Here is a 42,143-nt window from a genome sequence, read left to right as displayed (position 1 = left end):
GACCACGACCACGACCACGACCACGACCACGACCATCATGGTCATAGTCACTAAACGTCACTGCACACGTTTAAAACCGCCGAACAGGCGGTTTTTTTTGCATTGCATTTTAGCCCTGGGATAAGGAGACTTGTCAGTAATCCCTCGTCTTCACCCCAGCAAAGAGCCCTTACCATGCGCCTGAACGCCGATTTTAGCCACTTTGCCTGTGTTACGCCGGAAGAATATCGTTGGGTAGCGTCTCCCAGCGCGGGCGTGGAACGGATGATGTTAGACCGCGTTGGCGATGAAGTAGCCAGGGCCACCAGCCTGGTGCGCTACGCGCCCAACAGCCAGTTTAGCCATCACACCCATGGCGGCGGTGAGGAAATCTTGGTGCTTGAGGGGGTATTTGCCGATGAGCATGGCCGCTACCCCGCTGGCAGCTATTTACGCAACCCGATTGGTACTGGGCATACACCCCAGATTGGCAACGAAGGCGCGTTAATTCTGGTTAAGCTGCATCAATTTGATAAAGATGACCTTCTGCAACTTGCCGTCCCCGCCCACCGCCTGCCCTGGCAGCCTGACCGCCGCGCTGGCCTTACTTATAAAATGCTGCATACCTACCACTCAGAACAGTATGGCCCAGAGCGGGTAAGCCTGGAGCGCTGGGAAGCCGACGTAACAGTCTCCTACCCTACTCTTAGCGGCGGGTTAGAGCTCTTTGTACTGGAAGGGTCGCTGTGGGAAGGCAGCACCGAGTACCCTGCCGGCAGCTGGTGCCGCTACCCCGCTGGCGCCGCACTTCAACTTCAAGCAGGCGGCAGTGGTGCACAGCTTTATTTAAAACGCGGCCATTTGGCCGCCGTTAATCTATCAAACCTATAAATGGCAGTAGCGTGATCAGGATAATCATCACAACGGCTACCATAACCAGCAACACTTGAAACGGATGCGCGGCCAAGCGCCGCCATAGCGTTGGCGCTTCTCCCCTGGCAGCGGCATCATCATACGCTTGCCGAGCCTTCACTTGGCGTTCAGCCTGGTACTCTGCCAACGCTGCCTCTGCTGCTTCACGTTGGTGGGGGTTGCGAAGCCAGATAGCATCTACCCCCAGGCGAAAAAAACCCGCCTGGGTTTCGTAGATGTCAAAGCCGCGTTCACCCAGTAGTTGGCGAACTTCCAGCGCCTCTTCATCCGTCACGTGTCGTAGCCGAAATAACAAATGGGCCATATTAGTCGCCCATCGCCGCCATGCGGTCTGCCTGAATCACTTCAATCCAGTAGCCATCTGCGTCTTTGACGAAAATAACGTCCTTCATTTTGCCCTGGTCGGCACGCTTAACAAAGGTAACGTTATGCTCGTCAAACCATGCTTGGGCGGCTTCCAAATTCGGTACGTTAAAACAGATATGCCCAAAACCTTGCGGCTCTGCATTGCCATCGTGATAAGCAAAATCTTGCTGGTTTTCGGTGCCCCAGTTATGCGTTAGCTCTAGCAGGCCTTTTTGGCTGAATGTCCAGGCGGTACGCGCCTGGGTCTCTTCGGGTACGTTATCCCCCGCGGCCACATTACCTAGAAAATAGAGCGAAAACTGCATCTCCTCAAAGTCCAGGCGCCTTAATACCTGCATACCAAATACCTTCGAGTAGAACGCCAGAGCACGCTCGGGGTCCTTCACCCGCAGCATGGTGTGATTTAAGCAAAACCCTTGGGTTTGCGGTGCGACGGGGGCAACCCCTGGGTGCTGTTCACCTTTAAACGACATGGGTCTCTCCTGCTGCTGAATTAACCAATACAAAATACCCTAGAGGGGCGTAAATACTTTGACGAAGCGGTTACTTTGCACAAGGCTTTAGAGTGCTGAACATCATCACCTCATAAAGCGCTTTTCTACCTCAACGATACTTTATGAAGGCAGCATTTAGCGAATTCTAGCCTTTACCAAAGGAGACCGCATGTCCCGTGACCGTAATGTACTGGGTGAGCCGCTAACTCCCTGCTGCCACTCTCCTAAAACTGGGTTCTACCGCGATGGTTTTTGCCGCGTGGGGGCCGATGATGCAGGCGTTCACTCAGTGTGCGCCATGGTGACAGAAGAGTTTTTAGCTTTCTCACATGCCCAAGGTAACGACTTAATCACCCCTCGCCCTGAGCATAAATTTCCCGGTTTAACACCTGGCGACCGCTGGTGCCTCTGCGCCCACCGCTGGGCCGAAGCCGCTCAGGTGGGTCTTGCGCCACCGGTGATTCTTTCCAGCACCCATGAGCGGACGCTAGAAATTATTCCGCTGATTAAGCTTCAGCAGCATGCTCTGGACGCAGTGCGTTAACCACAAAGCCGTACAATCGATATATAGTGACTGGAAATTTTATGCAAATCTTCTACACTTGCGTATCAAATGCTTTACAAAACGATTCTAAACCGGTCTCCTTAGAGACAACTAACTTTCTCTTTAACAACCGTTAGATGACCCGCGAGCGGGGTCAATCTGGAGCTTGTCATGACTGCAATCGATATGACCCTGGGCGACCGACTAACGCTGAAGCAGCTGTCTCATGTGCTGCAAAACGGCTTTTCACCGATAGTGGAAGTCGAGTCGATGGATGGTATCTACAAAGTACGCTTTCACCACGCTAATGGCGTCTCTGATTTATGCAACAGTGAAGGTCACGTCAGCACTTTTATGGGCACCGGTGAAATCCGCGATGCCCTTGGTCAACTAGGGCTAACACACGGTGTGCTTACCTTTGCCGACCAGTGCGGCGATGAGATGATCGGTGTGGAAGGCAAAGCGATAACGCCGGACGAGATGCTTACCTATGGAACGCGTATCTCCTTTCGGTAGTCACGTACTTAGCTAGTCTCGTAGCTGCCCGTTTTTGGAAAGCACTTCCGGCAACCCAAAGCTTTACAGATCCGTTTAAGCCAAGGATAGTAGGCCCGACGACAGGGGCGCCGTTATGACGGCTGAGAAGCACCCTTTGAACCTGAACCGGATAACACCGGCGTAGGGAGTCGTGGTGCCCCTACACCACCTCCCTGCCGGGAGGATGCTATGACCTCACGCTCCTTGAGCGATTACCCCCTAGGCGGTTATCTTGAAGCACTGCGTTCCTCTACGCCGCTAGTGCACTGCATAACCAACTATGTGGCGATGAACAGCACCGCCAACATACTGCTCGCCGCCGGCGCATCCCCTGCCATGCTTCACGCCATTGAAGAAGTCGCCGACTTTACGGCGATTGCTGGCGCGTTATCAATCAATATAGGCACTATCTCCTCTACCTGGGCGGACACCATGCTAGTGGCTGCGAAAACGGCCCATCTCCAAGACATCCCATGGGTATTAGATCCAGTTGCCGTGGGTGCCACACGCTTTCGCCAAACGCTATGTGCTGAGTTACTCACCTACCAGCCGACGGTGATTCGTGGCAATGCGTCAGAGATCCTAGCGCTTGGAGGGTTAGCTGGCCAAGGGCGCGGGGTAGATGCCACCGCCTCTACCCAAGATGCTTTTACCGGGGCTATTGCGCTTGCCCAACGCCATGGCTGTGTAGTGGCGATGACCGGCCTAGAGGACTTTGTGACCAACGGCCACCACCACTATCGCCTCACAGGTGGCCATGCGCTGATGCCTAAAGTAACCACCCTAGGGTGTGGCCTAAGCGCCTTGGTAGCAGGCTTTGTAGCGTCAAATCGTGAGCGCCCTTTTGAAGCAAGCATCGCCGCGCTAGCCTGCTTTGCCCTGGCAGGTAACCGAGCGGGAGAACATGCCACCGGCCCTGGCAGTTTTCAAGTCGCGCTATTAGATGCGCTGTATCAACTCACCCCCAATGACCTTTCTACCTTTGCCCAACTGGAGGCAGTGCATGCCGTTTGATCTCTCGCTTTACTTAGTAACCGACGCGAACCTTTGCGCCTCTTTTGGCCTAGAGCAGACGGTAGCGGCCGCGGTGCAGGGCGGTGTCACTATCGTGCAGCTACGCGACAAGCACGCCAGCGACGCGCAGATGATTGCCCAGGCTAAACGCTTGAAAGCGCTGCTTGCGGGAAGCGGCGTGCCGCTGATTATTAACGACCGCCTAAACGTAGCCCTAGAAAGTGAAGCCGATGGCCTGCACCTGGGCCAAAGCGATACAGCAGTGCAGGAAGCACGCCAAGCGCTAGGCCCTAACGCCATTATCGGCCTCTCCATTAATACGCTCCCCCAACTACAGGCCGCGCCGGTTGAGCTACTGGACTACGTGGGCTTAGGACCCGTATTCGCCACGGGCAGTAAGCAAGACCACGCCCAACCGATTGGCTTTGATGGACTGGCACAGTTGGCTGAAGTTTGCCCGCTGCCCAGCGTGGCGATTGGTGGTCTAAAGGCTGAGCACGCAGCGCACGTTAAAACCGCAGGCGCCAATGGCCTTGCGGTGATTTCAGCCATCTGTGGTCAGCCAGACCCGCGCCAGGCGGCGCAGGCGTTTTCAGCGGTGGAGCAGACTCAGGAAGCAGGAATTCCTAGCTGAACAGCGGGAATAGACGCCGCTGGCTTGAGATCGCGCATTAGCAAGGCAAACTCAAGCTGCTCAGGCTGAATGTCAGCCCCAGGTACCGGGATACGAACCCGGTGCCCAGAGCCGGGGGCGGCACGCAAGCCTTCGCCGCGCTGGTTCTCTATGTACTCAAGCGCAAAACGGCGATTGCCGCCGGGCAGCATTAGCTCCATGCTGTCGCCTGCTTCAAAGCGGTTCTTAACCTCTATATCAAGCATTTCCCGTGATGCATCGTAGCCGAGGACGTCGCCTACAAACTGCTGGTGCACACCGATGGAACTGCCTTGCTCATAGCTCTGGAACTCATCGTGTACATGGCGGCGATAGAACCCCTCGGTGTAGCCCCGATTGGCTAGGTTCTCAAGTTCATCCATTAGCCCCATATTAAAGGGCCGCCCGGCGACGGCGTCATCAATGGCCTGGCGGTAGACCTGGGCCGTCCGCGCGACGTAATAGTAGGATTTAGTGCGCCCTTCAATCTTGAGCGATGAGACACCCATCTCTGCTAGCCGCGCTACGTGCTGAACGGCGCGCAGGTCTTTCGAGTTCATAATGTACGTGCCGTGCTCATCTTCATAAACGGGCATCAGCTTGCCTGGGCGTGTCACATCTTCAATCAACGCCGACAACTCATCTTGATCATTAGCCGTTGCCGTTACCCCCTGATTGGCAGGCACCAAATCGCCCGTCTCGTCGTGAGTGGCGGCGACGGTGTTGTATTTCCAACGACACGCATTGGTGCAGGTGCCTTGGTTAGGGTCACGGTGATTAAAATAACCTGAGAGCAGGCAACGGCCTGAATAAGCAATACAGAGCGCTCCATGGACAAAGGTTTCGATCTCTAGGTCCGGGCACTCAGCACGTATTTCACCAATCTCTTCAAGGGAGAGCTCGCGGGATAAAATAATCCGGCTAATGCCCTGACGCTGCCAAAACTTAGCGGCCGCCCAATTTACAACGTTGGATTGTACTGAGAGATGGATCTCTTGTTCCGGCCAGCGATCACGCACCATCATGATCAAACCTGGGTCCGACATAATCAGCGCATCCGGCCGCGCTTCAATCACCGGCTCCATATCCCGCAGGTAGGTTTTTAACTTGCTGTTATGGGGCGCAATGTTAGAAGCCACATAAAACTGCTTTCCGCGCGCGTGGGCATATTCGATGCCACGGTGCAGATTATCGACCTTAAAATCATTGTTTCGCACACGCAGCGAATAACGCGGTTGGCCAGCGTATACCGCATCCGCCCCGTAGGCGAAAGCGTAACGCATATTATTAAAGGTACCAGCAGGGGAAAGCAGTTCTGGGGCTTGCATAAACAGTCACCGTTATCAGGACGATGGCCCGTGGCGCGTCAGCAATCACCAAAGCGCACAGGTTGAAAGGGCCGGATTATAAACAGCCCAAACGTACTGTCTTGTTCAGCTCTCTGCTTTGATGACCTGGATCAAAAAGTAGCGGCAACCAGCGCTATTTAAGCGCTTGGACGGCGCTTTAGCGTTGTGCGCCGGTCATGGTAAGCAATCGCCAAACCACTGCCCATAATCAGCGCACTGCCTACCCACACCCACAGGTCCGGTAGCTCGCCCCAGAACCACCAACCCAGCAGAACCGCCCAAAGCATCGCGGTGTAATCAAACGGTGCAGCGATGGCCGCGGGTGCGAAGCGGAACGCCAACGTAATAAACGCAGTGGCGCCAATACCCAGTACCCCGGCCGCTAAAAACCCAAGCCAGTGCCACGGCTGCGGCGTTTGCCACACCCAGGGTAAACTGACCGCCGTAATAACAAAGGGCACTAATGTCATATAGAACACCATTGCCCAAAGGTGCTCTCTGGCACCATAACGGCGCGCCGTAATCATCATAAGGGCATAAAAGAAAGCGGCCCCCAATAGCGTTAGCGTGCCTAGTTGGAACGCATCGCCCCCCGGGCGCACCACAATCAGCACGCCCACAAAACCTACCAGCGAGGCGATCAGCACAGGTGTGTCAATACGTTCACCCAGCAGTGGCACCGACAGCAGCGTGACAAAAAGCGGTGCAACAAAGGCGATGGCCGTCGCTTCCGCCAGAGGTAGCAAGATAAGCCCCCAGACGAAAAAGATCATCGTCGCGGTGTAGATAAGCCCTCGCACCAAGTGCACGCCTGGTCGCTTCGTGCTTAACTTTCGTAGCCCACCAGCGAAGTAGGCCATCAACGCAATCAGCGGTAACGATACCAGCGTACGAAAGAAAATGATCTGCAGCGGCGAGTGCACTTCGCCAAGCCATTTTGAGACAGCATCGCCCAGTGCTAAAAACAGTACTCCCAGGCACATGCAGAGTATGCCTTTTAACGATGTTGTCATTTGCGCCTCCTCATTTCATCGGGCTCTGGGTAGCCACTAACCAAAAAAAACCCGCCAACACAGGGTTGGCGGGGCAGTATGTCATCAGTGCGATTACAAACTAGCGTTCACCACCATGCAGTCCATGCCCTGAGCTTGAAGCGATTGACAAGCTTGCCTTGCCCCTCCTTCATCTAACGCCACTACACGGGCACGAAATACCGGTGTCTGACCCTCTAAGGTGTCAATTAGCACACGGCCACCGACGCTGTTAGGTAAGCGTTGCGCCGCTTGGTGAGCAAGCTGTTCAGCGTGAGATGCTTGGCTAAAGGCACCTACTTGAATACCCCAAACACCACCTGAAGCTTGCTCTGCCGCCGGTGCAACCGTAGCCATCACACGCTCTCGCTCAATAAACGCTTGCAATGGATCTGGCTGTGCCGAGGCGGGGGTATCAGTGCTCTGCTCTGACGAACGGGAAAGCTGCTCTTCTACTGCCACTGCTGCCGTTCGCGCAGGAGACAGCGTCGTCGCGACGTTAGCAAGCATAGGCTGGCTAGGAGCTGCAGGCTGATTGATGGGCTGAGCTAACCCTGGAAACGTCATAAACTCACGGGAGATATCGGTATTGGCTAACCATGTACCATGGTCACGCAGTGCTGCACGGCTAAAGCTGCGATCTAACAGGTTCGCCATATGAGTATCACGGGACGCCCCTGTAAAACCGCCCATCACAATGCCTACCAAGCGCCGGTTGTTATTTACGGCAGTCGTGGCCACGTTGAAACCTGAGGCGCGAATAAAACCCGTTTTAAGACCATCGGCTCCAGGATAGTTACGCACTAACCGATTATGGCTGGTATGCCGCGTTCCACGGTAAGTAAACTCTTGAAGGCCAAAATAGTGGTAATACTGAGGGAAATCCTGCATCACTCGCACAGATAGCGTCACCATATCCCGCGCGGTGGTAATTTGTTGGTCATCCGGCAAACCGGAAGCATTGCGAAAGGTGGTCGAATTCATACCCAGCTCACGGGCTTTTGCAGTCATTAAATGACCGAAGCGCTGCTCGCTACCACCAAGCGCCTCAGCAACTACCACCGCAACATCGTTAGCTGAACGCACAGCTAATGCACGGATCGCGCTATCCACAGAAATCGAGCTACCTGCCGCCAGCCAGAGCTTAGTGGCCGGCATCGCAGCAGCCTGCGCCGAAACAGGCAACGCTTGGTCTAGAGTAAGCTCACCCTTTTCCAGTGCTTCAAACAACAGGTAAAGCGTCATCATCTTGGTCAGTGATGCCGGGTAGCGTCTTTCGTCAGCATTTTCTGCATACAGCACTTCACCATTTTCCAGATCCACCACAATACCGGCGTAGCGCGGATTGGCGTGAGCCTGGGTAAACGCCCCCAGCATCAGCAAAGAGAGCGTGAGCGGCACCCACCAAAGCGCCACACCCCTTGCGTATATTCCTATTGTGGCCATACATGCCCCTTGCTTATTAGACGTATGTGAACACTCAATAGCAGCCCGCTTGCCCCTCAAAAGGCTAGCACGCTTACTTGGTAAAATGATGCTTCTAAAAAGAGTATATAGGTTAACTATAAAAACAGCAGACATAAAAAAACCGACCCGCTAGGGTCGGTTTTCATTTTTGCTCGAAAAAGGGTACAGAAACTTACTCTGCAACCGCTTCTTCTTCAGCAACCGGACGATCAACTAGCTCAACATATGCCATGGGCGCGTTGTCGCCGGTGCGGAAACCGCACTTGAGAATGCGGATGTAACCACCCGGACGCTCGGCGTAACGCGGACCTAGCTCGTTGAACAGTTTGCCGACGGCTTCTTTAGAGCGCGTGCGGGAAAACGCCAAACGACGGTTTGCAACGCTATCCTGCTTGGCTAGGGTGATCAGCGGCTCGATAACGCGACGCAGTTCCTTAGCCTTAGGCAGGGTTGTCTTAATGACTTCATGCTCGACCAGCGAGACAGACATGTTCTTGAACATGGCCTGACGATGCGAGCTGGTACGATTCAGATGACGACCACTCTTACGATGACGCATGGTTGTAATTCCTTACCAAACTGGGACTCAAGTCGACGCTTACGCGGAGGCTTTGTCGTCCTTCAGGCTAGCGGGTGGCCAATTTTCCAGCCGCATACCCAGGGACAGGCCGCGCGCCGCCAATACATCTTTGATTTCATTCAAAGACTTTTTACCGAGGTTCGGGGTCTTCAGCAGCTCAACTTCAGTGCGCTGGATCAGATCTCCGATGTAATAAATATTCTCGGCTTTTAGGCAGTTAGCGCTGCGAACGGTCAACTCAAGATCGTCTACGGGGCGCAATAGGATAGGATCAACATGATCCTCTTCCTCTTCGACTTCCTGTTCTTTATCAGCTTCCAGGTCGACGAAGGCGGCCAGCTGCTCTTGCAGAATGGTCGCACTGCGACGGATAGCCTCTTCCGGATCCAAGGTACCGTCGGTCTCCAGATCGATAATAAGCTTATCGAGATCGGTGCGCTGCTCTACACGAGCGGCCTCAACCGAGTAGGAAACACGGCGGACAGGGCTGAAGGTGGCATCCAGCTGCAGGCGGCCAATAGCACGTGTCTCTTCATCAGAGCCACGAGCGTCAGCCGGCTCATAACCACGACCCAGCGCGACCTTAAGCTGAATTTTCAGCTCGGCACCTTCATTAACATGCGCAATGATGTGGTCCGGGTTGACGATTTCGACGCTATGATCAAGCGCAATGTCGCCAGCGGTAACGACGGCTGGGCCCTGCTTGTTCAGCGAGAGCACCGCCTCATCGCGGCTGTGCATCTTAATCGCAACATCTTTCAAGTTCAGGAGGATTTCGATGACATCTTCCTGCACCCCTTCGAGCGCACTATATTCGTGCTCGACACCGGCGATTTCAGCCTCTACCACGGCAGCGCCAGGCATGGACGAAAGCAGAATGCGACGAAGTGCATTCCCCAGGGTGTGGCCAAAGCCGCGCTCGAATGGTTCGAGAACGATCTTGGCATGATGTGCGCTGATTTCTTCGACCTTGATGTCGCGGGGACGAAGAAACTCTGTCACTGAACGCTGCATATGAACACCTTTCTTCAGGCTGCCAAACGGATACTGAGTACTCTAAAGCACGATACTCAAGAGCATCTGGGCGGTTAGCTTTGCTATCCCGCCCAGGCCTCAAGAAGCAGAAATAAAAATCAGACTGCTTACTTGGAGTACAGCTCGACGATCAGGTTTTCGTTGATGTCGGCAGTCAGGTCACCGCGTTCAGGCAGAGCCTTGAAAGTGCCTTCCATCTTCTTGGTGTCGATTTCGATCCAAGCGATGTCGCCACGGTTGGCCGCAATGGTCAACGAGAGTTGAATACGCGCTTGATTCTTCGCCTTTTCGCGAACAGAAACAACGTCACCTGGCTTCACTTGGTAAGAAGCTACGTTAACGGTGCGGCCGTTCACGGAAATCGCCTTGTGGCTGACCAGCTGACGCGCTTCAGAGCGAGTCGAACCGAAGCCCATGCGGTAGACGACGTTATCCAGTCGGGATTCAAGCAACTGCAACAATACTTCACCCGTCGCACCTTTCAGGCGAGCGGCTTCTTTGTAGTAGTTGCGGAACTGCTTTTCGAGTACGCCATACATACGGCGTACTTTTTGCTTCTCGCGAAGCTGCAAGCCGTAGTCGGAAAGACGCTGACGACGCTGGCCGTGTACACCCGGGATTTGCTCGGATTTACACTTTTTCTCGAAGGGAGTCACACCACTCTTTAAAAAGAGGTCTGTACCTTCACGACGAGAAAGTTTGCACTTCGGTCCAATATAACGAGCCATGAATCTGTCTCCTTAAACGCGGCGTTTCTTAGGCGGACGGCAGCCATTATGGGGAATGGGCGTCGCGTCTACGATGCTTTGCACGCGGAAGCCGGCGGCATTCAGTGCGCGCACGGCGGATTCACGACCGGGACCTGGGCCTTTAACCAGTACGTCTACGTTTTTCACACCATACTCGGCTGCAGCAGTTGCTGCACGTTCGCTTGCCACTTGAGCAGCGAACGGGGTGCTCTTGCGAGAACCACGAAAACCCGAACCACCGGCTGTCGCCCACGAAAGAGCGTTGCCCTGGCGGTCTGTGATCGTCACGATCGTGTTGTTAAAAGAGGCATGGATGTGCGCTACGGCGTCCACTACCTGCTTTTTAACCTTTTTACGGTTACTACGCGGGTTAGCCATGTTGATGTCTATTCCTGTCTTAACGTCAGCTCTCTACTAAAGAGCCTGCGTGTTATTTGCGGATCGGCTTACGCGGGCCCTTACGGGTACGCGCGTTAGTCTTAGTCCGCTGACCACGCAGCGGAAGACTACGACGATGACGCAGACCACGGTAGCAGCCTAAGTCCATGAGACGCTTAATGTTAAGCGTAACATCACGACGAAGGTCGCCTTCTACGGTGTACTTACCAACTTCAGAACGCAGGGTATCCAGCTCTTCGCTAGACAGCTCCTGGATCTTGGTAGTCGGCGCAATACCGGCAGCAGCACAAAGGTGCTGTGCACGAGTACGGCCAATCCCGAAGATATAGGTCAGCGAGATCGCCGCATGCTTGTTGTCCGGGATATTGACGCCTGCAATACGGGCCATCAGCTTACTCCGAAATTTGAGCGGCTTGCTCGTTTATTCATCTACAAAAGGCGCAACAGCATACCCCTTTAAGAGCCCTAAGGCAAGGGGTATGCCGGCACCCGCTTAAAACAACTCAGGATTAGCCCTGACGCTGTTTGTGCCGCGGTTCGATGCAAATAACGCGGACAGCGCCATTGCGACGAATGATCTTACAGTTACGGCACATCTTCTTTACGGAAGCTCGAACTTTCATCGTTCTTTCTCCAAAAACGGCTCGCGACACGCCAATAAGTAAGGCGGCGCCTCAGCGCATGATGCCGCCGCTACCGTAGCCTTTCAGGTTGGACTTCTTCATCACTGAGTCATATTGATGCGACATGAGATGCGACTGCACCTGGGCCATGAAGTCCATGATGACCACAACTACGATCAGTAGCGACGTCCCGCCGAAGAAGAACGGTACGTTCCACGCTACGATCAAGAACTGGGGCATCAAGGAAACCGCAGTGATATACAAGGCACCGAACAAAGTAAGACGTGTCATCACTTTGTCGATATAGCGAGCGGTCTGCTCGCCGGGGCGAATGCCCGGCAGGAAAGCGCCTGACTTTTTAAGATTGTCAGCCACATCCTTGGGGTTGAAGACCAGCGCTGTGTAAAAGAAGCAGAAGAATACCACCGCCGCGCCAAAAAGCAAGATGTAAAGCGGTTGGCCAGGGCCCAACGCTTGTGATGCACGCTGCAACCACTCCATCCCTTCACCAGCGCCTACCCACTGACCAATTGAGGCCGGGAAAAGTAGAATACTGGAAGCAAAAATTGCTGGTATAACGCCAGCCATATTCACTTTCAAGGGCAGGTAGCTGCTTTGGCCTGCATACATCTTATTGCCCACCTGACGTCGCGGGTAATTCACCTTGAGTCGGCGTTGACCGCGCTCAATGAACACCACGAAGGCAACAGTGGCAATACCTAGCACTGACAGCGCTAACAGCGGAAGAACATTCCAGGCCCCTTCGTTACGAGCAAGCTCAAACGCTTGCCCCACGGCACTGGGCAGCCCGGCGACAATACCCGCGAAGATCAGCAACGAAATACCGTTGCCAATGCCCTTCTCGGTGATCTGCTCACCTAGCCACATCATAAACACCGCACCCGACACAAACGTGATGATGGCAGTGAAATAGAAGCTGAAGTCAGCGCTGTACGCGATGCCTTGGCTAGCCAGACCGACGGACATACCGGTGGCCTGGACAAATGCCAGCAACACCGTGCCGTAGCGGGTGTACTGGCTAATCTTGCGGCGGCCGGCCTCACCCTCTTTCTTGAGCTGTTCAAGATGAGGGGAGACCGCAGTCATGAGCTGCATGATAATCGACGCCGAGATGTAAGGCATAATGCCCAAGGCGAGGACACTCATACGCTCCAGGGCGCCACCCGAGAACATGTTAAACATGCCCAGGATGGTGCCCTGTTGCTCCCTAAACAAGGCAGCAAGCTGGTCAGGATTGATACCGGGAACGGGAATGTGGGCACCGATACGGTACACCACGATGGCGAGGAGCACGAAGCGCAAACGCGCCCACAGTTCACTCAGACCGCTGCCCATCGCCGGCATATTTCCTGACTTGGCCATTTAGTCCTCTACCTTGCCGCCAGCGGCTTCGATCGCTTCACGGGCACCTTTGGTGACCTTGATTCCACGAACGGTAACCGCTGTTTTCAGTTCGCCAGAAAGGATGATCTTCGCGTGTAGCGTAGCATCCTTCAGCACGTTGGCTTCTTTCAAAGATGCCATGGTGACTTCGCCACCGGCAACTTTAGCAAGCTCAGCCAGGCGCACTTCTTCAGATACCAGTGACTTAGCGGACGTAAAGCCAAACTTCGGCAAACGGCGCTGCAACGGCATCTGACCGCCTTCGAAACCAGGCTTGACGCTACCGCCACTGCGTGATTTCTGACCTTTGTGACCACGGCCACCGGTCTTACCAAGACCGGAGCCGATACCACGGCCAACGCGCTTTTCAGCGTGTTTGGAGCCCGGTGCCGGACTCAGGGTATTGAGTTTCATGGATTACTCTCCCTCAACGCKCACAAGGTAATTAACCTTGTGAATCATGCCGCGTACGGCAGGGGTGTCTTCCAGTTCAACCGAGTGACCGATGCGACGTAGACCCAGGCCCTTCATAGTAGCCTTGTGCTTGGGCAAAACGCCGATGGTGCTGCGGATCTGGGTAACCTTGATCGTTGCTGCCATGGTGTCTTACCCCGTGATCGCGTCGACAGACAGACCGCGTTTAGCGGCGATGTCTTCCGGTGCTTGCATGGCGGAGAGACCTTTAACAGTCGCTCGAACCACGTTAACCGGGTTGGTGGAACCGTAGCACTTGGCCAGTACATCGTGGACACCAGCAAGCTCTAGTACAGAGCGCATAGCACCACCAGCGATGATTCCGGTACCTTCAGAAGCCGGCTGCATGTAGACCTTAGAAGCACCGTGACGGGCTTTCACCGGATACTGCAGCGTATGGCCAGCAAGGTTAACCTTGACCATGTTGCGACGAGCTTGGTCCATCGCTTTCTGGATCGCGACCGGCACTTCACGCGCCTTGCCACGACCAAAACCGACACGACCTTTACCATCACCAACGACGGTCAGCGCGGTGAAGCCGAAAATACGACCACCTTTGACCACCTTGGCGACGCGGTTGACCTGCACTAACTTCTCTTGCAGATCACCGCTTTGCTGTTCGTTCTTCGCCATCGTAAAACCCTTTAGAATTCCAGGCCGCCTTCACGAGCGGCGTCGGCCAGAGCCTTAACGCGACCGTGATACTTAAAGCCAGCACGGTCGAAGGCCACCTGGGTGATGCCTGCTTCTTTAGCGCGTTCAGCAATCAGGGCGCCGACCTTAGAGGCCGCGTCTGAATTACCGGTCGCACCCTCGCGCAGTGCCTTGTCCAGCGTAGATGCACTGGCCAACACTTTGCCACCATCCGGCGAGATAATCTGCGCGTAGATGTGTCGCGGGGTACGGTTGACGCACAGGCGATACACGCCCAGCTCGCGGATCTTGGCGCGAGCGCGGCGGGCACGACGGAGACGAGATTCTTTCTTCGCGTTCATAACCCTGCCTTACTTCTTCTTGGCTTCTTTGCGACGCACCTGCTCGTCGGCGTACCGTACACCTTTGCCTTTATACGGCTCTGGCGGACGGAAGGCGCGGATTTCCGCGGCGCACTGGCCGAGCATCTGCTTGTCCGCGCTTTTCAGCACGATCACGGTGTTTTTCGGCGTTTCCGCTGATACACCCTTAGGCAGTTCATAGTCGACCGGGTGCGAGAAGCCCAGTGAAAGATTGAGCGTCTGGCCCTTTGCTTGGGCACGATAACCGACGCCAACAATTTCGAGAGTTCTTGTAAAACCCTCGGATACGCCCGTGACCAGGTTCTGAACCAAGGCGCGGGTTGTACCGGCCATTGCCCAGCTCTTGGCAGACTCACTCGGGGCGAAGGTCAGCTGGCCATCTTCTTGGCCAATCACCACGTCTTGGTGAATGGCGAGAGACAGCGTGCCTTGGCCGCCTTTGGCGGTCAGCTGACCAGCGTCGATTTTGATCTCGACACCGGCAGGCACTTTAACCGGATATTTCGCTATGCGGGACATTCCAGCCTCCTAGAATACGGTGCAGATGACTTCGCCACCGACGCCTGCTTGGCGCGCGGCACGATCGGTCATGACACCATTAGAGGTGGTGACAATCGCGATACCCAGACCATCGGCGACCTTAGGCAGGTTGTCCTTGCCCATGTAGCGGCGCAGAGACGGCTTGGAAACCCGCTGAATGTGCTCAATGACCGGCTTACCCTCAAAGTACTTGAGAGTGATGGTTAGCTCGGGCTTAACGCCTTCAGCCACCGTAAAGTCGGCAATGTAGCCTTCTTGCTTTAGCACTCGGGCCACTTCAACTTTCAGCTTGGAGGACGGCATGGTAGCCGTCTCCTTGGTGGCCATCTGCGCATTGCGGATACGGGTAAACATATCCGCCAGAGTGTCTTGCATGCTCATTTAATGTGCGCTCCTGATGATTCTACGTGGCGTTACCAGCTGGACTTTTTCAGGCCAGGAACGTCGCCACGCATGGCGGCTTCACGCAGCTTGTTACGGCCGAGGCCGAACTTGTTGTAAAAACCGTGCGGACGGCCAGTGACGCGGCAGCGGTTACGCTGACGCACCGGGCTTGAGTCGCGCGGCAGTTGCTGCAGCTTCAGCGTCGCCTCGAAACGATCTTCTTCAGAAGCGTTCACGTCCGAGATGATTTTCTTGAGCTCTGCGCGCTTAGCCGCATACTTCTCGACTAGCTGAGTACGCTTGAGCTCACGCTCTATCATACTTTTCTTAGCCATGATCCAACCCTTATTTCTTGAACGGGAAGTTCAGCGCTGCAAGCAGTGCACGACCTTCCTCGTCGGTGTTGGCGGTAGTAGTGATAGTGACGTCCAGCCCCCGAACGCGATCGATCTTATCATACTCGATCTCCGGGAAGATGATCTGCTCACGCACACCCATAGAATAATTGCCGCGACCGTCAAAGGACTTCGGGTTGAGACCACGGAAGTCACGCACGCGGGGAATTGCGATGTAAACCAAGCGGTCTAGGAAGTCCCACATACGCTCTGCGCGCAGTGTTACTTTAATACCGATCGGCCAACCTTCGCGCACCTTGAAGCCCGCGATGGACTTACGTGCCTTGGTCACCAACGGCTTTTGACCGGAGAGCTTCTCCATGTCGCCGATGGCATTGTCGATCAGTTTTTTATCGCTGACCGCTTCGCCGATACCCATGTTCAGCGTCACTTTCGTGATCCGGGGTACCTGCATTACGTTGGCGTAGCTAAACTGCTCTTTGAGCTGAGCCACGACCTCGTTTTGATAACGTTCTTTCAAGTTCGCCATTGTGCTACCCGACTCGCGTTAGGCGTCGATCTGCGTCTGCGTCGACTTGTAGATACGTACCTTGGTACCGTCTTCCTTAACTTGGAAGCCGACGCGATCCGCCTTACCGGTCTCCGAATTGAAGATCGCTACGTTGGACGCGTGAATCGGAGCCTCACGCTCGACGATACCGCCCTGATTACCCGCCATGGGATTTGGCTTGGTGTGACGTTTAATCATATTCACACCGGACACCAAGAAACGGTTTTCTAATACCCGCTTAACGGTGCCGCGCTTGCCTTTATCCTTCCCGGCGATGACGATGACTTCATCGTCACGTTTGATCTTTTGCATATCCGCCTCGCTCCTTACAGCACTTCAGGCGCTAGGGAAATGATCTTCATAAACTTCTCGTTACGAAGTTCACGAGTGACCGGCCCGAAGATACGCGTGCCGATCGGCTGTTCGTTGGTGTTATTCAACAAAACCGCCGCATTTCCATCGAAACGGATCAGCGAACCGTCACCACGACGGACGCCACTACGGGTCCGAACGACTACCGCTTTCAGCACTTGGCCTTTTTTGACCTTGCCGCGCGGAATCGCCTCTTTCACCGTTACCTTAATGACATCACCAATACGAGCGTAGCGACGGTGTGAACCACCTAACACCTTGATGCATTGCACCCGGCGCGCTCCGCTGTTGTCGGCGACATCCAGCATTGTCTGAGTCTGAATCATCGGTTTTCTCCAAACCTAATCTGACTGCACTGGTTGGACAGACCTGGGAATTAACCCTTGGCCTGCTCGACCACCTCGACCAGCGTCCAGGCTTTCTTCTTGGAAAGCGGACGGCACTCCTGAATGGAAACCGTGTCGCCTGCCTTAGCCTGGTTCGCCTCATCATGGGCGTGCAGCTTGGTGGAGCGCTTAACGTATTTTCCGTAGATCGGGTGACGCTCACGGCGCTCGATCATAACGACGATGGATTTATCCATCTTGTCGCTCACCACCTTGCCGGTGAGCGTACGTGCTTTCTTTTCTTCGGCCATCTCAATCACCTGCCTTCTCGTTGAGCATAGTCTTCACGCGGGCGATATCCCGACGGACCTGCTTGAGCAGATGAGTCTGGCTCAGTTGGCCAGTGGCCTTCTGCATGCGCAGGTTGAACTGCTCGCGGAGGAGCTCGAGGAGTTGCTCTTGGAGCTCTCCTACGGACTTTTCACGAATTTCCTGGGCTTTCATCACATCACCGTCCGTTTTGCAAAGGTGGTGGACAGGGGCATCTTCTGTGCGGCCAGCTCAAATGCTTCACGGGCCAGCTCTTCGGATACACCTTCAATTTCATACAGGACCCGACCCGGTTGGATCTGGGCTACCCAGTACTCAACAGAACCTTTACCTTTACCCATACGAACTTCGAGCGGTTTTTTGGAAATCGGCTTATCAGGGAAGACGCGGATCCAAATCTTACCGCCACGTTTTACGTGACGTGTGATCGCACGACGGCCAGCTTCGATCTGACGCGCAGTGATGCGGCCACGACCGGTTGCTTTGAGACCGTACTCCCCGAAGCTGATCTTGCTTCCGCGATGCGCAAGGCCACGGTTGCGGCCTTTCATCATCTTGCGGAATTTCATACGCTTGGGCTGTAACATCGACTCGCTCTCCCCTTACCTGGAACCTTTCTTCTTGGGCGCGTTGCCGGCAGGCTGCTGTTGCTTAGCCTTGGCACGTACTTCCTCGATACCACCGAGGATTTCGCCCTTGAAGATCCACACTTTGACGCCGATAACGCCGTAGGTGGTGTGAGCTTCGTAAGTGGCGTAGTCGATATCCGCACGCAGCGTGTGCAACGGAACGCGACCTTCGCGGTACCATTCGGTACGTGCGATTTCAGCGCCACCAAGACGACCTGACAGCTGAATCTTGATGCCGCCAGCGCCAAGACGCATTGCGTTCTGTACCGCGCGCTTCATAGCACGACGGAACATGACGCGACGCTCAAGCTGACCCGCTACGTTAGCAGCGACTAGCTTGGCATCCAGCTCCGGCTTGCGAACTTCTTCGATGTTCACATGAACCGGAACACCCATCATCTCGGTGAGATCGCGACGTAAACGGTCGACATCTTCACCTTTTTTGCCAATCACGATACCCGGACGGGCAGTGTGAATGGTGATGCGGGCATTGTTAGCCGGACGCTCGATGTGAATGCGGCTTAAGGAAGCGTTTTTTAAACGCTCTTCCAGGAAGCTGCGCACTTCGAGATCATTATTGAGCTTATCGGCATATGCGCCGCGCTCGGCATACCAGACAGAAGCATGGTCTTTGACGATGCCCAGTCGAATGCCTGTTGGATTGACTTTCTGACCCATCTGGTCGACTCCTACTTCTCGGCTACCTTGACGGTGATGTGGCAGGTGCGCTTCAAGATACGATCCGCACGCCCTTTGGCACGCGGCTTGATACGCTTAAGCGTCATGCCCTCATCGACGCAGATGGTCGAGACACGCAGCTCGTCGATATCCATGCCGTTATTTTCTTCCGCGTTTGCAATGGCGGACTGCAGCACTTTCTTGACCAATTGAGCAGCCTTCTTCGGTGAGAAGGTCAGCAGGTCGAGCGCCTCGGCTACCGGTTTACCGCGCACCTGGTCAGCCACCAAACGGGCCTTCTGGGCGGATAAACGAGCGCCACGCAGCTTAGCTGTGACTTCCATCTCTCAATCCTCTCTGGCTTACCGTTTGGCTTTTTTGTCCGCCGCATGCCCGCGATAAGTGCGAGTAGCAGCGAATTCGCCCAGCTTGTGACCAACCATTTCCTCGGAGACATGCACCGGGACGTGTTGGCGACCGTTATGGACAGCGATTGTGAGGCCTACCATGTTTGGCAGGATCATCGAACGACGCGACCAAGTCTTGATCGGTTTGCGATCGTTCTTCTCCACTGCAGCCTCTACCTTCTTCAAAAGATGAAGGTCAATGAAGGGACCTTTCTTTAGTGAACGTGGCACAGCCGTTACCTCTTAATGTCTTGGCAATTTAGATCAACGCGTCTTATTACGACGACGGATGATCAGCTTGTCGGTGCGCTTGTTCTTACGCGTCTTGTGACCCTTAGTCGGCACGCCCCATGGGGATACCGGGTGACGACCACCACTGGTGCGGCCTTCGCCACCACCGTGCGGGTGATCGACTGGGTTCATCGCGACACCGCGAACAGTCGGACGCACGCCTCTCCAGCGCTTCGCACCGGCCTTGCCAAGTTGACGCAGGCTGTGCTCAGAGTTGCTCACCTCACCCAGAGTCGCGCGGCATTCCGCTAACACTTTACGCATTTCGCCAGAGCGAAGACGCAAGGTAGCGTAATTACCTTCACGAGCGACCAACTGGGCGCTAGTACCGGCACTGCGAGCAATCTGCGCGCCTTTACCCGGCTTCAGTTCGATGCCGTGAACGGTAGAACCAAGCGGGATGTTGCGCAGTGGCAAAGCATTGCCTTTCTTGATGGGCGCATTAACACCAGATTCCAGCACGTCACCCGCGCTGACACCTTTCGGTGCAATGATGTAACGACGCTCGCCATCAGCGTACTTAAGCAGTGCAATGTGCGCACTGCGGTTCGGGTCGTGCTCCAGACGCTCAACAGTGGCCGGAATGCCATCTTTGGTGCGTTTGAAGTCGATCAACCGATAGTGATGACGGTGACCACCGCCCACGTGGCGGGTAGTGATGCGACCGTTATTATTACGGCCACCGGACTTGGACTGTTTTTCCAAAAGCGGTGCATACGCACGGCCTTTGAACAGTTCCTCACCAACGATCTTAACGACGTGGCGACGACCGGCGGATGTGGGTTTGGTCTTGACGATTGCCATTATCCGTACTCCTGCCCTTATTCGGCGCCAGAGAAGTCTTCGAGCGTTTCACCCGCAGCCAGGGTCACATACGCTTTGCGGTAACCCTTACGCAGGCCAACGCCGTGAGCAGTACGCTTAGTTTTACCCTTGACGTTCAATACTTGAACGCCACCGACCTTCTTGCCGAAAAGTGCTTCAACGGCCTTCTTGATCTCGGGCTTGGTAGCATCGCTTGCCACCTTGAAAACGTACTGGTTGCGCTCTGCTGCCATCGCGGCCTTTTCGGTCACGTGCGGTCCGAGCAGAACCTTGAATACGCGTTCCTGGTTCATGCCAGCTTCTCCTCGAATTTACGCAGGGCGGAGACGGTAACCAGGACCTTATCAAAGGCAACCAGGCTCACCGGATCAGCTGCAGCGACATCCACCACGTCAACATGGGGAAGGTTGCGTGCGGCCAGATAGAGCTTTTCGTCCATGTCTTCAGTGACGATCAACACTTTCTCAAGGTTGAGCTCTTTCAGCTTGGCAGCTACCTGCTTGGTCTTCGGCGCTTCTACGCTGAACTCTTCAATCGCGATAAGACGCTCTTGACGTACCAGTTCAGACAGGATCGAACGCATCGCCGCGCGGTACATTTTGCGGTTAACCTTCTGCGAGTGATCCTGAGGACGCGCCGCGAAAGTTACGCCGCCGCTGCGCCATAGCGGAGAGCGGATGGTACCGGCACGTGCACGGCCGGTGCCCTTCTGACGCCATGGCTTCTTACCACCACCACGCACGTCGGAACGGTTCTTTTGAGCGCGAGTACCTTGACGGCCACCAGCCAAATAGGCGGTTACCACCTGGTGAACCAGCGCTTCGTTGAATTCTTTGCCAAAAGTGGCGTCGGCTACTTCAACGGTACCCGTGCCTGCAGCAAGATTCAGATTCATTGGTAATTATCCCCTTCAGCCAGCTTTCACGGCGCTGCGAACGATAACATCGCTACCGGTCGCGCCCGGAACAGCACCTTTGATCAGCAGCAGGTTACGCTCGGCGTCGACACGGACGATCTCAAGGCTCTGCACGGTGCAACGGGCATTACCCATTTGACCGGCCATTTTTTTGCCTTTAAAAACACGACCCGGGGTCTGACACATGCCGATAGAACCCGGCGCGCGGTGCGACAGGGAGTTACCATGCGTGTTGTCTTGGGTACGGAAGTTCCAGCGCTTAACAGCACCCTGGAAGCCTTTACCCTTAGAGGTGCCAGTCACGTCGATCATTTGACCAGCTTCGAAGAGGGATACGGTGAGAGAGCCACCCACCTCTGGAGCTTCTTCGCCTTCTGCAAGACGAAATTCCATCAGTGAACGACCAGCCTCAACACCCGCCTTGGCAAACTGTCCAGCTTGCGCTTTGGTGAGGTGCTTGGCTTTACGAGAACCTGTAGTCACCTGAACCGCTGCATAACCGTCAGACTCAAGGGTCTTAACGCGCGTTACACGGTTAGGGTCAACTTCAATAACGGTCACGGGCACGGAAGCGCCATCTTCGGTAAAGACACGGGTCATCCCGGCCTTTTTACCGACTAAACCGATAGTCATACTCAGTCTCCTATAGTGTACGGGGCTATCACCCGCTATGGCTGCCCTTTCCAGAGCATTCCACTAGCACATTGTGTGGCGCCTCACGGCGCGGCGGCTGCTGCTTACCCTAAAAATTAGTAAGCGCTGGGCCGCAAGTGACTAGTGTAATTAGTCGAGCTTGATTTGCACGTCTACGCCAGCGGCGAGATCGAGCTTCATCAGCGCATCAACAGTTTTCTCAGTCGGCTCAACAATGTCGAGCACACGCTTGTGAGTACGAATCTCATACTGATCACGCGCATCTTTGTTAACGTGCGGTGAAATCAGGATGGTATAGCGCTCGCGGTTGGTCGGCAGCGGGATCGGCCCACGAACCTGAGCACCAGTACGCTTAGCGGTTTCAACGATCTCCGCTGTGGACTGATCGATCAGGCGATGGTCGAACGCTTTCAACCGAATGCGAATCTTTTGGTTCTGCATTTGCCCTAAACTCCAATGGATGTCGACGGCGCGAGCCGTCTACCCACGCATTCAAAGGATGCGCATTATAGGCACGCCAACAGCCCATGTCAAACATTTGCTATTGGTGCGCAGAAAAGGGGGCTCACAAGAGCCCCCTTGATCAGTCAAGTAAGCAGCTTACTTAACGATCTTAGCCACAACGCCAGCACCAACGGTACGACCACCTTCGCGAATTGCGAAGCGCAGACCGTCGTCCATAGCGATCGGAGCAATCAGGGTAACAACCATCTTAACGTTGTCGCCCGGCATAACCATTTCAACGCCTTCCGGCAGTTCACAGGTACCGGTTACGTCTGTGGTACGGAAGTAGAACTGGGGACGGTAGCCCTTGAAGAAAGGCGTGTGACGACCACCTTCTTCTTTGGACAGTACGTAAACTTCTGCTTCGAACGTGGTGTGCGGGTTGATGGTGCCCGGCTTAGCCAGTACCTGACCACGCTCGACGTCATCACGCTTAGTACCACGCAGCAGGGCGCCAACGTTCTCACCTGCACGACCTTCGTCGAGCAGCTTACGGAACATTTCAACACCGGTAACGATGGTCTTAGTGGTGTCGCGGATACCCACGATTTCCACTTCTTCGCCCGCTTTTACGATACCGCGCTCTACACGACCGGTAACAACAGTACCGCGGCCAGAGATAGAGAACACGTCTTCGATCGGCATCAGGAACGGCTGGTCGATAGCACGCTCCGGCTCAGGAATGTACTCATCCAGAGCTTTGATCAGATTCGCAACAGCAGTAGTACCCATGCCGTTCTCATCTTCACCGTTCAGAGCCATCAGCGCAGAACCAGTGATGATCGGCGTGTCATCGCCCGGGAAGTCGTACTCGTCGAGGAGTTCGCGAACTTCCATCTCAACCAGCTCAAGCAGCTCTTCGTCATCGACCATGTCCGCTTTATTCAGGAACACAACGATATACGGAACGCCAACCTGACGAGACAGCAGGATGTGCTCACGCGTCTGCGGCATCGGGCCGTCAGCAGCAGAACATACCAGGATTGCGCCATCCATCTGCGCAGCACCGGTGATCATGTTCTTGACGTAGTCAGCGTGTCCTGGGCAGTCAACGTGCGCGTAGTGGCGCTCTTCAGACTGATACTCAACGTGAGACGTAGCGATGGTGATACCGCGCTCGCGCTCTTCAGGAGCGTTATCGATGGTATCAAACTCACGCCAGTCGCCGCCGAAAACCTCAGCAGACACACGAGTCAGAGCCGCTGTCAGAGTCGTTTTACCGTGGTCGACGTGACCGATGGTGCCGACGTTGACGTGCGGTTTGGAACGTTCAAATTTTTCCTTAGCCACTGCTATAACCTCTTTACGTTAGCTAACGGTTAACCGTTTTGGTTGATGACGGCTTCTACGACGCTGGAGGGCGCCTCGTCGTACTTCGCGAACTCCATAGAGTAGCTCGCACGGCCCTGGGTCTGAGAGCGCAGATCGGTTGCGTAACCGAACATCTCACCCAGCGGCACCGTTGCGCGGATGACTTTTCCGGAGCTGGAGTCATCCATGCCCTGCACCAGACCGCGACGACGGTTCAGGTCACCCATGACGTCACCCATGAAATCTTCGGGGGTCACGACCTCGACCTTCATCACCGGTTCCAGCAGCACGGCCTTGGCCTTCCTGGCACCTTCTTTAACCGCCATGGAAGAAGCAATCTTAAACGCAGTCTCGTTAGAGTCCACGTCATGGTAAGAGCCATCGTACAGCGTGACTTTAACGTCGATCATCGGGTAACCGGCGATGACACCGTTCTTCAGCTGTTCGTAGGCACCTTTTTCTACTGCTGGGATGTATTCCTTGGGAACCACACCACCAACAATTTCGTTGACGAACTTGAAGAAGATTTCTTCATCGCCTTCGCCCTTCTCTTCAGCAGCAAGCGGCTCAATGCGCAGATGCACGTGACCGTACTGCCCACGACCACCTGACTGGCGCACAAACTTGCCTTCTTGCTCAATACTGCCACGGATGGTTTCGCGGTAAGCAACCTGCGGCTTACCGATATTGGCCTCAACCTTAAACTCGCGACGCATACGGTCGACAAGAATATCCAGGTGCAGCTCACCCATACCAGAAATAATCGTCTGGCCGGTCTCTTCGTCAGTCTTCACCTGGAAGGAAGGATCTTCCTGGGCGAGCTTGCCCAGTGCAACACCCATCTTTTCCTGATCCGCCTTGGACTTCGGCTCAACGGCAACCGAGATTACCGGATCCGGGAACTCCATACGCTCAAGGACGATTTTGTCGTCAATATCGCACAGAGTGTCACCGGTGGTGACGTCCTTCAGACCGATACAGGCCGCAATGTCGCCCGCCAGTACTTCTTTGATCTCTTCACGAGAGTTGGCGTGCATCTGAACGATACGGCCAACGCGCTCTTTCTTCTGCTTAACGGAGTTATATACACCGTCACCAGATTTCAGAACACCCGAGTAAACGCGGATGAACGTCAGGGTACCAACAAAGGGATCGGTGGCGATTTTAAACGCCAGCGCCGCAAACGGAGCACTGTCGTCTGCCTCACGCGTTGCAACCGTACCGTCTTTGTCGTCCAGCTCACCCTCAATCGCTTTAACTTCCGTCGGCGAAGGCAGGTATTCAACCACTGCATCCAGAACCGCCTGAACACCCTTGTTCTTAAAGGCAGAACCACAGGTCACCAGCACGATCTCGCTAGCTAATGTGCGCGCACGAAGTCCCGCCTTAATTTCCTCAATGGTCAGTTCCCCACCTTCGAGGTACTTATCCATCAATTCATCAGAGCCTTCAGCTGCGGCTTCGACCATTTGCTCGCGATATTTTTCAGCAGTTTCTTGTAGCTCAGCAGGAATATCGACAAGCTCATACGAGGTGCCTAAGTCTTCCTCACTCCAGAGGATAGCCTTCATCTCGATCAGATCGATAACACCTTTAAAGTCTTCCTCTGTACCCCAGTTAATCTGGATTGGCACAGCGTTAGCACCTAAGCGCTCCTTCAACTGGTCAACAACCATGAAGAAGTCTGCACCGGTACGGTCCATCTTATTGACGAAAACCATACGCGGGACTTCATACTTATTGGCCTGGCGCCATACTGTTTCGGTCTGCGGCTGAACGCCGGAAGAGCCGCACAGTACAACAACAGCACCATCAAGAACACGCAAAGAACGCTCAACTTCGATAGTGAAGTCAACGTGCCCCGGAGTGTCGATGATATTAATGCGGTGCTCATCAAACTGGTGATTCATACCTTTCCAGAAGGTAGTAACAGCAGCCGAGGTGATAGTAATACCACGCTCCTGCTCTTGCTCCATCCAGTCAGTAGTCGAAGCACCTTCATGGGTTTCGCCCAGCTTGTGGTTTACGCCAGTGTAAAACAAAACACGTTCTGTCGTGGTTGTCTTACCTGCATCAACGTGGGCAACAATACCCAAGTTGCGATAGCGATTAAGCGGTGTTTTGCGTGCCACGGTGAAGCTCCCGTTAGTTGGCAATGCTCGTTAATTCAGCAGTGTTCATTTTGCGTATCCCACCGCCGCCACCTATAAAGATAGCGGCAGTGTGTTGCAGCATGGCGAAAAAACTCTTTAGCGCAGCACAACCAGCAAAATCAAACACAAACTCAGAAACGCCGAGTTTAGAAACGATAGTGAGAGAAGGCCTTGTTGGCTTCTGCCATACGGTGCACATCTTCACGCTTCTTAACAGCCGAGCCTTTGCCTTCAGCGGCATCCAGCATTTCACCTGCCAGGCGCTGAACCATCGTTTTCTCACCGCGGCGACGCGCAGCGTCCACCAACCAGCGCATTGCTAGGGCTTGGCGACGCGAAGGACGAACTTCGACCGGCACCTGATAGGTCGCACCACCAACACGGCGCGACTTTACTTCGACCATCGGCTGGATAGTTTCCAGCGCCTTGTCGAAGATTTCCAGCGGCTCTTCATTACTACGCTCGGCAACCTTGTCCAACGCACCATAAACGATGCGCTCAGCTATGGACTTCTTGCCGCTGACCATCAGGTGGTTCATGAACTTCGCCAGACGCTCACTTCCGAACTTGGGATCCGGCAGGATTTCGCGTTTAGCTACAACTCTTCTTCTAGGCATGATAAGCCCTCAATTAAGGATCCTTCAGGTAAACCCGGAACTCAAACGTTTAAAAGCGCTGCCCGACCTTACTCTTATCAGACCGTCATATTCGTATAAAAGGTAACAACACAAACGCACAGGTGCGCTACGAACTAAGACGCCTTAGGACTTCGGACGCTTGGTACCGTACTTAGAACGACCCTGCTTACGGTTCTGAACACCGGAGGTGTCAAGGGCGCCACGAACGGTGTGATAACGCACACCTGGCAAATCCTTTACACGGCCGCCGCGAATCAGAACAACAGAGTGCTCCTGAAGGTTGTGACCTTCACCACCAATATAAGACGAAACTTCAAAACCGTTGGTAAGGCGCACACGGCAAACCTTACGCAGGGCCGAGTTCGGCTTCTTCGGGGTGGTGGTGTAAACGCGCGTACAAACGCCGCGCTTTTGCGGGCACGCTTGAAGCGCAGGCACGTCACTCTTAGTGACGGGGCGCTTGCGCGGCTTGCGCACTAGCTGATTAATCGTTGCCATGGTGTTTAGCTGACTCCAATGGTTGCCCTGCTTTTCAACAAGTAGCCTTTTAACAAGTACTGGCAGCGGATGCGGGCGCACCCACCCCACTGTTAAAGGCTGCGCATTCTAATAGCTGACCCTAGGTGACGTCAAGTCTTGCCGGCGGTTTAACCGACAAGATGGCGTCATTAAGGGCCAGAGTCTCGTTTTTGCTCGTTGTTACTACCGCTACTTACAGCTCGTCGTCTGAATCAAGAGCGGTCAACTGAGCACCAAGCTCTTGCTCTACCTCGGTCGCCGAGGGGTTGAACAAACGCTCAACGTCTTCGCGCTTGCGACGACGCTCGGCGTGGTGAGTCAGACCGGTACCTGCCGGAATCAGACGTCCAACTACCACGTTTTCTTTCAGGCCACGCAAGTAATCGCGCTTGCCGGTTACCGCTGCCTCGGTCAGTACGCGGGTCGTTTCCTGGAACGATGCCGCGGAAATGAACGATTCAGTGGCCAAGCTGGCCTTGGTAATACCCAGCAGCATACGTTGATACTTGGCTGGGAATTTCTTCTCTTTTTCAAGACGTTCGTTCTGCTCCAGCACACGAACCAGCTCTGCCTGATCGCCCGTGATGAAGTCAGAGTCGCCGGAGTCGGTGATCTCTACCTTACGCAGCATCTGACGCACAATCACTTCGATGTGCTTATCGTTGATGCCTACACCTTGCAGACGGTAGACGTCCTGTACTTCGGCCGTAATGTACTTCGCAAGCTCCGCGACGCCGAGTAGACGCAGAATGTCGTGAGGGTTACTTGGACCATCAGAGATGACCTCACCCTTCTCAACAGCCTCGCCCTCGAAGACGGCAATTTGGCGCCACTTCGGAATTAGCGCTTCAAACGGGTCGCCAGACTCCGGGGTAATCGTCAAACGACGCTTGCCCTTGGTCTCTTTACCAAAGCTTACTACACCGCTGATTTCGGCCAGGATCGAGGACTCTTTCGGCTTACGCGCCTCAAACAAGTCAGCAACCCGTGGCAGACCACCGGTAATATCTTTGTTCGCCGACGCCTCTACCGGAATACGCGCGACCACTTCACCAACGCCGATGGTCGCACCATCGTCGACAGAGATAATCGAGTTACCCGGCAACAGGTACTGTACTGGCGTATTGGACCCGGACACGGCTACATACTCGCCCGACGCGTCCTGCAGCATTACCATTGGGCGCTTATCGCGACCCGCCATCGGACGTGCTGCCGACTCGATAACTTCGATAGACGAAAGACCGGTCATCTCATCGACGGTACGGTGCATGGTGACACCTTCGTCAAGATCAATGAACTGCGCTTTACCCTCTACTTCGGCGATAACCGGGTGAGTATGCGGGTCCCATTTTGCGACGACAGCGCCGGCATCAACGACTTCACCATCACGTACGGAAAGCTCAGCGCCGTAGGGCAGTTTGTAATACTCACGCTCACGACCGTGGTCGTCGGCAACGGCCAGGGCGCTGGAGCGAGAAACCACCACCAGCTTACCGTCGGCACGCTCAACGTGCTTGATGTTGTGCAGACGCACCTTACCGCCGTGCTTAACTTGAACGCTGTCAACAGCTGAAGAGCGCGACGCCGCACCACCAATGTGGAACGTACGCATGGTCAGCTGGGTACCTGGCTCACCGATGGACTGGGCAGCGATAACACCGACCGACTCACCGATATTCACCTGATGACCACGGGCCAGATCACGTCCATAACAGGAGGAGCACACGCCATGGGCGGTTTCACAGGTGATGGTCGAGCGAACGATAATCTCGTCGACACCCATGGTGTCAAGTTCAGCGCACCACTTCTCATCCAGCAGTGTGCCGCGCGGAATCAAAATATCATCATTGCGGGGGTCCACAACGTCGATAGCTACCACACGGCCCAGTACGCGCTGAGACAGCGGCACGATGATATCGCCACCCTCGATAATCGGGTGCAGCGTCAAGCCTCTTTCGGTACCACAGTCGGTCTCGGTGATGACCAGATCCTGGGCTACGTCCACCAGACGACGGGTCAAGTAACCGGAGTTGGCCGTTTTCAGGGCCGTATCCGCAAGACCCTTACGTGCACCGTGAGTTGAGATAAAGTACTGAAGTACGTTCAGACCTTCACGGAAGTTAGCGACGATCGGCGTTTCGATGATCGAACCATCCGGCTTAGCCATCAGACCACGCATACCTGCCAACTGGCGGATCTGGGCAGCAGAGCCACGAGCACCTGAGTCAGCCATGATAAAGACGCTGTTGAACGAGTCTTGCTCAACTTCGTTGCCTTCACGATCGATGACGGTCTCTTTAGAGATACCCACCATCATCGCTTTGGCGACTTTATCGTTAGCCTTGGACCAGATATCGATAACCTTGTTGTACTTCTCACCCGCCGTTACTAGGCCAGAAGAGAACTGGTCTTCGATCTCTTTAACTTCCGCTTCTGCAGCATCAACAATCTCAGTTTTCGCCTCGGGAATAACGAAATCGTTAACACCGATAGAGGCACCCGACCACGTTGCTAAACGGAAGCCGGTATACATCAACTGATCAGCGAAGATAACGGTCGGCTTCAGGCCGGCGCGACGATAAACCTCGTTGATCAGGCTGGAGATCGCCTTCTTCTTCATCGGCTGATCGATCAGCGCAAACGGCACACCTTCCGGCAAAATGCGGAACAGCAGCGCACGACCTACCGTGGTGTCGTAAATACGGCGATGGAAGCTGCGCGCACCGGTTTCTTCTTCGATATCAATTTCGTCCAGACGCACTTTGACGCGAGCGTGCAGCGATACAGATTGCGTACCAAACGCGCGCTCTACCTCATTGAGGTCAGAGAACACCATGCCTTCGCCTTTGGCGTTGATCTTTTCGCGGGTCATGTAGTAAAGACCCAGAACAACGTCTTGAGACGGCACAATGATCGGCTCGCCGTTAGCAGGCGACAGCACGTTGTTGGTGGCCATCATCAGCGCACGCGCTTCAAGCTGGGCTTCCAGGGTCAGCGGTACGTGTACCGCCATCTGGTCACCGTCGAAGTCGGCGTTGTAAGCGGCACATACCAGCGGGTGCAGCTGGATCGCCTTACCTTCGATCAACAGCGGCTCAAACGCCTGGATGCCCAAACGGTGCAGCGTCGGCGCACGGTTAAGCAGTACCGGGTGTTCGCGGATAACGTCAGCGAGGATGTCCCACACCTCCGGCAGTTCGCGCTCGACCATCTTCTTCGCGGCTTTAATCGTGGACGCATGGCCCAGCGACTGCAGCTTGGAGTAGATAAACGGCTTGAACAGCTCCAGAGCCATTTTCTTCGGCAGACCACACTGGTGCAGACGCAGCGTCGGGCCTACGGTAATAACCGAACGGCCTGAGTAGTCTACGCGCTTACCCAACAAGTTCTGACGGAAACGACCCTGCTTACCTTTGATCATGTCGGCGAGCGATTTCAGCGGGCGCTTGTTAGAGCCCGTGATCGCACGGCCGCGACGACCGTTGTCCAGCAGCGCATCCACCGCTTCTTGAAGCATGCGCTTCTCGTTGCGCACGATAATATCCGGCGCATTCAGATCAAGCAGACGCTTCAGACGGTTGTTACGGTTGATCACACGACGGTAAAGGTCGTTCAGATCAGAGGTCGCGAAGCGGCCGCCGTCCAGCGGTACCAGCGGACGAAGATCCGGCGGCAGCACAGGCAGCACTTCCATGACCATCCACGCTGGCGCATTGCCGGAGTGGTAGAACGCTTCAAGCAGCTTCAAACGCTTAGAGAGCTTCTTGATTTTGGTTTCGGAGTTAGTCTGCGGAATCTCTTCACGCAGATGATTAATCTCTTCTTCCAGATCAATGTCTTTGAGCAGTTCTTGAACGGCTTCAGCACCCATGCGGGCGTCGAAGTCATCGCCGAACTCTTCCAGCGCCTCGAAGTACTGCTCATCGTTCAGCAGCTGACCACGCTCCAGCGTGGTCATGCCTGGATCAATAACCACAAAGCTTTCGAAGTAGAGCACGCGCTCGATATCACGCAGGGTCATATCGAGGAACATGCCGATACGCGACGGCAGTGACTTCAGAAACCAGATGTGAGCGACCGGCGATGCCAGCTCAATGTGCCCCATGCGCTCACGGCGCACGGCGGCTTTAGTGACTTCAACGCCACACTTCTCACAGATAATACCGCGGTGCTTCATGCGCTTATATTTGCCGCACAAACACTCATAGTCTTTCACTGGGCCAAAGATCTTGGCGCAGAAAAGGCCATCCCGTTCCGGTTTAAAGGTACGGTAGTTGATGGTCTCGGGCTTCTTCACCTCGCCGAAAGACCAGGAGCGAATCATGTCCGGCGACGCCAGGGTAATCTTGATCGCGTCAAACTCTTCGGACTGAGATTGCGATTTGAGTACTTTCACCAAATCTTTCATGGAACGGCTCCTAGCTCTCTAACTCGATATCGATGCCCAGCGAGCGGATTTCCTTCACGAGTACGTTGAAGGATTCCGGCATGCCTGCCTGCATGGTGTGGTCGCCATCCACGATGTTTTTATACATCTTGGTGCGACCTTCGACGTCATCCGACTTGACGGTGAGCATCTCTTGCAGCGTATACGCGGCACCGTAAGCTTCCAGCGCCCACACTTCCATCTCACCAAAGCGCTGACCACCGAACTGCGCCTTACCACCCAAGGGTTGCTGGGTAACCAGCGAGTAAGAGCCGGTAGAACGGGCGTGCATTTTGTCGTCTACCAAGTGGTTAAGCTTCAGCATGTACATGTAGCCAACGGTGACTGGGCGATCAAACGCATCGCCGGTACGCCCATCATACAGCGCCATTTGGCCTGACTCAGGAATGTCCGCAAGCTTCAGCAGGTGTTTGATTTCATGTTCTTTAGCACCATCAAACACCGGCGTTGCCATCGGCACACCGCCCTTAAGGTTCTTCGCCAGCGCGATCACTTCTTCATCGCTCAGCGAATCAAGATCTTCGGAGCGGCTACCAGGCGTATTGTAGATCTGGCCCAGGAAGTCGCGAATTTCAGCTACTTGCTGGCCACGGGCATCGCGCAGCATCGCTTCAATTTTCATGCCCAGACCGCGGGCTGCCATACCTAGGTGGGTTTCCAGGATCTGACCCACGTTCATCCGCGATGGTACACCCAGCGGGTTTAGTACCACATCGACCGGCTCGCCCTTCTCGTCGAACGGCATATCTTCAATGGGCATAATCGCCGAGATAACACCTTTGTTACCGTGACGACCTGCCATTTTATCGCCGGGCTGGATGCGACGCTTAACCGCCATGTAAACCTTAACGATTTTCAGCACGCCCGGCGCAAGATCGTCGCCCTGGGTTAGCTTGCGCTTCTTATCTTCAAAGCGCTCGTCCATTTCTTTACGGCGATTTTCTAGCTGCTCGTCGGCCTGAGCCAACAGCTCGTTATAGGCTTCATCCTGCATACGCAGCTTGAACCACTGCTGACGCGGCAGCTCGTCGAGGTAAGCCTCGTCAAGTACGTCACCTTTCTTAAGGTTCGGGCCGCCGTTAACGGCTTGGCCTTCCAGGGTACGCTTTAGACGCTCAAAGGTAGCTTCTTCGGCAATACGGTAGGTCTCCTGGAGATCCTTACGCACTTCGTCCAGCTGCATCTGTTCGATAGCAAGCGCACGAGAGTCTTTCTCAACGCCGTCACGGGTAAACACCTGAACGTCGATGACCGTGCCTTTCATGCCTGTCGGGGCACGCAGCGAGGTGTCTTTAACGTCAGACGCCTTCTCACCGAAGATAGCGCGTAGCAGCTTCTCTTCCGGCGTTAGCTGGGTTTCACCCTTAGGCGTTACTTTACCGACCAGAATGTCGCCGGGGCCAACTTCAGCACCAATATAGACAACGCCTGCCTCATCCAGCTTGCCCAGCGCCGATTCACCTACGTTGGGAATATCCGCAGTGATCTCTTCTGGCCCTAACTTGGTGTCACGCGACACACAGGTCAGTTCCTGGATGTGAATCGTGGTGAAACGGTCTTCCTGTACCACCCGCTCAGACAGCAGGATGGAGTCCTCGAAGTTGTAGCCGTTCCAGGGCATAAAGGCGATGCGCATGTTCTGACCAAGCGCCAGATCGCCCATATCCACAGACGGACCATCGGCAAGAATATCGCCACGGGCCACGCTATCACCAGGGCGCACGATGGGGCGCTGGTTCATACAGGTGTTCTGGTTTGAACGGGTGTATTTGGTCAGGTTGTAGATATCAACACCGGCTTCACCGCCAATGATTTCATCTTCGTGAACCCGTACAACAACACGACGCGCATCAACCGAGTCGATTACACCGCCACGGGTGGCTACGGCACAAACGCCGGAGTCGCGGGCGACGAAACGCTCCATCCCGGTACCTACTAGCGGCTTATCAGCACGCAAGGTGGGAACCGCCTGACGCTGCATGTTCGCACCCATCAAGGCGCGGTTAGCATCATCGTGCTCAAGGAACGGAATCAATGCGGCCGCTACTGAGACAACCTGGCGCGGAGACACGTCCATCAAGGTGACCTGCTCAGGCCGCATAAACGTGGTTTCACCACGGTGACGCACCTGAACCAAGTCATCGCTCAGCTTGTTAGATTCATCAACAGCTGCCGACGCCTGGGCAATAACGAAGTCACCTTCCTCGATCGCCGACAGGTGGACGATATCGTCGGTCACCTGGCCAGCGTTCACCTTACGGTAAGGCGTTTCGAGGAAGCCGTAGCTGTTGGTATGGCTGTACGTCGCCAAAGAGTTGATCAGGCCGATGTTTGGGCCTTCCGGCGTTTCGATCGGACACAGACGGCCGTAGTGCGTAGCGTGTACGTCGCGCACCTCGAAACCAGCACGCTCGCGGGTCAAACCACCCGGGCCGAGTGCAGAGACACGGCGCTTGTGGGTAACCTCAGAGAGCGGGTTGTTTTGATCCATAAACTGAGAGAGCTGGCTTGAACCAAAGAACTCTTTCACCGCCGCCGCTACGGGCTTGGCGTTGATCAAGTCTTGAGGCATCAGGCCTTCGCTTTCCGCCATGGAAAGACGCTCTTTCACCGCACGCTCAACGCGCACTAGACCGACGCGGAACTGGTTCTCAGCCATTTCGCCAACACAGCGAATACGGCGGTTACCCAGGTGGTCGATATCGTCAACATCGCCGAAGCCATTACGGATATTGATCAGCTCGCGCAACACATCCAGGATGTCTTTGCGATCCAGTACACCAGAGCCTGTATCAGTATCACGACGCAGACGACGGTTGAACTTCATACGGCCAACGCCCGACAAGTCGTAGCGGTCTTCGCTGAAGAACAGGTTGTTAAACAGCGTCTCAGCAGCCTCTTTGGTAGGCGGCTCGCCGGGTCGCATCATGCGGTAAATTTCCACCAAAGCTTCAAGCGCGGAGTTCGTAGAATCCAGCTTCAAGGTGTCGGAAATAAATGAACCGCAGTCAAGGTCATTGGTGTAGAGCGTTTCAATATCCGTGATGCCGCCCTGAGCCATGCGCTCAAGGACTTCAGGCGTAATTTCCGTATTGCAGGGGCAGATCAGCTCGCCAGTTTTGGTATCGATCTGATCTTTTGCCAGCGTCTTACCGAACAGATACTCCATCGGCACTTCCAGACGCTCAAGACCGGCTTTTTCAAGCTGGCGAATGTGCTTCTGGGTAATCCGACGCCCCTCTTCAACAATCGTCTCGCCGCTGCCATCTTTGATATCAAAGGTGGCGGTTTCACCGCGCAGGCGCGAGGGCACCAGCTCTACAAAAAAGCCGGTTTTCTCGATATGGAAGACGCTTGTTTCAAAGAATTCGTTAAGAATCTCTTCGGTGCTCATTCCCAGGGCACGCATGAGTACCGACGCCGGCAGTTTGCGGCGACGGTCAATACGTACAAAGACGTTGTCCTTGGGGTCGAACTCGAAGTCTAGCCAGGAACCACGGTAAGGAATTACCCGGGCTGAATAGAGTAACTTGCCCGACGAGTGGCTCTTACCTTTATCGTGATCGAAGAACACACCGGGCGAACGGTGGAGCTGGGAAACGATAACCCGCTCAGTACCATTGATGACAAAGGTACCGTTCTCGGTCATCAGGGGGATTTCCCCCATGTAGACTTCCTGCTCTTTAATATCCTTGATTGCCTTGTTCGACGAGTCGCGATCATAGATGATCAAGCGAACCTTGACGCGCAGCGGGGCGGAATACGTCACGCCACGCAGCTGACACTCCTTCACATCGAACGCCGGCGTGCCAAAGCGGTAGCTGACATATTCCAGCGCCGCATTGCCGGAGAAACTTTCAATCGGGAACACGGACTTAAACGCCGCGTGCAGGCCGATTTCGTGACGCTCGTCAGGAGAACGATCCTGCTGGAGAAAGTCGTAGTAGGAATCAAGCTGGATGGCCAGCAAGTAAGGCACATCCATCACTTGGGGCAGTTTGCCGAAATCCTTGCGGATGCGTTTTTTCTCAGTATATGAGTAAGCCATCTGTATTCCCCAGCTTGTTCACCATGGGTGACCGATGCGTGGTCATCTGCCCCGCGGGCGTTTCAGACGCAGACAGCAAGCTCCTAAATCGGTAGCTCGCCGTCAAAAATCTTGATAGATAACAGTGTTACAGTAGTGCTGTTCACGCTTCGCTATCGCTTACGTTTACCATCACTCGCGCTTCACAACTTACGCTTCACAACAACGGTCTTACTGTGTTTACTGCTATTTCGCAGCTTTCCTGCTCGTCCTGCACTGCGTGAACAATACATTACAACAGAAAAAGGCCGACAGCGGGATATCCCGCCGCCAGCCGTGGAAGCTTACGCAGCGCGTAAAGCCATCAGCACAAGAATTACTTGAGCTCGACGCTTGCGCCTGCTTCTTCCAGCTTGGTTTTAGCTGCTTCAGCATCTTCTTTAGACATTGCTTCTTTGATCGTCGCTGGTGCGCCGTCAACGGCACCCTTGGCTTCTTTCAGGCCAAGACCAGTGATTTCACGAACCGCTTTGATGACGTTAACTTTCTTGTCACCAGCAGAGGTCAGAACCAGGTCAAACTCGGTTTGCTCCTCAGCAGCTTCGCCAGCAGCAGCCGGGCCAGCCATAACAGCGGCCGCAGCAGATACGCCGAACTTCTCTTCCATCGCTTCGATCAGCTCGACAACTTCCATTACGGACATGTCGGCTACAGCATTGATGATATCGTCTTTGGTCAGTGCCATTGTCTCATTCCTAACTTTGCGGGAGGCTCGGTATAACGAGCACTCAGGGTTCATTGCATGATTCGAGCAGCATTATTACGCTGCGGACAAAAAGGCCTGCTTATGCGGCTTCTTCTTGCTTCTGGTCGCGCAGGGCGGCCAGGGTACGAACCAGCTTGCCAGCGGAAGCTTCTTTCATTACCGACATCAACTTGGCAATTGCTTCGTCGTAAGTCGGTAGGGTTGCCAGACGGTCGATGTCAGCAGCCGGAATCAGCTCACCTTCGTAGGCCAACGCCTTCACTTCGAAGTTCTGATCTTGCTTTGCGAACTCTTTGAACAGACGAGCGGCAGCGCCCGGGTGCTCAGTAGAGAAAGCCAGCAGAGTAGGACCAACAAAGCTCTCATTCAGGCACTCCCACTGAGTACCTTCGAGGGCGCGGCGTGCCAGCGTGTTACGAACAACACGAATCTGGACGCCATTCTCACGCGCTTGCTTACGCAGATCGGTCATTTTACCGACCGTTACGCCGCGAGAATCGGCAACTACGACGGAGAGTGCGCCTTTGGCCGCTTCACTGACCTCGGCAACAATCGCTTTCTTGCCTTCAAGTGCTAGTGGCACAGTGATCACTCCTTCGTGCCGGAACCCACAACAGGCTCCGGTGGTTACCATCTCTTCCAAGCCATTAACCACCTAGCCTGAAAGCCTTAGGGGATGGTGCTCACCAGAAAGCGGTTAGCTAAAAAGCGTTAACCAACTGGCGGCCACACCATCTGCGCAGGCGCTGTTAAGGCAATTAAGCCGCGCTCAAATACTGCGCGGCACCTGCGGTCTTTGACGGCGCCCCGTTGGGCCTAAACCTAAACGGGGGACCGCAAAGTTCTTGCTCGGCTCTTACTAAAAACCTACCGACAACCCGCTTATACAAGCGCAGAGTGGTCGATGGTTAAACCCGGGCCCATCGTAGTGGACAGGGTAACTTTCTTTACGTAAATACCTTTAGAGGAGCTCGGCTTGAGCTTCTTCAGGTCAGCAACCAGCGCTTCCAGGTTGCCCTGTACCGCGGTTACGTCGAAATCAGCTTTACCCAACGTCGTGTGGATAATGCCGTTTTTATCGGTACGGAAGCGAACCTGACCGGCTTTGGCGTTCTTGACCGCAGTCGCCACATCAGGCGTTACGGTGCCAACCTTGGGGTTCGGCATTAGGCCGCGCGGACCAAGAATCTGACCCAACTGACCCACAACGCGCATCGCATCAGGAGAAGCAATGACCACGTCAAAGTCCATCACGCCTTTCTTAACTTGCTCAGCCAGATCTTCCATACCTACGATGTCAGCGCCTGCTTCTTTTGCAGCATCAGCGTTAGCACCTTGCGTAAAGACCGCTACGCGTACGTCTTTGCCAGTACCGTTAGGCATAACGGTAGCGCCACGTACTACCTGGTCAGATTTACGCGGATCAACACCCAGGTTGATCGCAACATCCAGGGACTCCTTGAATTTAACGGTAGACAGCTCGGCGAGCAGCGTAACCGCTTCTTCAAGAGAGTAAGCTTTGTTCGGGTCTACTTTCTCGCGAATGACCTTCGCGCGCTTAGATAGTTTAGCCATGATCAAAGACCCTCCACGTTTAGGCCCATGCTACGAGCGCTGCCAGCGATGGTGCGCACCGCGGCATCGAGATCAGAAGCCGTCATATCAGGCTCTTTGGTTTTGGCGATCTCTTCAAGCTGCTCACGAGTCACTGTGCCTACTTTCTTCTTGTTCGGCTCACCAGAACCCGATTTGATGCCGGCCGCTTTTTTCAGCAGAACGGCAGCAGGCGGTGTTTTGGTAACGAACGTGAAGCTACGGTCAGAGTAGACAGTGATCACGACAGGCGTCGGCAGGCCAGGCTCAATTTCTTGAGTGGCAGCGTTGAACGCCTTACAGAATTCCATGATGTTCACGCCGTGCTGACCCAGTGCTGGGCCTACGGGCGGACTAGGATTGGCTTTACCTGCAGCAACCTGCAGCTTGATGTAAGCCTGTACTTTCTTGGCCATGGTAAACACTCCAGTTGGGTAATAGCGCCTTCCGGCTCCCCGGTACGCGCGAAGCAGCGCTTGGCTGCTTCACATAAATCCAGGGTGGCACACTATGTGCACCACCCTGTTACTTTATAAGCTTTACTCTTTTTCCACCTGGGAGAACTCAAGCTCCACTGGTGTCGCACGCCCGAAGATTAATACACTAACCTGCAAGCGGCTCTTGTCGTAATTCACTTCTTCAACAACGCCGTTGAAGTCGGCAAACGGACCATCAACAACGCGGACGGACTGACCCGGCTCAAACATTGTTTTGGGCCGCGGCTTATCGGTACCGTCTTTCACCCGGCGCAGAATAGCATCTGCTTCACGGGTAGTAATGGCAGCTGGCTTCTCTTTGGTTCCGCCAATAAAGCCCATTACACGCGGCGTTTCATTGACAAGGTGCCAAGTTTCGTCAGCCATTTCCATCTCGACCAAAACATAGCCGGGATAAAACTTGCGCTCACTCTTACGGCGCTTACCGTCGCGAACCTCAACCACTTCTTCCGTCGGCACTAAGATTTCACCAAAGCGATCTTCCATGCCATACATTTTCACCCGCTCGATAAGCGAGCGCATGACATGCTTCTCGAAGCCGGAATAGGCGTGGACGACGTACCAACGTTTGGACATGAAAACTCCTAACCAATGACGCCGGACATTGCCCAGCTAAGAAGAGTATCGATCAACCACAGCATCAACCCAACCACTAGCACCGCGACCAACACAATTGCCGTGGTCTGAACAGTTTCGGGGCGGGTCGGCCACACAACGCGCTGAATCTCTTTCTTAGCGCTTACGGCAAGCTCTACCAGATCGCGACCTTTGGCTGTGGTCAGCGCGATCAAGCCTGCAATCGCACACAGAACCACCACGCCCAGCACGCGGTAGAGAAGGCCAACATCAGCGAAATAGGTGTTTCCAACGACTGCAACGACAAGCAGCGCTACAACCGCCGCCCATTTGAGCCCGTCATGGCGCGACTGTTGCACCTCTTCGCCATGTTTTAAAGAACTAGGCTTCATAAAAACGAGACTCCCAAGGGTGCAGCGAGCGACAAAGGAATTCTTGAAAAGACATACCAACCTGGGGAAGGCTGGCAGGCCAGGAGGGAATCGAACCCCCAACCTGCGGTTTTGGAGACCGCTGCTCTGCCAATTGAGCTACTGGCCTGTATCGTCATTTGCGCAGACAAATGCCTACGCAACAGCGGGCGCCATAATAGCGGAGAACACTCCACCTGACAACCCTTACACCTAACCTTTGGCGCAAAACACCAGAGGCGAAGACAAAAAAAGCGAGCTCTGCTCGCTTTTTCTGCAATATGGAGCTCATGGACGGAATTGAACCGTCGACCTCACCCTTACCAAGGGTGTGCTCTACCCCTGAGCTACATGAGCTAAATACAAAACAAAAAACTTGGAGCGGGCGGCGGGAATCGAACCCGCACCATCAGCTTGGAAGGCTGAGGTTCTACCATTGAACTACGCCCGCCGAACTCGCCTTTAGAATGACAGCCCGTTACACGAGAAACAGTAGCTAATGCCCGCTTACCGGCTTTTCATTCTCAAGCAGCGCACTATCATTGCTGCTCGACAAAATTGGTGGAGAGGGAAGGATTCGAACCTTCGAAGCTTTCGCGGCAGATTTACAGTCTGCTCCCTTTGGCCACTCGGGAACCTCTCCAGCTGTGGCGGCACATTATGCCAGCCTCCAACGCGATGTCAAGCCTGCAAACCCGTTATTTATCATAGCTTGCCGATAACTTAACGTGCTGGCTATTGCGCTATCTAGGACGCGCCTTCCGCCTTGGAACGCGCTGCATTCTGTCAAAGCAACATGGAGAATGCAAGGCCCGCGCGAATTTTTTCTAGCGACACTGGCTCAGGTACCCGCGGGGCACCCGACATTTTACCGGCTCGCTCAGCAAAGGTCAGCGGGAAACTGGCCTCCAAACCACCGTACACCATATCTGGCCATACCGCATGGGGCACCTGCACGCCTCGCGAGATTACTCGCGCATCACCACCAGTGAGCATCATTGGCAGCGCAACCCCCTGCTGATCACACACTTCGCTGTAAATGCGATTGATTGCACTCACCGCCGCCATATAGATACCGTGGTTAACCGCATCGACGGTGCGGCGCCCAGGCTCTAGCAGCGCATCGGCTTCGCTTTCAGGGTCGATCGCCACATTTTGGGTGCCAAGCTTTAAGCTCTCTTTCATGAGACGTAGGCCAGGAACGATAAACCCGCCGAGGTGCGCCCCACCAGGCAGCACAAAATCGATGGTAATAGCGCTACCGCAATCCACCGCGCAGCAGCCGCCTGCCAACTGGTAGCCCGCTAGCGCTCCCATCCAGCGATCAACCCCTAGACGGCCGGGTTCATCATAGCCATTAATTACGCCTAAGGCTTCAGCCGTAGAGTGCGCCACATGCACATGGCGCACCTGACGACGCAGCAGCGTGACGGTATCCTCTAATACTGCTGTTCGGGCAACGCTTGAAATGCGCACGGCCTCTACAACGTCTAAATCAGGAATGTCTGCCCCAGGGCGCCACTCGTCTCGCGTCCAGACCGCCCCCCGCGAGCGTATTTCGCTGCTCTCGGCATCTTTTAGCCGCCATTTTGACAGCGTGTTGCCGATATCCAGATCCAAAATCATAGGCGCCTGCGTACACTGATCTCACCGCCCGATAGGCGACGCGAGTGGTCATTTTCGGTAACCCATAGGTTACCACTCTCATCCACATCCCCGGCGATTGCATCGCTGACACGCTCACCCTGGATGACGCGAATAGGCTCTCCTGCATAGGCATGGCGTTTGTTCCACTCATCACGCCACGGACCAAAGCCTACTCCCTCAAACGCCGCCAACATGCTAAGCATGCCCGCGACCACATCTGCAGCGAGCAGGTTGCGTGAAATACCCGCCTTAGCGTCAAAGAGAGCAGCAACAGGCTGGTCGATAGTCGCGCGCAGGCTATCCGGCAGAGACAGGTTCATACCGATGCCGATAACAACTTCGCAGGGCCCCACAGCATCCCCCGTCACATCAATTAGAATCCCTGCCAGCTTACCAAGCTCATCGCCTTGCTCGGCGAGCAGAATATCATTTGGCCACTTCAGCTTTGGCGAAACGCCATACTGTTCAAGCACCTGGGTAATTACCACGCCTACTGCGAGGCTAAGACCTTCCAGCGCGTGGACGCCGGACTCAAAGCGCCACCCAATTGAGAGCATTAAACTTTGCCCCCAAGGCGTTGACCAAGCGCGCCCTCGGCGACCACGACCTGCGGTTTGCAGTTCCACCAAGCACACCTCTCGGTGACCAGCTCCTTGCAGAAAACGCTCACGCAGATACTCATTACTAGAAGCAAGCTGATCTTCCACAAACAGACGCGCCAATAAATGGCGTGCTTGGGAAGGCAGATGCTCTACGATCCTCGCGCCCACAAGGGGCTCTAAAGGATGGGCCAGCCGATAGCCTCGACCTTTGACGGCAACCAACTCTACGCCGAGCGCTTCTAGTTTCTTAAGCTGCTTCCACACGGCGGCTCGTGAAACGCCTAACGTCTCACCTAGCTGTTCACCGGAATGAACCTCGCCATCGCTTAACAAACGCATCAAGTTACCGATGGTCATGTGCCTGCCCTACCAAAAAAAACAATCTTACCGGATATATAAAAGTGTCGGAAAGCGTTGAGATTTCGATTTTATTTTTAGCGTCGAAGTCAACCCCTGCTGAAAGGGTCGTCTTTTTAGGCTTTATGTCTATCATAAGAACCAGGGTACCAAGCTCCATTTTATCGTTATGAAGCACTTGGTTACGCCACC

53 protein-coding genes, 4 tRNA genes and 1 riboswitch are annotated in these 42,143 nt (G+C 54.7%); of the genes, 5 read left to right on the top strand and 52 right to left on the bottom strand.

Annotated features, from left to right (window positions below):
* The first annotated feature begins 174 nt into the window (after positions 1-174).
* Positions 175-870, top strand: coding sequence for a cupin domain-containing protein (locus MOY_RS09490; protein WP_009099052.1), 696 nt, complete (start codon positions 175-177; stop codon positions 868-870).
* Here MOY_RS09490 and MOY_RS09485 read toward each other — a convergent pair.
* Both MOY_RS09485 and gloA read right to left on the bottom strand, forming a co-directional pair.
* Positions 851-1,216 (bottom strand): DUF6164 family protein, encoded by a 366-nt coding sequence (locus MOY_RS09485; protein ID WP_009099050.1) that lies wholly within the window; start codon positions 1,214-1,216, stop codon positions 851-853. The two genes, MOY_RS09490 and MOY_RS09485, sit on opposite strands and share 20 nt — an antisense overlap.
* Before the next feature lies 1 nt (position 1,217).
* Positions 1,218-1,751: a lactoylglutathione lyase gene (gloA, locus tag MOY_RS09480; RefSeq protein WP_009099049.1), complete on the bottom strand. Its 534-nt coding sequence runs from the start codon at positions 1,749-1,751 to the stop codon at positions 1,218-1,220.
* A gap of 190 nt (positions 1,752-1,941) precedes the next feature.
* On the opposite strand from gloA, the gene MOY_RS09475 reads away from it, so the two are divergent.
* From MOY_RS09475 to thiE, 4 genes are all read left to right on the top strand, one after another.
* Entirely contained in the window at positions 1,942-2,316 is a 375-nt protein-coding gene (locus MOY_RS09475) for a DUF2237 family protein (RefSeq protein ID WP_009099047.1), read from the top strand.
* A gap of 171 nt (positions 2,317-2,487) precedes the next feature.
* Positions 2,488-2,832: a hypothetical protein gene (locus MOY_RS09470; protein WP_009099045.1), complete on the top strand. Its 345-nt coding sequence runs from the start codon at positions 2,488-2,490 to the stop codon at positions 2,830-2,832.
* Between the two features lie 93 nt (positions 2,833-2,925).
* Positions 2,926-3,018, top strand: a riboswitch (TPP riboswitch).
* A 24-nt stretch (positions 3,019-3,042) separates the two neighbouring features.
* On the top strand, positions 3,043-3,867 hold the full coding sequence (thiM, locus tag MOY_RS09465) for a hydroxyethylthiazole kinase (RefSeq protein ID WP_009099043.1): 825 nt from the start codon (positions 3,043-3,045) through the stop codon (positions 3,865-3,867).
* Positions 3,857-4,501: a thiamine phosphate synthase gene (gene thiE / locus MOY_RS09460; protein WP_009099041.1), complete on the top strand. Its 645-nt coding sequence runs from the start codon at positions 3,857-3,859 to the stop codon at positions 4,499-4,501. Before thiM ends, thiE begins: the two co-directional genes overlap by 11 nt.
* Here the strand turns inward: thiE and trhP are convergent.
* From trhP to MOY_RS17550, 50 genes are all read right to left on the bottom strand, one after another.
* Positions 4,477-5,847, bottom strand: coding sequence for a prephenate-dependent tRNA uridine(34) hydroxylase TrhP (gene trhP / locus MOY_RS09455; protein WP_009099039.1), 1,371 nt, complete (start codon positions 5,845-5,847; stop codon positions 4,477-4,479). The two genes, thiE and trhP, sit on opposite strands and share 25 nt — an antisense overlap.
* A 158-nt stretch (positions 5,848-6,005) precedes the next feature.
* Positions 6,006-6,881, bottom strand: coding sequence for a DMT family transporter (locus MOY_RS09450; protein WP_009099037.1), 876 nt, complete (start codon positions 6,879-6,881; stop codon positions 6,006-6,008).
* Between the two features lie 93 nt (positions 6,882-6,974).
* Positions 6,975-8,345 carry a serine hydrolase gene (locus MOY_RS09445; protein WP_035540522.1) on the bottom strand — a complete coding sequence of 457 codons (1,371 nt, stop codon included), beginning with the start codon at positions 8,343-8,345 and terminating at the stop codon, positions 6,975-6,977.
* A 193-nt stretch (positions 8,346-8,538) separates the two neighbouring features.
* Complete coding sequence (gene rplQ, locus MOY_RS09440) at positions 8,539-8,925, bottom strand: 50S ribosomal protein L17 (RefSeq protein ID WP_009099033.1); 387 nt, start codon at positions 8,923-8,925, stop codon at positions 8,539-8,541.
* Between the two features lie 39 nt (positions 8,926-8,964).
* Positions 8,965-9,960: a DNA-directed RNA polymerase subunit alpha gene (locus MOY_RS09435; RefSeq protein ID WP_009099031.1), complete on the bottom strand. Its 996-nt coding sequence runs from the start codon at positions 9,958-9,960 to the stop codon at positions 8,965-8,967.
* Between the two features lie 128 nt (positions 9,961-10,088).
* On the bottom strand, positions 10,089-10,709 hold the full coding sequence (gene rpsD / locus MOY_RS09430; RefSeq protein WP_009099029.1) for a 30S ribosomal protein S4: 621 nt from the start codon (positions 10,707-10,709) through the stop codon (positions 10,089-10,091).
* Positions 10,710-10,721: 12 nt separating this feature from the next.
* Entirely contained in the window at positions 10,722-11,108 is a 387-nt protein-coding gene (gene rpsK / locus MOY_RS09425) for a 30S ribosomal protein S11 (RefSeq protein WP_009099028.1), read from the bottom strand.
* A 52-nt stretch (positions 11,109-11,160) separates the two neighbouring features.
* A complete protein-coding gene (rpsM, locus tag MOY_RS09420) occupies positions 11,161-11,517 on the bottom strand; it encodes a 30S ribosomal protein S13 (protein ID WP_009099025.1) in 357 nt (118 codons plus the stop codon).
* A gap of 121 nt (positions 11,518-11,638) precedes the next feature.
* Complete coding sequence (gene rpmJ, locus MOY_RS16955) at positions 11,639-11,752, bottom strand: 50S ribosomal protein L36 (RefSeq protein ID WP_009099023.1); 114 nt, start codon at positions 11,750-11,752, stop codon at positions 11,639-11,641.
* 51 nt (positions 11,753-11,803) lie between these two features.
* Complete coding sequence (gene secY / locus MOY_RS09415) at positions 11,804-13,135, bottom strand: preprotein translocase subunit SecY (RefSeq protein WP_009099021.1); 1,332 nt, start codon at positions 13,133-13,135, stop codon at positions 11,804-11,806.
* Positions 13,136-13,570: a 50S ribosomal protein L15 gene (gene rplO / locus MOY_RS09410; RefSeq protein ID WP_009099018.1), complete on the bottom strand. Its 435-nt coding sequence runs from the start codon at positions 13,568-13,570 to the stop codon at positions 13,136-13,138. It lies immediately after the preceding gene.
* A 3-nt stretch (positions 13,571-13,573) separates the two neighbouring features.
* The gene (rpmD, locus tag MOY_RS09405; protein ID WP_009099016.1) at positions 13,574-13,756 is read right to left on the bottom strand and encodes a 50S ribosomal protein L30; all 183 of its coding nucleotides are present in this window, start codon (positions 13,754-13,756) and stop codon (positions 13,574-13,576) included.
* A 6-nt stretch (positions 13,757-13,762) separates the two neighbouring features.
* A complete protein-coding gene (rpsE, locus tag MOY_RS09400; RefSeq protein ID WP_009099013.1) occupies positions 13,763-14,263 on the bottom strand; it encodes a 30S ribosomal protein S5 in 501 nt (166 codons plus the stop codon).
* Between the two features lie 11 nt (positions 14,264-14,274).
* Positions 14,275-14,625, bottom strand: a complete 351-nt coding sequence (rplR, locus tag MOY_RS09395) for a 50S ribosomal protein L18 (protein ID WP_008959159.1) — start codon at positions 14,623-14,625, stop codon at positions 14,275-14,277.
* 9 nt (positions 14,626-14,634) lie between these two features.
* Positions 14,635-15,165 carry a 50S ribosomal protein L6 gene (gene rplF / locus MOY_RS09390; protein WP_009099011.1) on the bottom strand — a complete coding sequence of 177 codons (531 nt, stop codon included), beginning with the start codon at positions 15,163-15,165 and terminating at the stop codon, positions 14,635-14,637.
* Between the two features lie 9 nt (positions 15,166-15,174).
* Complete coding sequence (rpsH, locus tag MOY_RS09385) at positions 15,175-15,567, bottom strand: 30S ribosomal protein S8 (RefSeq protein WP_009099009.1); 393 nt, start codon at positions 15,565-15,567, stop codon at positions 15,175-15,177.
* Between the two features lie 32 nt (positions 15,568-15,599).
* Positions 15,600-15,905, bottom strand: a complete 306-nt coding sequence (gene rpsN / locus MOY_RS09380) for a 30S ribosomal protein S14 (protein WP_009099007.1) — start codon at positions 15,903-15,905, stop codon at positions 15,600-15,602.
* 10 nt (positions 15,906-15,915) lie between these two features.
* On the bottom strand, positions 15,916-16,455 hold the full coding sequence (gene rplE / locus MOY_RS09375; protein WP_009099005.1) for a 50S ribosomal protein L5: 540 nt from the start codon (positions 16,453-16,455) through the stop codon (positions 15,916-15,918).
* An 18-nt stretch (positions 16,456-16,473) separates the two neighbouring features.
* Entirely contained in the window at positions 16,474-16,788 is a 315-nt protein-coding gene (gene rplX, locus MOY_RS09370; RefSeq protein WP_007111996.1) for a 50S ribosomal protein L24, read from the bottom strand.
* Positions 16,789-16,802: 14 nt separating this feature from the next.
* Positions 16,803-17,174: a 50S ribosomal protein L14 gene (gene rplN / locus MOY_RS09365; RefSeq protein WP_009099003.1), complete on the bottom strand. Its 372-nt coding sequence runs from the start codon at positions 17,172-17,174 to the stop codon at positions 16,803-16,805.
* A gap of 50 nt (positions 17,175-17,224) precedes the next feature.
* Positions 17,225-17,485 (bottom strand): 30S ribosomal protein S17, encoded by a 261-nt coding sequence (gene rpsQ / locus MOY_RS09360; protein WP_009099001.1) that lies wholly within the window; start codon positions 17,483-17,485, stop codon positions 17,225-17,227.
* A 1-nt stretch (position 17,486) separates the two neighbouring features.
* Entirely contained in the window at positions 17,487-17,678 is a 192-nt protein-coding gene (gene rpmC / locus MOY_RS09355) for a 50S ribosomal protein L29 (RefSeq protein ID WP_009098999.1), read from the bottom strand.
* Positions 17,678-18,091 (bottom strand): 50S ribosomal protein L16, encoded by a 414-nt coding sequence (gene rplP / locus MOY_RS09350; protein ID WP_007112000.1) that lies wholly within the window; start codon positions 18,089-18,091, stop codon positions 17,678-17,680. The genes rpmC and rplP overlap by 1 nt, the downstream gene beginning before the upstream one ends.
* A gap of 15 nt (positions 18,092-18,106) precedes the next feature.
* A complete protein-coding gene (rpsC, locus tag MOY_RS09345; RefSeq protein ID WP_009098997.1) occupies positions 18,107-18,811 on the bottom strand; it encodes a 30S ribosomal protein S3 in 705 nt (234 codons plus the stop codon).
* Between the two features lie 11 nt (positions 18,812-18,822).
* Positions 18,823-19,155: a 50S ribosomal protein L22 gene (gene rplV, locus MOY_RS09340; protein WP_009098995.1), complete on the bottom strand. Its 333-nt coding sequence runs from the start codon at positions 19,153-19,155 to the stop codon at positions 18,823-18,825.
* Positions 19,156-19,173: 18 nt separating this feature from the next.
* Positions 19,174-19,449, bottom strand: a complete 276-nt coding sequence (gene rpsS, locus MOY_RS09335; protein ID WP_009098993.1) for a 30S ribosomal protein S19 — start codon at positions 19,447-19,449, stop codon at positions 19,174-19,176.
* 33 nt (positions 19,450-19,482) lie between these two features.
* Complete coding sequence (gene rplB / locus MOY_RS09330) at positions 19,483-20,313, bottom strand: 50S ribosomal protein L2 (protein WP_009098991.1); 831 nt, start codon at positions 20,311-20,313, stop codon at positions 19,483-19,485.
* 17 nt (positions 20,314-20,330) lie between these two features.
* Positions 20,331-20,627 (bottom strand): 50S ribosomal protein L23, encoded by a 297-nt coding sequence (gene rplW / locus MOY_RS09325; protein ID WP_009098989.1) that lies wholly within the window; start codon positions 20,625-20,627, stop codon positions 20,331-20,333.
* Positions 20,624-21,229 carry a 50S ribosomal protein L4 gene (gene rplD / locus MOY_RS09320; protein WP_009098987.1) on the bottom strand — a complete coding sequence of 202 codons (606 nt, stop codon included), beginning with the start codon at positions 21,227-21,229 and terminating at the stop codon, positions 20,624-20,626. Before rplD ends, rplW begins: the two co-directional genes overlap by 4 nt.
* A gap of 15 nt (positions 21,230-21,244) precedes the next feature.
* Positions 21,245-21,883: a 50S ribosomal protein L3 gene (gene rplC, locus MOY_RS09315; protein ID WP_009098985.1), complete on the bottom strand. Its 639-nt coding sequence runs from the start codon at positions 21,881-21,883 to the stop codon at positions 21,245-21,247.
* A gap of 150 nt (positions 21,884-22,033) precedes the next feature.
* A complete protein-coding gene (gene rpsJ / locus MOY_RS09310) occupies positions 22,034-22,345 on the bottom strand; it encodes a 30S ribosomal protein S10 (RefSeq protein ID WP_009098983.1) in 312 nt (103 codons plus the stop codon).
* Between the two features lie 159 nt (positions 22,346-22,504).
* Entirely contained in the window at positions 22,505-23,698 is a 1,194-nt protein-coding gene (gene tuf / locus MOY_RS09305) for an elongation factor Tu (protein ID WP_009098981.1), read from the bottom strand.
* 29 nt (positions 23,699-23,727) lie between these two features.
* On the bottom strand, positions 23,728-25,851 hold the full coding sequence (gene fusA, locus MOY_RS09300; RefSeq protein ID WP_009098979.1) for an elongation factor G: 2,124 nt from the start codon (positions 25,849-25,851) through the stop codon (positions 23,728-23,730).
* A gap of 167 nt (positions 25,852-26,018) precedes the next feature.
* On the bottom strand, positions 26,019-26,489 hold the full coding sequence (rpsG, locus tag MOY_RS09295) for a 30S ribosomal protein S7 (RefSeq protein WP_009098975.1): 471 nt from the start codon (positions 26,487-26,489) through the stop codon (positions 26,019-26,021).
* A 144-nt stretch (positions 26,490-26,633) separates the two neighbouring features.
* The gene (rpsL, locus tag MOY_RS09290) at positions 26,634-27,008 is read right to left on the bottom strand and encodes a 30S ribosomal protein S12 (RefSeq protein ID WP_009098973.1); all 375 of its coding nucleotides are present in this window, start codon (positions 27,006-27,008) and stop codon (positions 26,634-26,636) included.
* Between the two features lie 214 nt (positions 27,009-27,222).
* Complete coding sequence (gene rpoC / locus MOY_RS09285; RefSeq protein ID WP_009098971.1) at positions 27,223-31,437, bottom strand: DNA-directed RNA polymerase subunit beta'; 4,215 nt, start codon at positions 31,435-31,437, stop codon at positions 27,223-27,225.
* Positions 31,438-31,447: 10 nt separating this feature from the next.
* Positions 31,448-35,524: a DNA-directed RNA polymerase subunit beta gene (rpoB, locus tag MOY_RS09280; RefSeq protein WP_009098969.1), complete on the bottom strand. Its 4,077-nt coding sequence runs from the start codon at positions 35,522-35,524 to the stop codon at positions 31,448-31,450.
* Between the two features lie 355 nt (positions 35,525-35,879).
* Positions 35,880-36,248 (bottom strand): 50S ribosomal protein L7/L12, encoded by a 369-nt coding sequence (gene rplL, locus MOY_RS09275; RefSeq protein WP_009098968.1) that lies wholly within the window; start codon positions 36,246-36,248, stop codon positions 35,880-35,882.
* A 100-nt stretch (positions 36,249-36,348) separates the two neighbouring features.
* On the bottom strand, positions 36,349-36,852 hold the full coding sequence (gene rplJ, locus MOY_RS09270) for a 50S ribosomal protein L10 (RefSeq protein WP_009098966.1): 504 nt from the start codon (positions 36,850-36,852) through the stop codon (positions 36,349-36,351).
* Positions 36,853-37,151: 299 nt separating this feature from the next.
* Positions 37,152-37,844, bottom strand: a complete 693-nt coding sequence (rplA, locus tag MOY_RS09265; RefSeq protein ID WP_009098964.1) for a 50S ribosomal protein L1 — start codon at positions 37,842-37,844, stop codon at positions 37,152-37,154.
* A 2-nt stretch (positions 37,845-37,846) separates the two neighbouring features.
* Entirely contained in the window at positions 37,847-38,278 is a 432-nt protein-coding gene (rplK, locus tag MOY_RS09260) for a 50S ribosomal protein L11 (RefSeq protein WP_009098963.1), read from the bottom strand.
* 123 nt (positions 38,279-38,401) lie between these two features.
* Positions 38,402-38,935, bottom strand: coding sequence for a transcription termination/antitermination protein NusG (gene nusG / locus MOY_RS09255; RefSeq protein WP_009098960.1), 534 nt, complete (start codon positions 38,933-38,935; stop codon positions 38,402-38,404).
* Positions 38,936-38,943: 8 nt separating this feature from the next.
* Complete coding sequence (gene secE, locus MOY_RS09250) at positions 38,944-39,327, bottom strand: preprotein translocase subunit SecE (RefSeq protein ID WP_009098958.1); 384 nt, start codon at positions 39,325-39,327, stop codon at positions 38,944-38,946.
* Between the two features lie 72 nt (positions 39,328-39,399).
* Positions 39,400-39,475, bottom strand: a tRNA-Trp gene (locus tag MOY_RS09245).
* 152 nt (positions 39,476-39,627) lie between these two features.
* Positions 39,628-39,702 (bottom strand) — tRNA-Thr (locus MOY_RS09240).
* Between the two features lie 20 nt (positions 39,703-39,722).
* Positions 39,723-39,796: transfer RNA gene (locus MOY_RS09235), tRNA-Gly, on the bottom strand.
* Positions 39,797-39,904: 108 nt separating this feature from the next.
* Positions 39,905-39,988: transfer RNA gene (locus tag MOY_RS09230), tRNA-Tyr, on the bottom strand.
* A 143-nt stretch (positions 39,989-40,131) separates the two neighbouring features.
* A complete protein-coding gene (locus MOY_RS09225) occupies positions 40,132-40,971 on the bottom strand; it encodes a type III pantothenate kinase (RefSeq protein ID WP_009098957.1) in 840 nt (279 codons plus the stop codon).
* Positions 40,968-41,951, bottom strand: a complete 984-nt coding sequence (locus MOY_RS09220; RefSeq protein WP_009098955.1) for a biotin--[acetyl-CoA-carboxylase] ligase — start codon at positions 41,949-41,951, stop codon at positions 40,968-40,970. The genes MOY_RS09225 and MOY_RS09220 overlap by 4 nt, the downstream gene beginning before the upstream one ends.
* On the bottom strand, positions 41,938-42,143 hold a 206-nt coding region (locus MOY_RS17550), incomplete at its 5' end, for a hypothetical protein (RefSeq protein ID WP_009098953.1). The genes MOY_RS17550 and MOY_RS09220, both read right to left, overlap by 14 nt.

Source organism: Halomonas sp. GFAJ-1, assembly GCF_000236625.2.
Classification (GTDB): domain Bacteria; phylum Pseudomonadota; class Gammaproteobacteria; order Pseudomonadales; family Halomonadaceae; genus Vreelandella.
Note: the sequence above shows the minus strand (reverse complement) of the source record. Positions and strands in the feature narration are given on the sequence as shown.

Excerpts from the sequence above, each read along its gene's own strand:
- MOY_RS09490 (WP_009099052.1), top strand. The coding sequence starts at position 175 with ATGCGCCTGAACGCCGATTTTAGCCACTTTGCCTGTGTTACGCCGGAA.
- MOY_RS09485 (WP_009099050.1), bottom strand. The coding sequence starts at position 1,216 with ATGGCCCATTTGTTATTTCGGCTACGACACGTGACGGATGAAGAGGCG.
- gloA (WP_009099049.1), bottom strand. The coding sequence starts at position 1,751 with ATGTCGTTTAAAGGTGAACAGCACCCAGGGGTTGCCCCCGTCGCACCG.
- MOY_RS09475 (WP_009099047.1), top strand. The coding sequence starts at position 1,942 with ATGTCCCGTGACCGTAATGTACTGGGTGAGCCGCTAACTCCCTGCTGC.
- MOY_RS09470 (WP_009099045.1), top strand. The coding sequence starts at position 2,488 with ATGACTGCAATCGATATGACCCTGGGCGACCGACTAACGCTGAAGCAG.
- thiM (WP_009099043.1), top strand. The coding sequence starts at position 3,043 with ATGACCTCACGCTCCTTGAGCGATTACCCCCTAGGCGGTTATCTTGAA.
- thiE (WP_009099041.1), top strand. The coding sequence starts at position 3,857 with ATGCCGTTTGATCTCTCGCTTTACTTAGTAACCGACGCGAACCTTTGC.
- trhP (WP_009099039.1), bottom strand. The coding sequence starts at position 5,847 with ATGCAAGCCCCAGAACTGCTTTCCCCTGCTGGTACCTTTAATAATATG.
- MOY_RS09450 (WP_009099037.1), bottom strand. The coding sequence starts at position 6,881 with ATGACAACATCGTTAAAAGGCATACTCTGCATGTGCCTGGGAGTACTG.
- MOY_RS09445 (WP_035540522.1), bottom strand. The coding sequence starts at position 8,345 with ATGGCCACAATAGGAATATACGCAAGGGGTGTGGCGCTTTGGTGGGTG.
- rplQ (WP_009099033.1), bottom strand. The coding sequence starts at position 8,925 with ATGCGTCATCGTAAGAGTGGTCGTCATCTGAATCGTACCAGCTCGCAT.
- MOY_RS09435 (WP_009099031.1), bottom strand. The coding sequence starts at position 9,960 with ATGCAGCGTTCAGTGACAGAGTTTCTTCGTCCCCGCGACATCAAGGTC.
- rpsD (WP_009099029.1), bottom strand. The coding sequence starts at position 10,709 with ATGGCTCGTTATATTGGACCGAAGTGCAAACTTTCTCGTCGTGAAGGT.
- rpsK (WP_009099028.1), bottom strand. The coding sequence starts at position 11,108 with ATGGCTAACCCGCGTAGTAACCGTAAAAAGGTTAAAAAGCAGGTAGTG.
- rpsM (WP_009099025.1), bottom strand. The coding sequence starts at position 11,517 with ATGGCCCGTATTGCAGGCGTCAATATCCCGGACAACAAGCATGCGGCG.
- rpmJ (WP_009099023.1), bottom strand. The coding sequence starts at position 11,752 with ATGAAAGTTCGAGCTTCCGTAAAGAAGATGTGCCGTAACTGTAAGATC.
- secY (WP_009099021.1), bottom strand. The coding sequence starts at position 13,135 with ATGGCCAAGTCAGGAAATATGCCGGCGATGGGCAGCGGTCTGAGTGAA.
- rplO (WP_009099018.1), bottom strand. The coding sequence starts at position 13,570 with ATGAAACTCAATACCCTGAGTCCGGCACCGGGCTCCAAACACGCTGAA.
- rpsE (WP_009099013.1), bottom strand. The coding sequence starts at position 14,263 with ATGGCGAAGAACGAACAGCAAAGCGGTGATCTGCAAGAGAAGTTAGTG.
- rplR (WP_008959159.1), bottom strand. The coding sequence starts at position 14,625 with ATGAACGCGAAGAAAGAATCTCGTCTCCGTCGTGCCCGCCGCGCTCGC.
- rplF (WP_009099011.1), bottom strand. The coding sequence starts at position 15,165 with ATGTCCCGCATAGCGAAATATCCGGTTAAAGTGCCTGCCGGTGTCGAG.
- rpsH (WP_009099009.1), bottom strand. The coding sequence starts at position 15,567 with ATGAGCATGCAAGACACTCTGGCGGATATGTTTACCCGTATCCGCAAT.
- rpsN (WP_009099007.1), bottom strand. The coding sequence starts at position 15,905 with ATGGCTAAGAAAAGTATGATAGAGCGTGAGCTCAAGCGTACTCAGCTA.
- rplE (WP_009099005.1), bottom strand. The coding sequence starts at position 16,455 with ATGGCGAACTTGAAAGAACGTTATCAAAACGAGGTCGTGGCTCAGCTC.
- rplX (WP_007111996.1), bottom strand. The coding sequence starts at position 16,788 with ATGCAAAAGATCAAACGTGACGATGAAGTCATCGTCATCGCCGGGAAG.
- rplN (WP_009099003.1), bottom strand. The coding sequence starts at position 17,174 with ATGATTCAGACTCAGACAATGCTGGATGTCGCCGACAACAGCGGAGCG.
- rpsQ (WP_009099001.1), bottom strand. The coding sequence starts at position 17,485 with ATGGCCGAAGAAAAGAAAGCACGTACGCTCACCGGCAAGGTGGTGAGC.
- rpmC (WP_009098999.1), bottom strand. The coding sequence starts at position 17,678 with ATGAAAGCCCAGGAAATTCGTGAAAAGTCCGTAGGAGAGCTCCAAGAG.
- rplP (WP_007112000.1), bottom strand. The coding sequence starts at position 18,091 with ATGTTACAGCCCAAGCGTATGAAATTCCGCAAGATGATGAAAGGCCGC.
- rpsC (WP_009098997.1), bottom strand. The coding sequence starts at position 18,811 with ATGGGTCAGAAAGTCAATCCAACAGGCATTCGACTGGGCATCGTCAAA.
- rplV (WP_009098995.1), bottom strand. The coding sequence starts at position 19,155 with ATGGAAGTCACAGCTAAGCTGCGTGGCGCTCGTTTATCCGCCCAGAAG.
- rplB (WP_009098991.1), bottom strand. The coding sequence starts at position 20,313 with ATGGCAATCGTCAAGACCAAACCCACATCCGCCGGTCGTCGCCACGTC.
- rplW (WP_009098989.1), bottom strand. The coding sequence starts at position 20,627 with ATGAACCAGGAACGCGTATTCAAGGTTCTGCTCGGACCGCACGTGACC.
- rplD (WP_009098987.1), bottom strand. The coding sequence starts at position 21,229 with ATGAATCTGAATCTTGCTGCAGGCACGGGTACCGTTGAAGTAGCCGAC.
- rplC (WP_009098985.1), bottom strand. The coding sequence starts at position 21,883 with ATGACTATCGGTTTAGTCGGTAAAAAGGCCGGGATGACCCGTGTCTTT.
- rpsJ (WP_009098983.1), bottom strand. The coding sequence starts at position 22,345 with ATGCAGAACCAAAAGATTCGCATTCGGTTGAAAGCGTTCGACCATCGC.
- rpsG (WP_009098975.1), bottom strand. The coding sequence starts at position 26,489 with ATGCCTAGAAGAAGAGTTGTAGCTAAACGCGAAATCCTGCCGGATCCC.
- rpsL (WP_009098973.1), bottom strand. The coding sequence starts at position 27,008 with ATGGCAACGATTAATCAGCTAGTGCGCAAGCCGCGCAAGCGCCCCGTC.
- rpoC (WP_009098971.1), bottom strand. The coding sequence starts at position 31,437 with ATGAAAGATTTGGTGAAAGTACTCAAATCGCAATCTCAGTCCGAAGAG.
- rpoB (WP_009098969.1), bottom strand. The coding sequence starts at position 35,524 with ATGGCTTACTCATATACTGAGAAAAAACGCATCCGCAAGGATTTCGGC.
- rplL (WP_009098968.1), bottom strand. The coding sequence starts at position 36,248 with ATGGCACTGACCAAAGACGATATCATCAATGCTGTAGCCGACATGTCC.
- rplA (WP_009098964.1), bottom strand. The coding sequence starts at position 37,844 with ATGGCTAAACTATCTAAGCGCGCGAAGGTCATTCGCGAGAAAGTAGAC.
- rplK (WP_009098963.1), bottom strand. The coding sequence starts at position 38,278 with ATGGCCAAGAAAGTACAGGCTTACATCAAGCTGCAGGTTGCTGCAGGT.
- nusG (WP_009098960.1), bottom strand. The coding sequence starts at position 38,935 with ATGTCCAAACGTTGGTACGTCGTCCACGCCTATTCCGGCTTCGAGAAG.
- secE (WP_009098958.1), bottom strand. The coding sequence starts at position 39,327 with ATGAAGCCTAGTTCTTTAAAACATGGCGAAGAGGTGCAACAGTCGCGC.
- MOY_RS09225 (WP_009098957.1), bottom strand. The coding sequence starts at position 40,971 with ATGATTTTGGATCTGGATATCGGCAACACGCTGTCAAAATGGCGGCTA.
- MOY_RS09220 (WP_009098955.1), bottom strand. The coding sequence starts at position 41,951 with ATGACCATCGGTAACTTGATGCGTTTGTTAAGCGATGGCGAGGTTCAT.